Source organism: Roseburia sp. AM23-20 (genome assembly GCF_003470905.1).
In the GTDB taxonomy this organism is placed as follows: domain Bacteria; phylum Bacillota; class Clostridia; order Lachnospirales; family Lachnospiraceae; genus Roseburia; species Roseburia rectibacter.
This window is the reverse complement of the sequence record NZ_QRHS01000021.1, coordinates 1-57671: the sequence shown is the minus strand read 5'-3', so window position 1 is coordinate 57671 and position 57671 is coordinate 1. Positions and strand designations below refer to the sequence as shown.

The following is a 57671-nucleotide window of genomic DNA, read 5'->3' as shown; positions in this document are numbered from 1 at the left end:
TGCAGAAGATCAGAAATCAGGCATTGTGCCTTTCTTATCTTAAACTGGATGGCGTAGAAGAATTGATGAAGATGTGCAAAGAAGTCCAGTCTGGTGACAGAACACATGTGGAGGCGAAAGCAGCAGCTTTTTATTTTAAGTGTCTGTATGGTTTAGGGTTCTCCAGAGGAAATGATCATATTATCAATTCAGCGTTGAATTATGGCTATGCGATTGTAAGAGGAATCATTGCCCGTTCAATTGTCTGCTATGGATTAGAACCTTCGATTGGTGTATTTCATCACAGCGAATTGAATAATTTTAACTTAGCTGATGATATGATTGAGCCATTCAGACCATTGGTTGACCTATATGTGTCCCAGAATTATGATATAGCAGAAATTGACAGTAATCTTACACCAGAGCGAAAGAGAGGCATTTTTGGTATTTTAAATTATGACATGAATGTGAAAGGAGAAAAACGCATTATCAGTAATTGTATTGATATGCTGGTGGCAAGTTACAGCAGTGCTTTGCAGGAAAAAAGAACCGATTTGGAGTTGCCCGAATTGATGCAATTACAGGTACATAGTTATGAATAAATTTATGAGAATGTTAGTTTTTTTTGATCTCCCTGTAGTAACTGCAAAAGAGAAAAAAGATGCCGCAAAATTTCGTAAATTTTTATTGAAAGACGGCTATCATATGGTACAGTGGTCTGTATATTCGAGAATTTGCAATGGTATGGATGCAGTCGCAATGCATAAGCAACGTTTAAAATTGAATCTACCCATAAAAGGATCGGTGCGTGTATTGGTCTTAACAGAAAAACAGTATGAGTCTATGGAAATTATGCTGGGAACAAAGACATTCGATGATACCCCGGAATCGATAGAATTATTAGATGTTTTTTGAAAAAAGAAGATTTTTGATAGAATTCAACTCTGAAATTAAATATTTTTTTGAACTGAAATCCCCACGAATCCCTGTGTTTCGTGGGGATTTGTGTTCCCTAATTATATCATACCAAGTGATAACAGGGAATTACAACTACATCTTTGTTCTCAAATGGATAGTGATGATTATATCATACCAAGTGATAACAGGGAATTACAACAAATATGAGACACTTTTTGAAGTTAAGAATATTATATCATACCAAGTGATAACAGGGAATTACAACTTCAGCGAACTTCACAAATTCACTTTCCGATTATATCATACCAAGTGATAACAGGGAATTACAACATAGGGTCGGTGAAGCCGTTCTGCTTCATGATTATATCATACCAAGTGATAACAGGGAATTACAACAAAACCGGCATTTCTTCTGCCTGATCACTTATTATATCATACCAAGTGATAACAGGGAATTACAACTTCTGCAGTCTCCCAGGGATATCCTCATAAATTATATCATACCAAGTGATAACAGGGAATTACAACTCTGACGTTACGTTCACTGAACCATATACAATTATATCATACCAAGTGATAACAGGGAATTACAACCAATTCGGGACGAAAATAGAGTACCTAGGTATTATATCATACCAAGTGATAACAGGGAATTACAACGTTTAAGCGTAATTATATGATCGGATCGCAATTATATCATACCAAGTGATAACAGGGAATTACAACTCTCCCCGTAGCCGACAGGTCAGCATCTTTATTATATCATACCAAGTGATAACAGGGAATTACAACATACCCCGCGCCGTTTCATCATAACGCGCAATTATATCATACCAAGTGATAACAGGGAATTACAACATACCTCCTGTTACAGTTGCAGATACTGCAATTATATCATACCAAGTGATAACAGGGAATTACAACAACAACACGACCGTTTGCAAGCAAAAACGATTATATCATACCAAGTGATAACAGGGAATTACAACATGTACTACTTGAGTATATCTTATTCTTTAATTATATCATACCAAGTGATAACAGGGAATTACAACTAAAGACTGCGCCGGGGTTTTTTGCACTTTATTATATCATACCAAGTGATAACAGGGAATTACAACATATCGCCTATGCTGTCTCTGACACGCCTTATTATATCATACCAAGTGATAACAGGGAATTACAACACCATTGTGATTGCTGTAGGAGTCCCTATAATTATATCATACCAAGTGATAACAGGGAATTACAACATTCGGTCAAAGCATTACAGGGCAGATAAAATTATATCATACCAAGTGATAACAGGGAATTACAACACAAATGATTATATCAATAAAGGACTTGAAATTATATCATACCAAGTGATAACAGGGAATTACAACGATGTATCATCTTTTCTTAATAAATTAATAATTATATCATACCAAGTGATAACAGGGAATTACAACGGAGTCGAACCCAGAAACCACTCATTGAGATTATATCATACCAAGTGATAACAGGGAATTACAACGTGAGCGGTGTCGCTCCGGCAATCGAACGAATTATATCATACCAAGTGATAACAGGGAATTACAACTTCTTTCATGTTATCTTAAAAAAACACAACATTATATCATACCAAGTGATAACAGGGAATTACAACATAACACAGCACTTTCTTACAATTTAAAAAATTATATCATACCAAGTGATAACAGGGAATTACAACCATGTGACGTTCTAATGTTTCGTTTTTTGTATTATATCATACCAAGTGATAACAGGGAATTACAACCTCCCTGTGCGTAATCAATACTTTTTTCCAATTATATCATACCAAGTGATAACAGGGAATTACAACTTAACAAAGGAACTGCAATCGCCTTTACCAATTATATCATACCAAGTGATAACAGGGAATTACAACGTTGGTTTTGTTACACCTTTATCAAGCACTATTATATCATACCAAGTGATAACAGGGAATTACAACAATGGGAGCACATCTCTAGTAGACATTACCATTATATCATACCAAGTGATAACAGGGAATTACAACCCCAGTTACCAACGATTCCATAAACAGCAGATTATATCATACCAAGTGATAACAGGGAATTACAACCTCTTCCCCATTCCCCGTTTCAAACGTCCGATTATATCATACCAAGTGATAACAGGGAATTACAACGTGAGTCTGCCTGCATTACCGTCTGGTATAATTATATCATACCAAGTGATAACAGGGAATTACAACAAATAGTAGTTGTTTCAATATCAAAAGTCAATTATATCATACCAAGTGATAACAGGGAATTACAACCATTCCATCCTATTTCCGCATTTTGAAAATATTATATCATACCAAGTGATAACAGGGAATTACAACTTTGACGGCTTCCATGCTTTTCTATACATTATTATATCATACCAAGTGATAACAGGGAATTACAACAAATCAAATGCATTTGTTTTAAATTGCAATATTATATCATACCAAGTGATAACAGGGAATTACAACCAGGCCCTGCTGGTTCAGGTAAAAACTTCACATTATATCATACCAAGTGATAACAGGGAATTACAACTAACCGGTTTCTTTTAAAGTTTGTAGTACAATTATATCATACCAAGTGATAACAGGGAATTACAACTCTCATCGGTGCAGGTGGGGCAGTTCCTGCATTATATCATACCAAGTGATAACAGGGAATTACAACAAGTCTGACAATTTCTAAAGCGTTGTTAATATTATATCATACCAAGTGATAACAGGGAATTACAACCCGTTCTGTTCAATCACGATCAACTGCCATATTATATCATACCAAGTGATAACAGGGAATTACAACAGCCATTTAAGCCATCCTTTTTTATTCCAAATTATATCATACCAAGTGATAACAGGGAATTACAACTTCTGCAACTTTTTCAGATTCATTAAGTGCATTGTACCAAGTCGCTAGCGCGACGGCTAGCCCCAGTTACGTAAAAATTACCACTTTTATAAAAAAATAGCAGTTTTTGTATTTATGTTGTATTGTTAAGTTACCACACTCAAACAACCACATAACAACCAAAACTGCTATGCGTATTTTATCATGTTTTTTTAGACTTAACAATTACATATCTTATTTTTTATCCAGATCACCACATGTTTTTGTGATGTTACTTTATCTTTCACTTATTTCAGGAGGTTATTTCATGGATTATTTAAAACGCTACCAAAAAATGATTTCTCTTCGTGGTCTTACCGACCATACAATGAAATCTTACCAGACTTATATTTCTACTTATCTCGATCATATCGGGAATACCCTTCACAAAACGCCTTCACAGGTCTCTTACAAAGATCAGCGGCGGTTTCTTGAGATCCTTCAAAAGGAACGGAATCTTTCTGATCGTACGATCAATGTTGCCATTTCCCAACTGCGTTTTTTCACTTTTTACGTTCTTCATAAGCCCTGGGATGACACACAGCTTCCTATGCGGAAATTTGATACCTATCTGCCATTTGTCCCTACAAAAGAAGAGACCAAAATCTTTATCTCTACCATGACCGATCTCAAACCGAAAGCTATGGTTGCTCTCATGTATTCTTCCGGTCTTCGCATTGGTGAAGTCTGCAATCTCCGTTATGAAGACATTCAACGGAAAAATATGCGCATCCACATCACTCATGGTAAAAACCGCTCTGACCGTTATGCCATTCTTTCCAAACAGGCGCTTGACATTCTTACCGAGTACTGGTTTGCCTGTGGAAGACCTGCCGGCTACCTTTTTCCAAAACAGAGAGATTCTTCAAAACCCATTGACACCTTTTATCACTCCAGACATATCGCAAAACATGAGGCAGAACTCGGATGGTCAAAACGCCTTACCTGTCATTCTTTCCGACATGCTTTTGGAACACACCTCTATGAAAACGGTGCTGATCTTATGACCATAAAAACCCTGCTTGGTCATAAATCTCTGGAATCCACAACCATCTATGTCCATCTGGCTGTCAACGGCAAACATACCGCAACTGCCCGAACTGTCAGGCTGTCAAAAAAGAACTCTGGGTGGATAAACGCAGAGCCGAAGTCATTGACTCGCCGTATTTTCATGTGGTCTTTACACTTCCACACGAATTAAATCCGCTTCTCTATAACAATCAGAAGCTTTTATACGGTCTTCTTCACAGATGTTCCGCCGAGACACTTTTGGAATTGTCTGCCGACAAAAAGTATCTCGGTGCAACACCCGGGATTATTCAGGTTCTCCACACCTGGAACCAGACACTTGATTATCATGTACATATGCACTGCATCGTATCCGGCGGCGGCATTACACCGGATGGGAAGATCCGTAAATCAAAAGGAAAGTTTTTTATCCCCGTGTTTGTGTTACGGGATAAATTTAAGGGAAAATTCCTATACCATCTGAATGTCCTGTACCAGTCAGATGTTCTGAAAGTACCCGTTTCTTTCTACAGGCAGGAAACATCCTTTTGCTGGAATACCTTTAAAGACTCCCTCTATCAGAAAGACTGGTGCCCTTATATCAAAGAAATGATGTGGCAAACGCATATCAGACAAGTTTTTTAAAACCACTTGCGCTTGCGCGGACAGAAGCAGATAAGTTTGTGATGCTTGTTGACTGTAAGAATCTTAATCTGGATAAGTTACCACAGCTTTTACATAGAATTTATGATAAGCAGGATATAAGGATCGAGCTGTATGGCAGATGCGGGATTTATTATGTACCGGAAGATATTACATTGCAGGTGTCAGATATGTGTGACCGTGCCAAACTTGCAAAAACCTATATCCCGAATCAGTATGTGAAACCATATGCCATATTTAATGAGCAGATGAAAGAGGATTATGAGCAGAGAAGCAGGGCACTTCTTTGTCGTTCTATCCGAATATCTATAATTTACCCTGCTTTTTACTATACTTAGTCTGATTGTTTGTACGGCAGGAAAAGGTAAAATAGTCTTATCGAAAGGGAGGTAATTACAATATGAAAAGAAAAAAACTTGTAAGCATGTTATTGATCACAGCAATGACAGCAACACTTTTCGCCGGATGCGGTGGCAACAGCGGAAATAACGGAAAGACCTCAAATGCAGGATCTTCTGCTGCGGGAACAGAAAGTTCTGCAGATGCAGGAACAGAAAATGGTGATGTGAAAGAGTTTACAGCATTCTTTGCAGTACCGGGATCTGAGATCAATGATGACAATGAGATCCAGCAGATCATTGCAGAAAAAACAGGGGTGAAGGTAAAGGAGACATGGCTTACCGGACAGACAGCAGATGAGGCAGTCGGAACAATGATTGCCGGTGGCGAATATCCGGACTTTATTGAAGGTGGAAGCGGACAGATGCAGTTATATGAAGCAGATGCATTGATTCCACTGGATGATTACATTGAGCAGTATCCAAATATCAAAAATCTTTTCACAGATTTAGAGTGGGAAAAACTTCGTCAGGATGATGGACATATTTACTGGATTCCACAGTTTAGTTGCATTAAAAACGAAGAAAAAGTTTGTACACATAATGATGAGGCATTCTGGATTCAGGCAAGAGTTTTAGAGTGGGCAGGCTATCCGGAAATAAGAACCATGGATCAGTATTTTGATCTGATCGAAGCATATAATGATGCAAATCCTACCATGGAGGATGGAACAGCAAATATTCCTTATACTATTCTCTGCGATGACTGGAGATATTTCTGCTTAGAGAATGCACCACAGTTCCTTGATGGATATCCAAACGATGGAAGCTGTATGGTAGATCCGGATACACTTACAGTACTTGACTACAATACATCTGATACAGCAGTGAAATACTTTAAAAAATTAAATGAGGAGTACAAAAAAGGTATCGTAGACCCGGAATCTTTCACACAGACATATGATGAGTATATCGCAAAACTTTCTACCGGACGTGTTCTTGGTATGATCGATCAGTGGTGGGATTTCGCTTACACAGCAGGTGATGCATTAAAACAGGCAGGCTTAGATAAACAGGGCTGTGATTACATTCCACTTCCGGTCACAATTGATGAGAGTGTGAAAAACCAGTGGCATAACTCAGGCGGAGCTTTCAATGAAGCAACAGGTCTTGCTATCACAACAGGATGTGAAGATCCGGATGCAGCAGCTAAATTTGTCAGTGATCTTTTAGATCAGGATACACATAACCTTCGTTTCTGGGGTGTTGAAGGTGTTGATTATCAGGTAGATGAAAACGGCGAGTTTATCAGAAATGATGATCAGAGAATGCAGGCTTCTGATACAGCATACAAAGCATCACATTTATGCTCATACTCATACTTCCCACAGTACAGTGGAACAAGTGATGACGGAATCAATGCAAACAAACCGGAAGGACAGGCAAACGAATTCTTTGATGGTTTAAATGAAGATGTAAAAAAAGCATTTGAAGCATATGGCGTAGAAACTTATGTAGAGATGCTCGGAACAAATGAGGCTCCTGGTGACTGGTATCCGATGTGGTCTTTCTCAAATAACTTTACGACAAGTACACCGGGTGGTATGGCATGGACAAAGATTGGTGAAGTAAAACATGAACAGCTTCCACAGGTTGTCATGGCAGATGATTTTGACAGTGCATGGGCAGCTTACATGGATGCATATAATGCATGTCAGCCGGAAGATTTCCTTAGTGAATTACAGACAGAACTTGATACAAGAATGGAACAGGCTGCTCAGTTCAAATAAGAGAAGAAATATAATTTAAAAACGGGCAGATGGAAAACATCTGCCCATTTTTTTAAGGGGTGAAGTCATGTCGTTAGCGAGAACAAAATCAAAAGAAAAAATAAAAGAGAACCGGACTAAAATTACATGGAAAGAGATCAAGAGGCAGAAAGTTTTACTGTTCTGGGCTGCGATCCTTGTCATCTATGGAGTGATATTTTATTATCTGCCACTGGCAGGATGGGCAATGGCATTCCAGAATTACAAACCAAAGCTTGGTATCCTCCATTCACAATTTGTCGGATTAGACAAATTTAAAATGTTATTCTCGGATATGACTTTTATCCGGGTAATCAGAAATACACTTGCAATGGGTGTTATTAACCTTGTGGTAACATTTGTGACAGCGATCGCTTTTGCAATTTTATTAAATGAGATGGTCACAAAAGGCGGGAAAAAAGTGGTACAGACGATATCTTATCTGCCGCACTTTCTTTCCTGGATCATTGTAACAGGTATTTTACATGATATGCTTTCCGGAACCGGAATCATAAATGAAATGCTTGTAAATTTACATCTGATAGAACAGCCGATCAACTTTTTTGCACATCCGGGATATTTCTGGCCGATCGTTGCATTTGCAAATGTGTGGAAAGAAACAGGATGGAATGCAATTATTTATTTATCAGCGATCACAGCGATCGACCCGTCACTTTATGAAGCAGCAGCGATTGATGGTGCCGGAAGATGGGCGAAAATTAAATATGTTACTCTGCCGGGAATCAAACCAACTATTATTATTTTACTTTTAATGAATGTAGGAAATGTCTTAAATGCAGGATTTGAGATTCAGTATCTGTTAGGAAACGGACTTGTACAGAAAGTATCCCAGACCATTGACATTTATGTATTAAAATGGGGTATCAGTCAGGGAGATTATGCAATCGGTACTGCAGCAGGTATCTTCAAGAGTCTTGTAAGTATTATTCTGATCGTAATTGCAAACCAGATTGCAAAACGAAATGGAGAGGAACAGTTATTCTAGGAGGTTTTGGTCATGGCAAAGACACAAAAAAGAAAGAAAACAAAAAAGATACAGGTATTTCCGATCGTAAATGCGGTCATAATGATCCTGTTTGTGATCATTACCCTGTATCCGGTATTAAATACATTGGCAATTTCATTAAACGATGGAACAGATGCATTAAGAGGCGGGATTTATCTGTTACCGAGAAAGTTTACATGGAAAAACTATACGACTGTGCTTCAGAAAGATAATCTGATCACCGGAGCTTATATTACAGTCGCAAGAACGATCATCGGTACGGTTCTTGCACTGATCGCAAATGCGATTCTTGCATTTATCGTCAGCAGAAAAAGATTTTTATTCAAAAAAGAAGTATCTCTTTTCTGGGTTATCACCATGTATGTAAATGGTGGACTGATTCCGACCTTCCTTTTATACAAAGGACTTGGACTTACAAACAGTTTTTGGGTTTATGTAATTCCGGGCATGGTAAGTGCATTTAATATGCTTGTCATCCGTACATATATGAATGGTATACCTGACAGTTTAGAGGAATCTGCGCAGTTAGATGGTGCGGGATATACAACGATTTTCTTAAAAATTTATTCTCCGCTGTGTAAACCGGTATATGCGACAGTTGCATTATTTGTTGCAGTCGGGCAGTGGAACTCATGGTTTGATGCAATGTTATATAACCGTATGAGTGATAACTTAACAACGCTTCAGTATGAGTTAATGAAATTATTATCATCCGTAACAAACCAGGGAACCAACGCAGAGGCTATGAAAAATGCAGTAGGAACCGTTACACCAACTTCTGTTCGTGCTGCAGCAACCATTATCACCATGCTTCCTATCATCTGTATTTATCCGTTTTTACAGAAATACTTTGTGACAGGACTTACCCTTGGCGGTGTCAAAGAGTAAAGGATAGAAGATCAGGCTGTGCAGAATTTGTGCCGGAGCACAAACTAAAAATGCCCTGGAAAGCGGCAGGAATGGAGATTAAAATGGCAGGAGCAGTTTTGACAGGAAAATACCGCAATGTTTTTAAAGAGTGCGGATATTCTGAGGATGAGATAACAAAAAGAGTAGAGCAGACATTTGAAACCATTTTTTATGGAAAAGAGGAGGAAAGGTTTTACCATGAAGTGGGAGATGACATGGCTTATATGGAGGATACCGGAAACCATGATGTCCGTACCGAAGGCATGTCCTATGGGATGATGGTCTGCGTACAGATGAATAAAAAGGAAGAATTTGATCGTCTCTGGAAGTGGGTACGCACTTATATGTATATTGAAAACGGACCAAATAAAAATTATTTTGTCTGGTCCTGCGGGTTAGATGGAAGTAAGAATGCAGACGGTCCTGCTCCGGATGGAGAAGAATATTTTGCAATGGCACTGTTTTTTGCGTCTGCACGCTGGGGAGACGGAGAAGGAATTTTTAATTACGGCGCAGAGGCAAAAGCGATATTAAGAGAATGTGTCCACAAAGGGGAAGCATCACATCCGGGAGAGCCAATGTGGGAGCCATCAAACAAACTGATCAAATTTGTGCCGGGATTTGATTTTTCTGATCCATCCTATCATCTGCCGCATTTTTATGAGTTATTTGCAAAAAATGCAGATCCCTGTGACCGGACATTCTGGGAACAGGCAGCGGAGGCAAGCAGAGGTTATCTGCATTTGGCATGCCATCCGAAGACCGGATTGTCTGCCGAGTATGCGGATTATGATGGAAAGCCTCATATTGGGCATCAGGAAATTTTCGGACGTCATGACTGGTATTACAGTGATGCTTACCGTACCATTGCAAATATCGGCATGGATCATCTCTGGTTTGAAAAAGATCCCTGGCAGGTCGAAATCGCAAACAGATTACAGCACTTTTACTGTGCCGAGCAGAAGGAACACTGGGACGGAGTATTTCTGACCGATGGAACAAGATTAGAGGAGAAGGCACTTCATCCGGTTGCCATTGTTGCAGTAAATGCACAGGCATCTTTAGCGGCAGACGGGCCATATGTGAAAGAATGTGTGGATCGTCTGTGGGATACGCCGCTTCGTACCGGAGACAGAAGATATTATGATAATTTCCTTTATATGTTTGCAATGCTCGCACTTTCCGGAAATTACCGGATCTATCAGAAGTGATGTTTTATACAGGAATGGGGATGGAAATGAAAAAACAGGTATATAATCCATATCTGCCATCGTGGGAATATATCCCGGATGGTGAACCATATGTTTTCGGGGACAGAGTTTATGTCTTTGGATCACATGACAGATACAATGGGCATGTGTTCTGCCTGAATGATTATGTGTGCTGGTCTGCGCCGTTAGACAGTCTGGGGGAATGGCACTGTAGTGGAACCATTTACCGGAAAACAGAAGATCCTTTGAACAAAGACGGGAAAATGTGTCTGTATGCACCGGATGTGACAAGAGGGGCAGATGGAAGATATTATTTATATTATGTTCTGGATAAGGTATCTGTTGTATCTGTGGCAGTAGCAGAAAAACCGGATGGTCCGTATAAGTTTTATGGATATGTGCATGATAAAAACGGAAACCGGATCGGGGAGCGCAGTCAGGATGAACCGCAGTTTGATCCGGCTGTACTGACAGAGGGCGATAAAACGTATCTCTATACAGGATTTTGTGCGGCGAATGATGCGTCAAGGCACGGTGCTATGGGAATGGCACTTGGTAAGGATATGCTGACAGTCATAGAAGAACCCCGGATCGTTCTGCCAAATCATGTTTACGGAAAAGGAACCGGATTTGAAGAACATGAATTTTTTGAGGCACCGTCAATCCGGAAAAAGGGAGATTATTACTATCTGATATATTCTTCTGTTGTGATGCATGAACTTTGTTATGCAGTCAGTAAAAATCCTCTGGAAGGTTTTACTTATGGAGGCGTGATCGTCAGCAACTGTGACGTTGGCATTACAAATGGAAAACCGGCGGAAAAACCTGTGGCATATGGTGCAAATAATCATGGAAGCATCATAGATATCATGGATCAGTGGTATATTTTTTATCACAGGCATACAAATCATTCCTGGTATTGCAGGCAGGGATGCGCAGAACCGATCGTATTTCAGGGAGAACGTATCTGTCAGGCAGAGATGACATCCTGTGGACTAAACGGAAGTCCCTTAAGAGGAGAAGGAACATATCCGTCTTATATCGCATGCAACCTTTTTACGGACAAAGAAGAAATGTATGTCGGTGGGGAAAAACAGCCGTATATTATGCAGGACGGGTGTGATGGTGATTATGTCCCTGCCTATATTACAAATATGACAGATCATGCAACAGCAGGATTTAAGTATTTTTCCTGTAAAGGAATCAAAAAATTAGGAATCTGTGTCAGAGGATATGCAAGAGGAGAATTTGAGGTCCGGACTGTATGGGATGGTCCTGTCTGTGGAAAGATTCCTGTTGAGTTTACAAATGTGTGGGAAAACTATGAGGCACCTGTGAAAATAGAGGATGGAGTACAGGCACTTTATCTGACATTTCGCGGAGAAGGTACTGCAGATTTAAAATCTTTTACGTTTGACGACAATACATAAGTTATCCTTTACTTTAATATGTAAATTTCCTATAATAAACATTTATAAAAACGAAAAAGGAATTTATATGTTATGAAAAAAAGAGTGATAGCAGCACTTTGTGTAGTTGCATGTATGGCAGGTCTGGTACATGTTTCAAAAGGGAGCAGTGTACCGGATAAAAATATAAAACATTTTACCGCTTTTTTTTCGGTAGAAGGAGATACGTTAGAACCAGATAACGAAATCCGGCAGAAGATCGCACAGCTGACGGGTGCAGATTGTGAGGAAATATGGCTTGTCGGGCAGACAAAGGAAAATGCATTGAATGCTTATATAGTGAATGGGGAATATCCGGATTTTATATCAGGAGAGGTCAGTTTATATGAAGCAAATGCATTGATACCATTAGATGAATATTGGGATAAATATCCGAATATCAAAGGATACCTGACTAAGGAACAGTGGGACAGATTCCGGCAGGCAGACGGTCATATTTACTGGATTCCGCAATTTGGAGTATCCCATGGGGAAGATGTGGAGGTAACACATACCGGAGAGGCATTCTGGATACAGACAAGAGTATTGAAATGGGCAGGATATCCGAAGATTCATACCGTAGATGAATATTTTGATCTGATCGAACGCTATGTTGCAGCAAATCCTGCGATGGAGGATGGAACGAAAAATATTCCGTTTACGGTGCTGTGTGATGGATGGAGATATTTCTGTCTGGAAAATGTGCCGCAGTTTCTGGATGGTTATCCGAATGATGGAAGCTGTATTGTTGATCCTGATACGCTGCAGGTAGTGGATTATAATACGACAGATACGGCACAGTGGTACTTTAAAAAGCTGAACGAAGAATTTCATAAAGGGATTCTGGATGCAGAATCTTTTACTGCAACTTATGATGATTATCTGAAAAAGCTGTCTACGGGTGCTGTGTGTGGCATGCCGGATCAGTGGTGGCAGTTTTATTATGCAATCGTGGGTATCTATGACCAGAACGGATTGCGGGATTTAGGGTGTGATTATGTCCCTCTGCCAATTACACGTGAGGAAGGAATCAAAAATAAATGGCATGTGACACGTTCCGCAGAACTTGACAGTTCGACGGGATTATCCATTACAGTATCCTGTCAGGATATTGATGGAGCCATGCAGTTTATCAGTGATCTGATGGAACCGGAGATTGTTAAGTTACGTTTCTGGGGAGAAGAGGGAATTGATTATTCTGTTGATGAGAATGGCATGTTTTATATGAATGAAGAACAGGGAGCGAGACGGAGCGATCAGGAGACTGCAGAAAATCATTTCTGTTCTTATTCTTATTTTCCAAAAGTAGAAGGGCTTCTGCCGGATGGGAAAAATGCATTTTCCATGGAATATCAGTCAGCGGAGTTTTTGAAAAATCAGCCACAGGATGTGAGAGAATGTTTTGAGGCTTATGGGGTTACAAATTATGTTGAGATGCTTGGAACAAATGAAGCGCCTGGCGCCTGGTATCCGATGTATTCTTACACAACAGCACTGTCAGTTAATTCACAGGCAGGGCAGATCAGGGAACAGTTAGATGAGGTAAAACATAAATGGCTTCCGCAGGTTATCATGGCAGATGATTTCGATACTGCATGGGAAAATTATATGCAGGAGTATAACGCATGTGATCCGGCTGCATATCTTGAAGATCTGCAGTCAGAGGTAAATAAAAGAGTGGAACAGGATATCTCTGATTAGGAAGCAGAAATGAGGGGTTATGGTAAAAAACGGGGGATTAGAACAGTATCCGGTAGGAAAGGATATGGCGGGGAAAAGAAGACCAGTAACCGTACATGAAGATGGTACGGTTACTTTTTACATGTATGCACCGAATGCAAAAGAGGTACAGGTTGCAGGTGCAGGCGGTTATTTTTCAAATGAGAAAATTACACTGGAGTCAGATGGAAGGGGAGGATTTTGTAGAACAGTACCTAAGATGCACTGGGCAATGCATTACTATTTCTGGTTTGTGGATGGCGAGCGTGTCTGTAACCCGGATGCAGGAATATCCTATGGCTGTTTTACACCGGTTAACACGTTTGAGATACCGGAAGACGGTGTAGATTTTTATTATGCGAAGGAAGTTCCACATGGTACAGTGCATATCTGTAAATATGTATCAGAGGTAAGCAGACATCTGAAGGAATGTTATGTTTATACGCCGTATGGTTATGAACAGGATCTGGATGAAACCTATCCGGTTTTATATCTGCAGCATGGGGTTGGGGAGAATGAGACCGGATGGATCTGGCAGGGAAAAATGAATTATATTATGGATAATCTGATCGCAGAGAAAAAATGCGCACGGATGATTGTTGTTGCAGGCTGTGGTTATGCATTTTATAAAGATGAAAAACCGGTATTTTATCCTGGGGATTTTGACCGGGAACTGATATATAATATAATTCCTTATATAGAAAAACATTTCCGGACGAAAAAAGGCAGAAATAACAGGGCGCTGGCAGGATTGTCATTAGGTTCTGCGCAGGCGACTGACAGCGTGGCGAAACATATGGAGCTGTTTTCGGCATTAGGAGTTTTTTCCGGTGTTGCGCTTCATGAGATTGAGCGGATCTGTCAGAATGAGCATCAGCTGGAAGAAGTATTTTTATCCTGCGGCAGTGAAGAAAAAGAAATCAGACACGGTATGGATGAGATGCAAAAAAAGTTGATCCAGGCAGGAAAACCTTGCAAAACTTTTGTTTATGAGGGTTATCATGAATGGCATGTCTGGAGAAAAAGTCTATATGATTTTGTGCAGCTGCTTTTCCGGTGGGATTCCTCTGAGATGGCAGATATTGCATGTATGGAAGATGTAAAAGTGGAAGATACACAGTTGAAGATCCAGACGAAAGAAGAACAGATGCTTTTCTTTGATCCGGTGTATCGTCAGATTCAGTTTGAAACAGATAAAGATGGAAAACCGGCAGGAGTATACCCGGATGTTTTGCACGGTGTCGTTGTTTTAGAACCGGGGATGGCAGAATTTAATTTTTATGCACCGGAGGCGTCAAAGGTGACCGTAAAGGTAGATGGCTGCGAGGAGCAGGCATTAGAGCGGTCGCAAAAGAAAGAAGGATATTGGACAAAAGTAGTGAAAAATATCACAGGTGGATATCACAGAGTATGGTTTTCTGTAAATGGAACAGCAGTTCTGAATCCGGATGCACCGGTGGGGTATGAGGATGGAACAGCGGTAAATTATCTGGAAATGGAAGAGACGGATTTTTCACTGGCAGAACTGGCAGATGTGCCGCATGGGCAGATACACATCCACTATTTTTATCATAAGGAAGCAGACAGAGTTGATATGATCTATACTTACACATCTGCAGGGGATTCTAAAACAGTGCAGAACCGGGAAAATGTCATCCTGTTAAAGGCACTTATGGATGAGACGGCATCCTGTTTTCTGCATCAGGGAAAGGTAGCCAATATAGCTGACCGCATCAGCACAGAAAAAGACGGAGTAAAGCAGCTATTAATTATGGTGAATGAAGATGCATCAAAGGAGCAGATAAATGAAGTCTTACATAAGTATGGTGTCTGCGAAGAAATGAAAGTAATAGAGCGGATGAAAGGGGAAAACTGGACTGCTTTCAGACACCGGCTGGCAGTGTTTATGGAGAGATAAAATGAGACTGATCGTAGAACAGAGTGCTTATTCAGGTGTCATTAAGATCGCAGAAAAAGTAGCGAAGGATGCAGAACTTGTGACTGGAAGAAAAACGGAATATCTGGCAGCAGAAAATATCACAGAAGATATGTTACGGGTGCCGGATGAATTAACAGTTGTGGCAGCAACGATAGGCAAAAGCGCAGTTCTGGAAAAAGAAGAGATAAGACGAAGGATTCCACTTGATCAAATAGAAGGGAAAAGAGAATGTTACTGTTTTGCGTTTCCAGAGAAAAAAGACAGTGAAAATCCACATCTTTTAGTGATCGCAGGCAGTGACAAGCGGGGAACGATATATGGTTTGTTTCACCTTTCCGAGCAGATGGGAGTTTCTCCATTTGTTGACTGGTGTGGGATAAAACCCTGCCATAGAGACAAAATTATTCTTGCGTGGGATATGAAGTGTGTTTCAAAAGAACCGTCAGTAGAATACCGGGGATTTTTTATCAATGATGAGTGGCCTGCGTTCGGAAACTGGTGTATGCATCATTTTGGCGGTTTTGGTACAGATATGTATGAGCATATTTTTGAGCTGCTTCTTCGTCTGAAAGGCAATTATCTGTGGCCGGCGATGTGGAGTGCAAGATTTGAGGATGACGGACCTGGCCTTAAGAATGCCATTTTAGCAGATGAATATGGCGTTATTATGGGAATGTCACACCATGAGCCCTGTTTAAGACAGGGAGAAGAGTATAAATATCTCCGCGGGAAAGGTTCTGTTTATGGTGATGCATGGAATTTTCGGACAAACAGGGATGGAATTATACGGTTCTGGGAGGACGGATTAAAACGGAGCGGACAGTTTGAAAATGTCATAACTGTGGGAATGCGTGGAGAGGCTGACACGGCAATCCTTGGAGAGAATGCTGCGGTTGCGGATAATATTGCGCTGTTACGGGAGGTTCTTAGGGTACAGAATCAACTGATCCGGGAAAATGTAAATAAGGATTTAGAAAAAGTACCGCGGATGCTTGCACTTTATAAAGAGGTGGAGGAGTTCTTTTACGGAACAGAAGATACGGCGGGACTTTTAAAGGAACCGGAACTGGAAGATATTATTTTGATGCTCTGTGACGATAATTATGGAAATTTAAGAACACTTCCAACAGAAGAGATGAGGAAACATAAGGGCGGATATGGGATGTATTATCATCTGGATTATCATGGATGGCCGGTTTCCTATGAATGGATCAACAGTTCCTATCTTCCTAAAATATGGGAACAGATGAGTATGGCGTATGATTTTGGTGTCAGGAGATTATGGATGGTCAATGTCGGTGATATTGCAACGCAGGAACTCCCATTGTCTTTTCTTATGGATATGGCTTATGATTTTGAGCGCTTTGGAAGCAGGGCGGTAAATTGTGTGCAGGAGTATGTCAGGCAGTGGGTTAGAAGATCTTTTGGCAGTTTTTCAGAAGAAATCAGACAGAAAATTGCAGAGATATTAAACGGATATACCAAAGTGATTCACAGGCGCAGACCAGAAGCATTGGGAGCGGATACCTATCATCCGGTCAATGAGGAGGAGAGTGAACGGATTCTGTCAGAGGCAGATGATATCATAAAAAAAGCAGAAGGAGTCCGTACAAAATTAAAGTGTGAGTCTGCAGATAATCAGGCAGCGTTTGCAGCACTTATTTATTATCCCGCTGTTGCGACAATGAATCTGGTGAAGATGCAGGTCTTTACCGGGTTAAATCATTATTATGCCGGAATCGGGGCGGCAATTGCAAATGATTATGGGAAAGAGGCAGCAGCGTGTTTTTCCTGTGACAGGAAACTTACCGAATGGTATCACCAGTTAGACGGGCAGAGATGGTATGGTATGGGAGCCTCACAGCATATCGGGTTTACGCACTGGAATGAGGATGAATGTCAGAATCCGGTTATCATGCAGGTCTTATTACTGGATAAACCATCGGTGATAGTAGCAGTGAATGGTACAAGCCAGCATGCCGAAGGAAGCATATGGTTAGATAACAGAATGATACTGGAGAATTTCCGGAATCCGGAATGTATGGAGGCATATGTTACCGTTTATGGCAGGAGTAAGACAGAGAGCCATTTTTCTGTTAAGGAAAAAACGGACTGGATCAAAACAGATGTCACAGAAGGCAGTGTGGATGGGATTTTACACAAAAAACAGACAATTAAAATAACGATTGACGAGGGCAGTTTCCTTCAGGACAAAGAAAATGTAAGTGGAACATTTGTGATAGAAACTCCGGCGGGGCAGTGTGAAATAGAAATTCCGGTAAACAGAAAAAAATATTTGTCTGCAAAAAATGTTTTTGAAGATACGGCGGGATATATTTCTATTGAGGCAGAACATTTTTATGATGCAAAACCTGGTGCATGGATCAAAAATCCGGATGGAGAGAGTGGATTTGGCATTTTGCAGGGATATGGAAAAACATTGTCAGCCGTTAAATATTTTCCTTCGACGGCATATTTTTCATTGGATGAAAACGCACCTTATCTGGAGTATCGTTTTATGTTAAGAGAGGGCGGTACATATGAGATAGAATTTTATCTGCAGCCGTCAAATCCGGTGACAAGGGATAATGAGATCCTCTATGGTGTGCAGATGAATGAAGCAGAAACTGTGATTTATAATGAAGTAGACAGGGACTACCGTATCGGGGACAGGGAGGAAGCCTGGTCAAAGGGAGTATTAGAACAGATCCGGAAGCAATGTGCAGAGGTTGTCTGCCAGAAAGGGGAAAATGCTTTGCGTATTTATCCACTGACACCCGGATTTGTATTGGAAAAGTTTGTGATTTATCCGAAGGGATACAGGATCAGAGAAAGTTACTTAGGACCGGCGGAAACATTTCATACGTGAACATGTTTAATTGTAAAATGTGAAATAAATGCGGTGCTTTTATATACTTTATCGGGTAGAAAAAGGAGCAGGGACTGCTACAATAAAAGAAAACGATAAAGATAAAGATAAAGAGAGGGTATTGATATGAGAGGACCGGCAGCACCGAAAGATCCGGAAAAGGCAAGACCATATTTTTATATTATAAAAGAAAAAGATATTTTTGGATCAAGACAGGAAGACGGAACAGGGATACAGTTTATTTATGAGAATGATGGACGTCTGATCAACAGTGCGCAGATTGTTGGAAATATCACAGATGAAAAAATATTAAAACTGCTGGGGACAGTGGACGGGTTTGCAGAGCTTGTTCACAGTATCGGGATATCCGTGGAAACGGATGATCCAAATGACTCCGTCAATTTTATTTTCCAGATGTATGGAAAAAAAGATTTATATGGCGGCGGAACAAATCTTAAGGCAGAAGTAACCTGTGACGGAATGGAACATAAGATCTATCTGGCAGATGAAAAGTGGACAAAAGATGATGATGTTCCGGGACAGATCAAAGTAGTGTTTCAGACACCGGAGCAGATGGGAAAGCTCAGTGTCCGTTTTTATTTAAATGATGGATATGATGCACCGCCTGAGATCAAAGATGAGGCGGTGGATGCCGGTTCGGAAGCGTATTGTGAGATGATCAGTCATTCTTTAATGAATCTTGGAAATACATACCGTATCCGGAAGGCGATTGAAAAATCCAGGGCAGGAAAAGAGGTAACACTTGCTTATATCGGAGGATCTATTACACAGGGGGCAGGTGCAACGCCGATCAATACAGAATGTTATGCATATAAATCTTATCAGTTATTTCAAAAACGTTTTGCTGTATTGGATAATGTAAAATTTATCAAAGCAGGTGTGGGAGGAACACCATCCGAGCTTGGAATGATACGGTTTGACCGGGATGTATTGAGAAATGGAGAAAAACCGGATATTGTAGTCATCGAGTTTGCAGTCAATGATGAGGGGGATGAAACGAAAGGAAACTGTTATGAAAGTCTTGTTCGGAAGGTATTAAATCTTCCGTGGAAACCGGCAGTCGTGCTTTTATTCTCTGTATTTGCAAATGACTGGAATCTTCAGGAGAGGCTGCGGCCGGTAGGAGAACGCTATGATCTGCCGATGGTAAGTATCATGGATGCAGTAACGCCACAGTTTACAAAGAAGAAGGAAGAGGGAAAAGTACTTTCGAAAAATCAGTTTTTTTATGATATGTTTCACCCGGATAATATTGGACATACCATTATGGCAGATTGTCTGCAGTATCTGTTTGAACGCTGTGAAGCGGCAGAACATGCGCGTCTGGATACATTTACCAAGGGGATGACGGAGGAAGAAATTTTAGAGCAGCAGCTTTTCGAAGGTACTGCGATCGGTGCAGATTTTGAACAGGTAAAACTGCTCGATAAGAGGGATATATATGCCCATGCCAACATTGTGGAAGGTGGTTTTGTCTGGACAGATACCAAGCTTCAGAGTGTGGAAATGGATACCGATCTTACATTAACGCCGGAATTTCCATATAACTGGATGTACGACGGAACAAAAAGCAAAGAAAACTGGTTTGAAATGACGATCCGGTGCCGGTCGCTCCTTCTGGTATTTAAGGATTCCGGAGAAGTCAATGTCGGAAAGGCAAAAGTATATGTAGATGGTGATTACTGTCTTACCGCAGATCCCCATATCAATAACTGGCAGCATTGTAATGCGGTGATACTTTTTGTGGAGAAGGAAAGAAAAGAACACAAAATCCGGATTGAGATCGCAGAGGAAAATCTGGAAAAACAGTTTACGATACTGGGATTTGGATTTGTGGAATAAGCACGGACAAAAGGTGCGCAAAAGACAGCGCAGGAATGGAGAATGACATGGTAACAGTAAAAAACCCGATTTTATGTGGATTTTATCCGGATCCTTCTATATGCAGGGCGGGGGAGGATTATTATATTGTAAATTCAAGTTTTGTTTATGGACCGGGAGTTCCGGTTTTTCATAGCAGGGATCTTGCACACTGGGAACAGATCGGTAATATTTTAGACAGAAAAGAGCAGCTTCCAGTAAAAGGAAGTGAAATTTCAGAAGGAATTTATGCACCAACGATAAGGTATCATAATGGAACATTTTATATGATAACAACGAATGTCAGCTATGGGGGCAATTTTATTGTGACTGCCAAAAACCCGGCAGGCCCGTGGTCAGATCCATATTATCTTGGAGAGGAAGCACCGGGTATCGATCCGAGCCTGTTCTTTGATGATGATGGAAAATGTTATTATTGCGGAACAAGACCGAACCCGGAAGGTGTCCGGTATAATGGGGACTGGGAAATCTGGGTGCAGGAGCTTGATCTTAACACCATGAAACTTGTAGGCGAAAGCATGGCGATCTGGAAAGGTGCGGTAAAGGATGTGATCTGGCCGGAGGGACCACACCTTTATAAAATAGACGGATATTATTATCTGATGCATGCAGAAGGAGGGACAGGTCCGGAACACAGTATCAGTATTGCAAGAAGTAAGAAGCTGTTCCAATGGTTTGAGGGATGTCCGAGAAACCCGATTTTTACACACCGTAATCTTGGAATGGATTATCCGGTTGTTTATGCAGGTCATGGCGATCTGGTGGATGATGGTCATGGAAACTGGTATGTTGTCATGCTTGCATCAAGGCCATGTGAAAGACACAGCAGCATGGGAAGAGAGACATTCTTTGCAAAAGTGACATGGGAAAACGGATGGCCGGTCATTGCAGAGGGAGTCGGACATCTTGAGGAAGAACTTGAAATCCCAATGGAAGAATGCAGGCTGACAGAGGAGGTTGGTGCTTCTGATTATATCCAGTTCTGGGATGCAAAGTTAGACAAGCGGCTGGTAAGTATTGAGAGTTTAAATGGGGAGACTTATTCCCTGACAGAGCGTGCTGGCATGTTGAGACTCTATAACAGAAAGGAACGTATTGCAGATAAGAACAATTGTGCTTATTTTGGAATACGGCAGAAAAGTTATCAGTTCTATGCCGAGACCGGGGTAGAGTTTGAGCCGGTGCAGGAGAAAGAAACTGCAGGTATGGTATTGTATCAGAATCATGCAAACCATCTTCGTATGGAGATCATGAGGAGAGATGGAAGAAAATGTTTTGCAGTGACATCCTGTATACAGGGAGAGGAAAAGATCATTTCTGTGACACCGATGGATGGTAATGAAAAGATAACCAGAATCCGTATTTTGTGTGACAGGCAGAAAGCATGTGTATGGATTCAGACAGGAGAAGAATGGATTTTGTGTGCGAAAGATATCAGCCTTCTTCCGTATACAACCGAGGAAGCCGGAGGGTTTGTAGGCTGTACGATCGGTATGTATGCATCTGCAAACGGAGTGGAAAGTCAGAATCATGCAGATTTTGGCTGGTTTCTTCAGAAAGCACTATAAAATGTCATTGCAGGGAATAAAAATATTGCGTATAATAGATATATACGTTGAGAGCAGGCAAAAAAGTGTCTGCTCTCTTTCGGTTATGTGAAAGACAGCGCAGGAATGGGTATTTTTATGGAAAAATTATTGAATCGGATAGATCATTATATGAATAATCTTACGATCAAAAAGAAATTTTATATATTTTATATTTTATGTGTTCTGATTCCATTGATCATTACGGATAGTGTAGTCATTTTTATGGTCGGTAAATTTGACAGGGAACGCAAAGTGCATGAGATGGCAAATATCGCAAATGCGGTAGAATACAGTATCAGCAGTATGGCTGGAAATGTACGGGAGATCGCAAACAGTATCTATACAAATAAGGACTTTAATAATTTTCTGTCGAAAAAATATTCGGATTCTGCGGAATATGTTTCGGCTTATCAGCAGTTTTTTGGTAATACATTGTTAGAAAATGCATTAGGAATGAACAATATGGTTTTTACATTGTATACGGACAATGATACCATTGTAAATGGCGGACGTGTAAACAGCCTGAAAAAAATAAAAGGGACACAGGGGTACCAGCTCTTAAAGGATAGTGGAAAAAGCAAGGGAATCTTTTTTGTCTATGATGACAGCAGCTCGAAGATGACAAAAGAAAGAAGGATCATCTATCTGCAGAAGATGGATTTTTATGATGCTGGTACGGAAAAATATCTGAAAATTGAATTTGATTATAATAGTATGATACGAATACTCAGAAACATGAATTATGATAATGAGGTTTTGGTATGTGAGGGTGACCGGATTGTTCTTTCTAATGGCAATTATGGAAGTTATGGAAATGAATTTCAGAGTATAGAGGGAAATACGAAAGATGCATATAAACATTCATTCAATTTTTATGGGACAGAGTTGCAGATTTATGTAAAAAAAGCAGAGAATGGATTTTGGAACGGCATTAAAAATGAAATGCCAATATTGCTGCTTCTTGTTATGATAAATGCTCTTTTTCCATTTTGTTTTGTACAGATTTTTAACCGGTCATTTACGAAGAGGATCACAGAACTCAGCAGGGTATTTAAGTCCGTGGACAGTGATCATTTGATCCCGATGTATTATGAGGGTGGAAAAGATGAGATCAGCAGCATGATACGGAATTATAACCGCATGGTAGACAGGACGAATGAACTGATCCAGACAGTATATAAAAATAAGATCCGGGAACAGGAAATGTTAGTAGGACAGAAAAATGCAGAGCTTTTAGCCCTGCACAGCCAGATCAATCCACATTTTCTGTTTAATGTTCTTGAGAGTATCCGAATGCACAGTATTCTGAAAAATGAAAATGAGACAGCAGATATGGTGGCAAAACTTGCCATCATGCAGAGACAGTATGTGGAATGGGGAAATGATTCCGTAAGCATTACAGATGAAATCGAATTTGTAAAAGCATATCTGGCTCTTCAGAAATACCGGTTTGGGGACAGATTAAATTACAGCATTGATGTGGAGGAAGGGTGTGATACATACAGGATTCCTAAATTAACGATTGTAACATTTGTTGAAAATGCCTGTGTACATGGGATTGAGGGTAAAGCATCGCCGGGATGGATATTTGTGAGAATAAACAGACAGGATGAAAAACTTTACATTGAAATTGAGGATACGGGAACCGGAATGGAAGAGGAGAAAATTTTAGTACTGGAGAAGAAAATGAATAGTGCCAATATTGAAATGTTAAAGAGCAATGGAAGAGTTGGAATCTTAAATGCCTGTGTCCGTCTTAAACTGGTTACAGAAAATCAGGTAGAGTTTCAATTAGACGGAGAAGAAGGTGTGGGAACTACGGTTCTGATACAGATACCATTGCAGTATGTATAGGGGGATTAGGGAAATGTTAAAGGTTTTACTGGTTGATGATGAGCCCTTCATTTTAGAGGGACTGAAGCATCTGATTGATTGGGAACAGGAAGGATTTGAGATTGCAGGGACGGCTGCAAATGGACTTGAGGCATTGGAGTTTTTACAGAAGAAAAAAGCAGATCTGATCATTGCAGATATCAAGATGCCGCAGATGACGGGATTAGAGCTTTTAGAGAAAATCCGTAAAGAATCAATTTCTGATGCATGTTTTGTGGTTTTAAGTGGATATGCGGAATTTGGATTTGCACAGCAGGCAATGCAGCATGGGTGCACAGATTATATTTTAAAACCGGTAGACAGAGAGATCCTGTTAAAGATGTTAAACAAGGTGATGGCTTTAAGCAGTCAGGAGAAGTCGGACATTGAAAAGAATAAAAAAATGAAACAGGCATATCTGGCAAGACATATTATTTCACTTGTCCAGGGAAAATTTGACCAGCTTAATCTTGAATATGTCCGTGAGCATATGGAATGTACGAAAGGCGTACGTTATGTGGAAATCCAGATGGAAGAGATTTTTGATGAAGAAAAAACGTCCGATCAGGAAATGAGGGTAGCACAGAGAAAACTTTACCATCTGTGTATGGAATATTTAAAGGAAGATGCCGATTTATGCGTGTTTGATGTATCGGTAAATGAAAAAATCTATGATGTTTGTTTTTTATATTTTGACCGTGTTGCAAAGAAAGCAGGGATGTCAGAACAGGATTATTTAGAACATTTCCGTGAGTATCTGGAAAATAATATGAATCAGCCGGTCATTATGTTAGTCGGGAAAAAAGTACAGGACATCAGTAATATAGCAAGGTCATATGGCAATACCTGTATGCTTCGTTCTTTTCAGGGATTCCGGAGTAAAAAACAGATTTACTATTATGAAGAGGAAGTTCAGGTATCGCCGGATGGTATTGTTTTATGTAAGGAAAGTTTAGATGGGCTGTTAAAAATGATTGAGCAGAACAATCATGTCGGAATCCGCAGTGCGGTGGAATATTTCTATGAAGAAATGGGAAAAAGGGGAATCTGCGGTGAGACAATGACGTTGAATATCAATTATCTTCTGTTCCAGCTGATCCATCTTGCCTGTGAGCAGGATGATGATGTGAATCAGGAAAAAATCTTAAGGCTGATCAGTGAAAGCAGCTTTGAGACCGGGGTAAAGAGAGGAAGTAAGGCACACCTGACACGTTTTGCCTGTGAATATGCAGACTATCTTTCACAGCTTCGGAAAAATGTTTCCAGAGGTGTCTTAAGTATGGTAGAAAAAGAAGTGAAAGAAAATTTTGCATCAAATATCACGTTAAAAAGTCTGAGTGAAAAATATTATGTCAACAGTGCATATTTAGGACAGCTGTTTCGAAAAAAATACGGACAGTCATTCAAAGACTACCTAAATAATTACCGAATGGAACAGGCAGCAGACTATTTGCTTCATACAGATAAGAAGATCGCACAGATCGCAGAAGATGTGGGTTATCGTGACCTGGATTATTTTGTAAACCGTTTTATACAGGTAAAAGGCTGTACACCGGCAAAATTCCGGAAGAACATGTTACAAAATTAAAATAGCAGAAGTACAAAAAAGGCACTGGAAGCATCTAAGCTCCAATGCCTTTTTATATTTTAGAAAAATCCTAGAAATCTGTTAAATCAGCGGCTCTTCTCTCTAAGAAAGCAGTCATACCTTCTTTTTTGTCGTGGGTAGAGCAGGTTACGCCGAATAAGTTTGCTTCCATCTCAACAGCGTTCTTGATGTCCATATCATAACCGTTGTTGATAGCTGCTTTTGCAACGGAAACAGCATAGCTTCCTTTGGAGATGATTTTCTTTGCCATAGCTTTTGCTGTGTTCATTAACTCTTCCGGAGCAACTACTTTGTTTACAAGACCGATGCGGTAAGCTTCTGCTGCATCAACGGAATCACAGGTAAAGATCATCTCTTTTGCGCGTCCCATGCCTACTAAACGGGCAAGTCTCTGTGTACCGCCGAATCCAGGAATGATTCCAAGACCTGTTTCTGGCTGTGCGAAAGTAGCGTTGTCAGATGCGATACGGATATCACATGCCATGGAGATCTCACATCCACCGCCAAGTGCAAAACCATTTACAGCTGCGATCGTTACCTGACGCATGTTCATTAATTTGAAGAATGGTACGGAAGCTCTCATACCGAAAGCTCTTGCCTCTGCTGCTGTAAAGTTTACCATCTCAGAAATATCAGCGCCTGCTACGAAAGATTTGAATTCGTTGCCTTTCTTGTCAGGACCACCTGTTAAGATTACAACTTTGATGTCGTCTCTTGCCTCGATCTCAGTTAAGGCTGTGTTTAACTCGTCTAAAGTCTCGCTGTTTAATGCGTTTAATGCTGCTGGTCTTGAAATTGTAAGAACTGCAATCTCCTCAGCAACTTCCAGTTTTAAATTGTTAAAATCGCTCATCGTTTGGAACCCTCCTGAATAGTTTGATAAAAAATTAACAATATACGTTATTAATAGCGTACAGCTTTTCCTAGAATTTGTCAATAGATTATGGGAAAAATTCACTATAAATTCGGTAGAAAAAGTGCTATGATAGGTGGTATGATATTTTGACAAAGATACAGAAAAGAGGAAAAACCATGGGCACAAGCAAATCATACTTATCTAAGGTAGTAAAGGAGATGCCGGATTCAGGGATCAAGGACTTTTTTGATATTGCGAATACGATGGAGGGAGCATTGTCACTTGGTGTCGGCGAGCCGGATTTTCCGACACCGGAACATGTCAGGAAGGCAGCGATCGCTTCTATAAAAAGTGGAGAGACAAAATATACGGACAACCGTGGCACCGTAGAGCTTCGTGCGGCAGCTGCAGAATATCTGGAAAAGTTCGGACTTCATTATGACAGGGAAGATGAGATATTGATCACAATGGGGGCAAGCGAAGGAATAGACCTGGCACTTCGTGCACTGGTAGATCCGGGGGATGAAGTACTGGTTGTGGAGCCTTGTTATGTTTCCTACATTCCGTGTGTGGAATTATGTGGAGGTGTTCCGGTTTCAATTCCATTAAAAGCAGAAAATAAATTCCGTCTGACAAAAGAAGAACTGGAAGAAAAGATCACGGATAAAACAAAGGTTCTGCTGATCTCATTTCCGAACAATCCTACCGGAGCGATCATGGAAAAAGAAGATTTAGAGGCAATCCGTGAGGTTGTGATCGCACATGATATTTTTGTGATCACTGACGAAATTTATGCAGAGCTGACTTACGGCAAAAAGCATGCGTCGATTGCAGCACTGCCGGATATGTATGAACGCTGTGTGGTATTAAATGGTTTTTCAAAGGCATTTGCAATGACAGGATGGCGCATGGGTATCGCAGCAGGCCCGGCGGAAGTCATTTTCCATATGAATAAGATCCATCAGTTTACAACCATGTCTGCAGGAACGACTTCACAGGTGGCAGCCCTTGAAGCACTGACAAGTCCGGTTCGTGACGAAGAGATCGAAGTCATGCGGAAGGAATATGATGAGAGACGAAAGATCATGGTGGACGGATTTCAGAACATGGGACTTGATGTGACAGAGCCGGAAGGTGCATTTTATGTATTTCCATCGGTGAAAAAGACAGGACTTACCAGTATGGAATTTTGTAACCGTCTGTTACAGGAGCAGAAAGTAGCAGTCATTCCGGGGGATGCATTTGGAAATTGTGCAAAGGGTTATATCCGCTGTTCTTATGCTTATTCCAAAGACATTATCCGGCAGTGTTTGGATAAGATCGCAGTATTTGTCAGCCGGTTTGACTTAAAGTAAAGTGCTGAACTGTGTAAAAATGAGCACAGAAATGAAGAATATTATAAAAGAAAGTTTGAGAGATACATGTTAAAAGATTACGACTTAAAGCAACTGGTATCCCCATTATTAAAGTGGTTTTTAAGCCATGCCCGCATACTGCCGTGGCGTGAAAAACCGACACCATACAGGGTGTGGGTTTCAGAGATCATGCTCCAGCAGACAAGAGTGGAGGCAGTAAAATCATATTTTGAACGTTTTACGAAGGCATTGCCGGATGCAGGTGCACTTTCTGTATGCCCGGAGGATGAACTTTTAAAACTCTGGGAGGGATTAGGGTATTATAACCGTGTCCGGAATATGCAGAAAGCTGCTGTGGAAGTCGTGGAAAATTATGGTGGACAACTTCCGGCAGATTATGAAAAACTGTTGAAACTGAAAGGAATCGGTCATTATACAGCAGGTGCGGTTGCGTCTATTGCATATGGAATCCCGGTTCCGGCAGTCGATGGGAATGTGCTTCGTGTTTTAACACGCGTTTCGGCAGATGATACGGATATTATGAAACAGTCTTTCCGGAGTGAGATGGAAGCATTGCTGGAAGAACTGATGCATGGGACTGGTGACAGAAATGAGAAAAATGTATTCCCATGGATGGAGGATGCAGAGAATCTGAAGGCACAGGTATATCACGGAAACCTTGCCGGTGCGTTTAATCAGGCACTTATGGAACTTGGAGCAACTGTCTGCGTGCCAAACGGTGCACCATTATGTGAAGAATGTCCGTGGGAAAACCTGTGTGAGGCAAAAAAACAGGGACTGATAGAGCAGATACCGGTTAAAAGCAAGGCGAAACCGCGTAAGATCGAGAAAAAAACGGTTCTGATCTTAAGGGATGATCAAAAGGTTGCAATCAGGAAAAGACCTGGAAAGGGACTTTTGGCAGGACTGTATGAACTTCCAAATGTTGAGGGAAATCTGGGGCAGGAGGAAGTACTTTCTCTGGTAAAAGAGATGGGATATGCACCGATCCGTATTCAGCCGTTGGGGGATGCAAAACATATTTTTTCCCATATAGAATGGCATATGACAGGATATGCGGTCCGTGTGGAGGAACCGGAAATGCAGCCACAGGTGCAGAGCAAAAAAATTGGTACAGACGGATTATTATTTGTGGATGCAGAAGATGCGAAAGAAAAATACGCCATACCATCTGCATTTGCTGCTTATGCAAAGTATATGAATATTTTGCTTGGAAATGAAAAGAACAGATAAAAAAGAGGGAGCCGGTGCAACAGCACCGGCTATTCATTATGAAAAAGAGTGTGTATGGAAAGTGAAGTGATTCACTATTTGCTGGGAGGAACCTTGCTTATCTGATAAGCAAGGCTGCCTGACTTACATCAGGTATGAAAAAAAGTTCTATGAAAAATTTTAACTTGTTGCCTTAACTTTGAGTTTAGTATACCGGGGAATTGTGACCGTCGTATGCCTTGTTTGTGAGAAATATGTAAATAAAATATGAACAACTACGGAATATGGTAAGAATTAAGAATATCTAAAGAAAAAATTGATTGGTTTGCAGTGGGAAAATGTGTATAATAAAGTGGCTATGATGTTATGAAAATCGGAAAACAAGGAGGATTTTATGTACGATTGTATCGTGATCGGCGCAGGAATTGCAGGTGCTGTCAGTGCGAGAAAACTTGCGGAAGAAGCCGGAAAGAAAGTGCTGGTTTTGGAGAGACGCAGTCATATCGGAGGCAACTGTTATGATGAGCCGGATGCACATGGAATATTAATACATAATTACGGACCACATATTTTTCATACAGGAATTGAGGAAGTGTATCAGTATCTGTCAAGATTTACGGACTGGTATGCATTTGGGCATGAGGTGGTAGCAAAGGTTGGAGATCGTCTGATCCCGGTTCCATTTAATTTAAATACACTTCATATGGTATATGATAAGGAAAAAGCGGATGCCTTAGAGCAGAAACTGATCGCTGCATACGGTGAGGGAAGCCGTGTACCGATCATGAAATTACGTGAAAATGATGATCCTGATATTCGTGAGATCGCACAGTTTGTATATGAAAATGTATTTTTAAAATATACAATGAAGCAGTGGGGACAAAAACCGGAGGATATCAGTCCGGAAGTAACAGGACGAGTTCCGGTGCTGGTTTCCTATGATAACCGTTATTTCCAGGATAAATATCAGGGAGTACCCAAAGAAGGATTTACACCGATGTTTGAGCGTATGTTAGATCATGAGAATATCACGGTTGAGACAGGTGTTGACTGCAAAGAACGGCTACGTTTTGAGGAAGATCAGATTTATTTTGATGGAAGACCGTTTGATGGGGATGTTATTTATACAGGTGCACTGGATGAATTGTTTGACTGTCAGTTTGGAAGACTTCCGTACCGTTCCTTAAGATTCGATTTTGAACATTATAATGAAGAATCTTATCAGGGACACAGTGTGGTCAACTATACGGTCAGCGAAGATTTTACGAGAATTACAGAGTTTAAATATCTGACCGGACAAAAAGACACGGATGGAACCACGATCGTGAAGGAGTATCCGTTTGCTTATACAGGAGCGGAAGGAGAAATTCCTTACTATGCGATCTTAGAACCGAAAAACCAGGAACTGTATGAAAAATATCATGCACTTGCAGGCAGACTGCCACATTTTTATCTGCTTGGACGACTGGCAGAATACAAATATTATAATATCGATGCGATGACGAAAAAAGCGATGGAACTTGCCGATGCGATCATGGCAGAAAATACAAAAAACTGATCGGAGGATTTATATATGAAATTACTGACATTTGCGATTCCATGTTATAACTCACAGGATTATATGGAAAACTGTATCAAATCACTGCTTCCGGGAGGTGATGATGTTGAGATACTGATCATTGATGATGGATCAAAAGACAGTACCGGAGACATTGCAGACGCTTATGAGAAAAAATATCCGGGGATCATCCGGGCGATTCATCAGGTAAACGGAGGACATGGGGAAGCAGTTAATGCAGGCATCCGCAATGCGACAGGACTTTATTTTAAAGTGGTAGACAGCGATGACTGGGTAGATGGGGAGGCTTATAAGAAGATTTTAGATAAACTTCGTGAGCTGACCGGCGGCAATCAGACGCTTGATATGTTTATTGCCAATTATGTCTATGAAAAAGAAGGTGTACGCCATAAAAAGGTAATGCATTACACAAACCTGCCGAAAGACCAGATTTTTACATGGAATGATGTGTCACGCTTCCGAAAAGGCCAGTATATCCTGATGCATTCTGTGATTTACCGTACAAAACTGTTGCGGGAATGTGGATTGGAACTGCCGAAACATACTTTTTATGTGGATAATATTTATGTGTACAAACCATTGCCGAGCGTAAAGACGCTGTATTATATGGATGTCGATTTTTACCGTTACTTTATCGGAAGGGAAGATCAGTCAGTCAATGAGAAGGTGATGATCAGCCGTATCGATCAGCAGATCAAGGTAAATAAGATCATGGTGGATGAGTTTGATCTCTGGAAGATTCCAAACCGCAAACTGCGCCATTATATGTTTAATTATTTAGAGATTATTACAGTTATTTCTACGATCATGCTGATCCGCTCCGGCACCGAGGAAAATCTCCTGAAAAAACGTGAACTCTGGAAGTACATCAAAGACCACGATATCCGTTTATTCCATCATTTACGTGCAGGAATCATGGGGAATGCAATGAATCTGCCGGGCAAGGGAGGCAGAAAGATCTCGGTTGCTGCATATCGTTTGTCGCAGAAAGTAGTTGGATTTAATTAAGAGGTAATGGGAATATGAGTGAAGAAAATAACTGGGATTATGGAACAAATGAGCAGAATATAAATCAGGGGAATCCTGTCAGCCTGGAGAAAAATATGACTGATGATGCGCAAAGGGTAAATTTAGAGAAGAATACAGCAGACAATCCGTATTATACAAATATTTCATATGGAAACGGTGGTACAAATTATAATTACGGACAGGCAAATGACAGTGCAGGTTATAACTATGGACAGCCGAATGGAAGCGCGGAATATAATTACGGACAGTCAAACGGAAGTGCAGAATATAATTACGGACAACCGGCTGGCAGGTATGGAAGTAATAAGTCAGAAAGTGAAAGCTTTGGTATTGCGTCGTTAGTACTTGGAATCATTACGGCTTTGCTGTTCTGTACCTGTATCAGCTGGATCACCGGTATTCTTGCGATTATTTTTGGTATCATACAGCTTGTAAAAGGAAATAAAAAAGGAATGGCGATCGTTGGTCTGATCACAGGCGGAATCGGATTTATCGCATCGGTCATTCTGTATATTCTGATCTTCTTTACCGGTCTTGGATCGTATAGTAATTATGATGATATTTACAATCATATTTACGATGATATTTATGATGATATCGAAAATAGCATGGATGATGGAACAATCTGAAAAATTTTTGCTGGAACAGCATAGATGATGACAGAATGATTCATTTGTTTTTATGGAGAGGGTTATGGAAGAATTATTGAAAGTCAGTGGATTGTCTAAGACATTTCATCTGTCGAAGAAACAACAAAAACTGGAAAAGACCGCAGCCAAAGTTAAGGTTGCGGTGGATGATCTTTCCTTTTGTACTTACAGGGGGGAAGTTTTTGGATTATTAGGGCCAAATGGAGCGGGAAAGACAACAACGCTTCGCATGTTAGCAACGCTGATCAAACCGGATAAAGGTGATGCTCTGATTGACGGAAGCAGTATTGTGACAGATCCGAACGGTGTTCGGAAAAAGATCGGATTTCTGACGAGTGAATTAAAACTGGAAGAATTTTTTACTCCGAACTATCTGTTTGATTTTTTCTCCGAATTATACGGTATTGATCCGGCAGAGCGGGATGAGAGAAAACGGCTTCTGTTTCAGAAGTTTGGTGTGGATGAGTTTGCAGAGGTAAAAGTTTCTAATCTTTCAACCGGTATGAAGCAGAAGGTTTCATTGATCATTTCACTGGTACATGATCCGCAGATCATTATTTTTGATGAGCCGACGAACGGACTTGATGTTATCACGGCAAAGGTGGTGACTGATTTTCTGCAGGAGCTGAAAGTTGAAGGAAAAACGATCATTGTTTCAACGCATATTTTTTCGCTGATTGAAAAAATATGTGACCGTGTTGGAATTATTATCGATGGGAAAATGGTTTTGTGTGATACGCTCTCTCACGTGACTGCGGAAATGACGCTTGAGGATAAGTTTTTTGAAATCTATCGGGAAACGGCAGGTGAAATAGCATGAGTAAAAAAATGATCGCAATCATGAAAAAAGAGTTTGCCCGCTTTTTCGGAGATAAGAGACTGGTGTTTACCACAATTTTAATGCCGGGGCTTATGATCTATATTTTGTATACGCTTCTGGGGCAGGGAATTATGAAGCAGTTTGCCGCTTCGAAGGATTATGTATATCAGATCTATACGGTGGATCTGCCGGAGGCGTTTTCTTATTTAAAGACAGAGTCTGATCTGGAAGTGACGGAAATTACAGTAGAAAAAGAGTCTGATGTCTTAGAAAAGATCGAGGCGGAGGAAGCAGATCTTTTGATGGTGTTCCAGTCGGATTTTGATGCGGCTGTCGCTGCATATGATCCGTTAGATACCACGCAGGCAGCACCGGATATCAACATGTACTATAATTCAGTTTCGACGGAATCGTCGACGATCTACAATCAGATGTATCAGGTTTTTGATGATTATGAATCTTCTCTGGCAAATAAGTTTGATATCAATGCCGAAGAAGGTGTGAAATATGATGTTGCAACGGAAAAAGATACTTCCGCGCAGCTTTTTTCCATGCTTTTACCGATGCTTTTGATGTCATTTTTATTCAGTGGCTGTATGGCGGTTGCCCCGGAATCCATCGTCGGGGAAAAGGAGCGCGGAACGATCGCAACGCTGCTTGTCACACCGATGAAACGCAGCGAGCTTGCCGTCGGAAAAGTCTTAAGTCTGAGTGTCATCGGACTTTTGGGCGGAGTTTCCAGCTTTATCGGCACGATGCTGGCACTTCCGAATCTGATGGGCGGTGCGGCGCTTGAGGATGACAGTATGACGGGTGCGATGAGCGCTGCAGTTTACAGTGGAACGGATTATGTACTGTTGCTATTTGTCATTTTAAGTACGGTTCTGGTAATTATCGGTGCAATCTCCCTGATGTCCGGCCTGGCAAAGAGCGTCAAAGAGGCAGGAACGATGGTTTCGCCTCTGATGATCGTCGTCATGCTGATCGGTGTGTCGACGATGTTCGGGGATGGTGCGCCGAAGGAGGTTTACTGGTATCTGATCCCGTTTTATAACAGTGTACAGTGCATGAATGGAATTTTTTCCTTTGATCTTGTGCCTGTTAATTTTGTGGTAACAATCGTGGCAAACCTTTTGTATGCACTGGTTATGACGGCCGGGTTAGCAAAGATTTTTGACAGCGAGAAGATTATGTATAGTTGAGAGGCAGCAGGTTATAAATAAAAGTATAAAATCCGCAATATCAGTCATATATTACAGATAAGAGAAAATATAAAGTTATACAAATATGGGAGATTGCGCGGGTGCTTTTATCTGTAAAAAATATTTTTCATAAACAAAGAGTTCATTATCCGAAAGATGTTCTGATCGCTGCAGTTATTTTTGCAGCAGCAGTCTGTCAGTGGGGCGGCAATCATGAAAATGCCAGAGAGACATTGTCTTTTGCGGCACAGGAAGATACCGCAGAAAAAAAGGTGGCGATTACTTTTGATGATGACGTTATAATAGGACTAAGTCAAGAGATTAGCTATAAAGAAGCGGTTTCTATGATTTAGTCCTATTTTCGCTATTCTAAGGAGAGTAGATAGGGCAGCGCTGTTATATTAAAATCTTATAGTGAATAGCCGGGATCTGTCAATATTAGGGATATTGGCTGATGTCGTTATGACCAAAGCAGGGCTAAATCTAAATTCCATGAAAATGGGATACTTGATTTAGCTCTGCTTTAATTTTTATCGGGAGGAGGCAAGTGCTTAACCCTATTTTTATCCAAGTGCATATAAAAAATGTGATGATATGCTGTGACAGTCTGATTATTCCGGTACAGTCGGAAACACTGGCGGTAGAGGGAATGGCAGAGTTTCTAAGGGCTTTCCACAGAATCAAGAGCCACGCAAATGCAGAGACGCAGCAGGAGAAAACTAAGCAATGTCAAAGGAAACAGACTGAAAAAAAGTATTTAGGATAAAATAGAAATATAGTCTGGTTACACATTGGTAATAAACGTAAAATGACGTATATGTTAAGCTTAAAATGATAATTTTGCAAATAAAATAAAAAATTTCTTGTAGATTATTAAACCATAGCAAAATAAATTAGTATACAGAGCATTCTTAAATAGTCAAAGAAAAGATATGATAAAGGAAAATGAGTTTCGGAGATAGAAATGAAATTAGACTATTGCGCAATAGGTATGAGAATAAAAGAGCGTCGGATGAAGAAAGAATGGTCGTAGGAGATGCTGGCATCTACTGTTGGAATTTCTAATCCACATATGAGTAATATAGAGCGGGGAAAGACAAAAGTAAGCTTGGCAACTTTGATAGATATTGCAAACGCTCTGGATACGACATTTGACGCATTGATTTGTGATAATCTGGTGAAAGGGAAAGTTGTTTTTGATGAAGAAATTTCACAGGAATTGGAAGAATGCAGTGAAGAAGACATCAGAATTGTTTATGATATGGTAAAAGCGTTGGTTAAGAGTCTGGCAAAACGGAAACATTAGTTGTTACAGTGGGGGCAAAGATATATGATAAGGATCGGGATTTGTGATGATTTAGTAGAACAACTTCAGATACAGGAAGAGATGGTTAGGAATATCGTTTGCCGTTTGGGGCTGAATACAGAAATAAAATGTTTTCAAAGCGGAGAAGATTTGCTATGGGAAATGGAACAAAAAGGCAATATGGATATCATTCTTTTGGATATTGAAATGGGCGGGATAAACGGAGTTGAAACGGCAAGACGGATTCGGGAAAAGGATAACAGGGCAATTTTGTTCTTCATTTCCTACTATGAACAGTATTGTAAGGAAATCATTAATGTACAGCCATTTCGGTTTATAGACAAGCCTGTTTCGGAGGAGGAACTGGATCGTGGGTTTAGAGAAGCGTTTAAGGCGATGAGTCAAAAAGAAGAAATTTTTGAGTATACATATAAAAAAGTTCCATATAAGATTTTGGTAAATAAAATTCGTTATTTTGAGAGTGATAAGCGACAGGTGAATCTTTACAGTACAGACGGTGTTTCTTCCTTTTATAAAAAACTGGATGAAGTAGAAGCACAGTTAGAACAGATGAATATCAAGTTTTTAAGGATTAGTAAATCTTATCTGGTCAATGTGAACTATGTAAAGGAATTTCGGTATGAAAAAGTAGTGATGGATGACGGCAAAGAATTTAAAATAGGTCCCAGATATAAGGATAAAATAAGAAAAAGTTATATTGAATTGATGAGGATAAGCTAAATGATGAAAGTAATGCTGGCAGCCATTGAAATTTTTTCTTTAGTGTATCAGAGAATTTTTGCACAAAAAGTCCTGACACAAAGAAAGTATGGAAGAGTGTGGGAGTGTTTTGTATGGGGAATGTATTTTGTTATTTCTAATTTTTTTACTTACAGTTTTGCAAAAAGTGCGTGGGACAATACAGGAATATTTGTTGTCTCATTTTTTTTTGCTTTACGTATTTTATATATAGATTCTGCATGGGTTTTATCGGCAGTTACTGCTTTTATGGCAATTAGCGGAGCATTATCAGAAGTATTGACTTATTATGGATGGCAGATATTTGTTCAGAAAAGTGGAGTCAAAGTAGATACGGCAAATGAGGATTACTTACTATTGCTGGTTTCCAAGCTAGTTATGTTTTTCTTTATAAAAATATTGCTGGCGCTTATCAAGCGGCATAAAAATATCAGGTTGAATACACAGGAATGGGTTGAAATTTTTATGATTCCCGGAGGAAGCATTGTCATTTTAGCTGAAATGATCTGTCAAAAGGAAAGCATGAGCGAGACATTGGATTTTGTGGCAGCGCTTATGGTAATGCTGATAAATATTTTTACATATTATTTGTATGATAAAATTGGAGAAACAGCAGAAAAAAGAGTACGGGAAGAGGTTTTACAGGAGCAAAGTGAATATTATCTCAGACAGTACAATGAAAACATGAATCTGTGGGTAGAAATGAGTGAGTTCCGCCATAATATGACGGAACGGTATCTGATGGAGAAAATGTATCTGGAGAAAGGAGACTATGAGGCACTCAAAAAATATTGCGATAATTCTTTAGAAAAGTTACATAAGCAGAGAAAAGTATCTAATACAGGGTGTTTCTATTTTGACAGTATTATTAACTATAAAGCGGCGGTTGCTGAGACATTTGATATTAAATTTGAAACAAAGCTGATGATACCGAGAGATTTAAAAGTGGAAACAGAAGATATCTGTATCTGTCTTGGAAATTTGTTGGATAATGCGATAGAGGCATCCAAAAAAGTGAAAGCAGAAGAACGTAGTGTTTGCGTAGAAATACGAGTGGATAGAAGAAACCTTATGATGATGGTTTCTAACCATTACGAAGAAGAACGGAAAAAGAGCGGAAATCATTATATGACAACAAAAAAAGAAAAACACAGGCATGGATTTGGACTGAATATAATAAGGAAGATAGCCAGACGGTATGATGGGGAGGTTATCATTGATGATGGGAATCATCAATTTGTGGTGACAGTATTATTGTATGAGATTTTTTCTATGTAAAGAAATGTAAAGGGAAATAAGAGATGCGTGAGTGAGAGACAGGCGTCTCTTTTTTTTGCATAAAAATAAAAAAGTTACAGATAACCATACGATTCTTGACGTTTTGAAGATTCTGTGTCGAAAAATGGTATTATTAGGAAAAAAGAGAGGGGGAATCAAGATGAGAAATCTGTTAAACCGCTATTTGAGCAATTTAATGACATTTGGTCTGGAGAAAGTAGCAACAGGCGCTGCAACAAAATGCTGCTATTTTATTCTGCATCAGCCCAAGGTGCCGGAAAATCTCAAAAAGTTTTCTGAGAGTAAGAAATGAGAAAACTTTTTGAAAGAATCGTAGACTTCATGGAAGAAAATGGAAGCATTCAATCGGAGTACAGGGATATATATCTATTCGCGTTGCAGACCGTTGCCGTATATGCTTTCAATATTGGAACGGGTGTTGTCATTGGCGCGGCCTTTGGGGAATTGTTATATTGCATGATATTTCTGATTGCATTTATGCTGTTGCGGCAGGAAGCAGGAGGATATCACGCACCGGGATGGATGAGCTGCTATTTTCTTTCATGTGGGATTCTGGTTTTAACCTTGTTATGGATAAAAGCAGAATTTGCTTATCAGACCTGTCTTACAATCGCTGCGGCGTTGGCAGCGGGGATGGGGATATTTCTATTTGCTCCCCTGGAGGATAAAAATAAGCCTCTGGAGGAAGCAGAAAAGAAAGTAATCGGAAAAAAGGCGCGAATCATAGTTGTAACAGAGCTGATACTCGGAATGGTATTCTTAGCGGTAAATCAGAGAGCTGCATATGCGGTTTTGGGCGCAGTTATCTGGTGTGGAGTGAGTTATCTGGCATGGTCAGTAAAAAGATATACGGAGAAAAATGGGAAAAGTAGAGAAGATAACAATTAAATTGGCAATGCTGTTCATAGGGCTTTCTTTGCTGTTTCCGGCAAGGGTTTTGGCAGCGGAGAAGAATGAAATCAATGAAATCACCGAAAAAAAGCAGATTATATTTTTGCTGGATGCAAGCAAATCAATGCAGGGAGACGGACAGTGGATTGAGGCAGCGGACAGCGCATGCATGATAGCGTCGGCGTTGCCGAAAGAATACGAAGTGGCATTGCTGGTATATAACACGGAAATTGTTTATGAGGAAGATTTCGGAAACATTAATCAGAAAACCAGACATGCACTCGAGACGGTAGAACTGCAGGGCTACACCACCCCAGCGGTGGCGTTGGAAACGGCGGCTGATATGTTTGACAGTGCGGCGGCAGATAAAAGAGTGGTATTTATTTCCGACGGGGAAATTTCTCTGCGGGATCAAAGCGAAACAGAAATTGCAATCAGGCAGTTTGAAAATATGGTGGATCAGATTGCAGAACAGGGAATAAAAATTGACATGTTTGCAATCCCCAATGATAAGACGGAGAATGAGGTTTCGTATGGAACGAAAGTGACGTCAGGAGAGCAGTATACAGTAGGCGAAAACCAGACGATTGAAGAAATCACTGCAAAATATCTGTTCCAGACGTTACAGATAGAAAAAATAGAACTTGGCGAGGCGGTTTCCGGAGAAGGAAATATGACAGTGGATCTGCAGGATACTTATATGCAGAATGCAAAGATACTTCTCGTGTCAGGGGAAAACATCGAGGATTTTCATGTTGCAGGACAGTGTGAGAGCCTGAATATGCTTCAGGGAAACAAGTTTGCGGTTGCTGAATTGGAAAATCCATTGGAACGGCAGATTACAATGGACTATTCTCTGGAAAACAGAGGAAATGTCCATACTTATCTGATAAAAGAATATTTTTTAAAAGCTGATATGGAGAAATCCTATACATCAGAGGAAGGGACATTTACCCTGAAGGTAAATGTTGTAAACCATCAGGAGAAGCCGGTTTTGGATTCGGAAACTTTAAAAGACAGTATTTCTGTTTTGATTAATGGCAAGGAAGCGTCTTACCGTGTGGAAAATGGCACGGCGATGGTTCCGTATCAGACAGACGAGACGGCAAAAGTGAATGTGGAAATTGCAATTCAGCCGTCGGGAAATGTGGTTCATTACATAAAAACGGCAGATACGGTGGAATTGACAGTTCCGGTTGTAGAGGAGGAACCTGATTATACGGTTCTTTGGATTGTAATTATATCTTTATGTGCAGTGGTACTTTTGCTCTCTGTTTTATATGAAAGGAAAAAGCAAAAAAAAAACGATGGTGAGACGGGTTCCATTATCATAGAGAAGTCGGAACCTCCTGTGCTGCCGAAATATGATTTCTCAGGACAGTTGGCGGTATATTTGTTAAAGGGGGAGCAGGAAGACGACATTCCGCCCTGCAGTATTAAGTTATTCGGAAAATTACGAAAAAGTATATCCTTTGACTGGATCAAAGACCGCTGCGGGATTGACTATAAATTATCGGATGCAGATAAAATCAGGTTTACTGGCGGAAAAGACCATGCGCTGTGTTTCAAAAACAGTGGTTATGCAACAATCGTAAAAGAAAACCAGATTTTGAAACGGGAGAGAAAGTATTCTTTATACTATGGAGAAAAAATATTGCTGATTTTTAATAATGGAGGAACAGAAATTGAACTTCATTATAAAAATATGAAACCAAGCGAAAGGTAAGGAGGAACAAAGTGAATACAATAACACAGACAAACAGGACGATTCTCTTTGAGGAAATCAATCCGGAAAAGCTGAATCTTCTGACACTTGTTGGAGACGTCAGGGGGGTAAACAGCGTAAGTGACGACAAAATCAAAGAAATAAACGATGCCTTGCTGGTGAGAAGTTTTGATGAATTTTTGGAGAAATTTGAGCCGGTGGTGTATTCGTATTTTGACGCAAACAATCAGAAAGTAATCTATACGCTGAAAAAACCTGAAACGATTGAAGATGAGTTACTGAGTGAAATTCATCTGAACCGCCAGAATGATTATCTGAAAATGCTGATGACGCTTGTTGAAGCAAAGCGGGCGGAGGGAAGCATCAACGTAGATTTTAAATTTGAGAAACTGACGGATATGATTTCACCCAAAAAGGTCATGGACGATATCCGACAGAACCGAAAAGAACTTCAGTATACCTACAGCGAATATGCGAAACTTGAGGACGGCGATCCGAAGAAGTTAGATACGGCAGATAAGCTGAATCTGATGTTTGAAGAAGCAAGTGTCAATTACAACAATGTAATGGCAATGCTGCCGCTTGCGATAGAGGATATCAAGACAAGGCTGTTGTTGGGCGATGGACAGAAGAAAAAAGACGAAGCGCCGTTAAGCATTGGCGTGCTCAGTATGGATGAACACGGAGAACTTAAGATTTTAGAGGCGCCGAAGGAAAACAAAAAAGAGCTGATGGTATTAGACGACAATGCCAACGCCGGACTGATTCAGGCAATCGAGAAAGACTATATGGATTTGAACGAGGACGGAAATGAGTATGTTATGTCGTTGGTTGCAAGAACTTTCTGTCCGCTGGCATCTACGATGGAGAGTGTGGTAGATATTGAGAAAGAAGTAGCGAACTACAATTCTTACCTTGAGTTCTACAAGCGGAGCAAGGATGATTTTATCAAGACAGTAAAACCGTTGGTGGAAAAAATCATGGGGGTATGGGCTTTCTTCGAGCAGTATCCGAGAAACTGCAAGGGAATGAAACCTTCTCTGGTGGTATCGAATGTGAGCAACGATATGCTGGCAAAGAGCAGCAACATTCCGCGACTTTTAGCATATCTCAATACGGTAAACGCAAAAAATGATTTTGAGAATACCATCTGGTATGCCATTGTTCCGTCGGTTTCCTTAAACAGCAGTTCTAAGCTGAAGGCGGTAAAGGAGCGTTTTAAAGGAAATGAGAACGTAGAGAAAGAGGATGTGAACAGCATGGAATCGCTGGTTCGGATTCTGGATGCGCTGAAAGATTATGAAGTGCAGTGTTTCTTCAGCTATGAGACGGGGGACAAGACCACCTTTAATGTTATGGCGACAGAGGGAATTGAAAAATATGAAACAAAATGCACGCAGTTGATTGGCAAGCCTTTTAGTGAATATGCAATTCCCTGTATCCCGAATTTTACCGTAATACCAAAAGACAAGTCCGGCGTCATTCTGGATAACAAAATGTACATTACAGAGCAGAATACGGCAGCGCTGTCTAAAGAAAAAGAAGATGTTATGAAAATCTGGATTGATGGTGTCTACATAGGAGCTGCTTATGTGGCAGCCGGTTTGGTGGCAGCTTACCAGAGTCCGGACTACTTAAAAGAAGTGTTTAAGAAAAACGTGGACGATGAGCTTCCGGGTGTCCGGTTTGACATTGAGTCAGGAGATCACGCACTGCAGGTTCGGACTACCATGGCAAAAGAGATTACAGGATACACCAACGATATCAAGAGCGATATCAACCGGAAGAATTTCGGATTTGTATTTTCTTCCGAAAATGCAGTGCTTAAGGATATGAATATCCAGAACATTATGGTCTACAAGGCACGTAACCTGCTGACAGACGGAAAGAGTTATGAGCCAATCTATAAGACACAGGTGACTACTTACATTCAGAGAGTGATGCGTTTAGCGACAGGCGATTTTAAGCAGGAAAATATTGTGGAGTTTTTCTCCAGCAAGCCTACCAGCCAGAGAAGCAGATGGATGGAGAAGAAGGATTGCATCAATGCGATTATCGGAAACGGAGACGATATCCGGTATTCCATCGACGAGGCAGCGGGATACTGCACGCTTGATATCGCATTTAACGGTAACGTGAAGAATCTCGAAATCGAGATTAACCGGGTCAACAGCGAGGACAGAACATTTTAAATAAAGTCTAAAAGAAAAGAAGGAGGAAACGAACATGGGTTTTAGATTAGCAGTGAGTGGAGGCGCAGAGAACATCAATCTGGACGAGAAAACTATCCAGAAAGTTACGTTCAGTTCCGATTCCGCAACAGATTCCAACGCAAGGGCTACAGATTTTGGCATTGCAGTAAAGATTACCGGAAAAATGTTGTATAAGGTGGGAGCAGACGGAGAAGACGGAACACTTGGATTATCCAAATGGTCTCAGGTTCCGTCCGAGCAGGCAGACTGCTACAGAAATGCACAGATCGATGTTGTATCAGCAGGACAGGTGGTAAGAAAGTACACAATCCCCAATGCGTTTGTCATGGAATATGAGGAGCATATGGATGATGAAACCGGTGTGGGTACATTTTACCTCCACATCAAGCAGAAAAAGGACGAGAATGATGCGGTGAAGATCGAAGGCGGCTACGGTGAATAAAGAAAGGAGAGGAAATTATGTCATTTTTAGTAAAAGTCGAAGGAAGCGAGAGCTTTGAAGTGGAGAAGGAATGTGTCAGAAGCGTAAAGGTTACTACTGATATTCCGCTGGATTCTAATGCGAGAACGAAGGATGTCGGCGCAACTATGGTAATTACCGGAAAGATTTTAGCGGCTTTGGACGGGGATATTACTGACAGTACCAGGAAGCTGGCATTATGGTCCGTTGTTCCGGCGGAGAAAGCGGATTGTTATCGGAAGGTGACAGTAGAGCATGTGGCAGGCGGCGTAATGGAGAGAAAATATTGTTTCCCAAACGCATTTGTGCTTGACTACAAAGAAGAGTTTGGCGATGTAGAGGGAACCGGAACCTTCACATTAGTACTCAGACAGAAGAAAGACAAAATCGCTTCTGTAGCGGTAGAAGGAAATTATTCAGCATAACAGCAGGGCGCAGATTGTCAGCAAATAGGACAGCCTGCGCCTTAAATCGGCAATAGAAAGCGCATTTTACGGGCTTTCTATTGCCATGAATGAAAGGTTGGAACAAATATGAATCCATATCATGTATTAGGGGTTTCGCAAACGGCTGATGAGGACACCATAAAAAAGGCATATAGAAAAGCGGCAAAAGAATGCCACCCCGATACACATCCGGGAGATAAGCGGGCAGAGGAACGGTTTAAGGAAATCGGAGAGGCATACCGGATTCTGAGCGATAAACAAAAAAGAAAAGAGTATGATGCCGGGGCAGCGCAGAAAGAACAGAAAAGTGCGGCAGGAAGGAACAGCGCTGGGACAGGAAGGAACGGTGCTGGGACGGGCAGAAAGAATACCGGAGGAGGAACGATTGATCCGGGAGATATTGAAAAGGAATTTGAACGATTTTTTTCCATGGGAAAGCAGAGTGAGAAAAAGGAGAATCGCACGCAACAAAAGATTAATCCCATGGATGTGACAGATTTATTTGAACGTTATATGGGATTGAAACGTTGAGAAAGACGATTTGATTTTTCAGACGCAGATTTGCGGTGATATTGAGGTGAAAATGAATAAGAAAAATTTCATGGACATGATGATATGCAGTCTTTCCGCTGCAATTATAATTCTATGTTTTACATATATGGAGCAGAGCAGGGGGCGGGATACGCTTATGGCTGTCTGCGGGATTGTATTTCTGGCATTTTTGCTGCTGGCAGTGACGGATTCTCTGTCCGGCAGACAGAAAAAAAGAGGAAATGGGCGGGGAATACAGGAACTGTTGCTGTTAGATGAAGAGGGAAACGAAATATCAGCCTGGCATATTGGCGGAAAGACGTCCCTTTTAATCGGACGGGACGAGCATAAGGAAAACGTGGACATTAATCTTCAGAATACAGAGTATGGCGGAATGGCAGACCGTCAGCACGCCGTGTTAAATTATGCGGCGGGGCAGTGGTATATTGAAGATTTAGGAAGCAGAAACGGCGTAAGAATCCAGGATGCGAAGGATGGCAAAGTGTATCAGGTGTCAAGGGAGCATCCCTGCCGGATTAACGCAGGCGATATTATTTTTATCGGGAATACCAGATTAGGGGCAAAATAGCGTGTACATATGGAGGAAAAAACATGAGTGGAAATTTAATTCGCTGTCAGAACGGACATCTTTTTTCAAGCAGGAGATATGGAACAGTGTGTCCGTACTGCAATATTGAGACAGCCACGAAAGAAAAAAAGTCAGTGGAAAAATCGCAGGAAGAAATTGAGGACATTCTTTTTCTGGAGGAGGAGAATCCGGTCTGCGGCTGGATTGTATGCGTAAAAGGTCCGAGAAGAGGCAAAGATTACCGGGTCATGGACGGAAAGAATTTTGTGGGACGGGCAGATGATATGGACATTCAGATTCTGGGGGATAACAAAATCGCACGGAGAAATCATGCGGTGATTGTATTTGATGCGAAGAAACGGGAGAACATGATTTTGCCGGGAGACAGCAACGGTCTGGTCTATCTGAACGGTGAAGCGGTCTATCTGCCGCAGCCGTTAAGTGCATATGACGTGATTGAGATGGGGGAGAGCACATTCCTTTTTGTCCCTTTCTGCGGGGAGCATTATATGTGGGAGGACGATAAATGAGTGTCCCGTACCTGACAGTCTGTATCTTATGCGTTTTCTTAGGAATTGCATTTTTGTACCGTTTTTGTCTGGTATTCCGGAGCAGCAGAGAGGGATATGAGACGGGAGCCTGCAAGACCATCGGCAGCCGTGAAATACAGATGGATTACTTTACAATAGAAGAAAATGAGAATGGTTTACTGGCGGTTTTAGCAGACGGAATGGGAAAAGAAGCGGGCGGCAGAATTGCTGCTAAGACAGTCATTCGGGTTTTTAAAGAAATTTTTGAAACGTACAACATGGCAGACCACCCGTCCTATTTTTTTAAGAAAGCGTTTCAGACGGCAAACCGGGAAATTTTAAAACAGATGGATGAGGGAAGAGGAATGGCGGCAGTCAGCGCCGTTATGATACAGGGAAGATTTCTGTTTTACGGGATTGTCGGGAATGTAAAGATTGCAGTATTCCGAAATGAGGAATTGATTCCCCTTGGAACGGGACACACCGTAGATGTGCTGGCACAGGATAAGTATGTGGAAGGCGTTCTGACAAGAGAAGATGCCCTGTCTATGCTGCAGGAAAAAAGAATTTACAATTACCTGGGAAGAGACGGTTTTAAGGAAATACAGTTCTACGACAAGCCGGTTCGCTTACAGGAAGGGGATGTGGTGGCAGTTTTCAGTAATGGAATGCAGGAGAGCGTGACATGGAAAGAGATGGAAGACTGCTTAGCCCGGAAGAAAAGCTGTAAGAGAATGGCATTTGATTTGGTGGAACTGGTAAATCAGAAAAAAGGCGATAAGGATAATGCCAGCGTAATTCTGATAAGAGTTGGAGAAATGACATGAGAAAACAGAACAGTGATTTTGAGGCACGGTTTATTTCCGAAGAGGGAAGCAGGTTAAAAAACAGAGATTATTTTGGGTATGTGGAATTAGATGAGTTCGCCTGCTATGTCATCGCAGACGGAATTACGGAGGTCACGGATGTAGAAAGCGCAAGGCTTGCCATTGAGACAGTCATTCTTAGTTTTCAGGAAAATCCATCTCTGTCAAAGCGGGCTGTAAAGAGATTGTTAAAGCGGGCAAACCGGGCATTGTTAGGAAAAGAAAGTGACAGACGGTTAAAGGCATCTATTACAGTGGTTGTAACGGATTACCAGAAGATGAGATATGGATATGTGGGGAACACAAGGCTCCGCATGTACCGGGGAGGGGCGGTTTACCGTCAGACGAGGGATATGTCTCTTGCCCAGGAGATGGTGGAGCAGGAGAAAATTGCCAAAGATGAGTTGATGCAGCATGAAGAGAGGAATAATCTTTATGCCTATCTGGGACAGAAAAATTTTAAACCCGTGGTTTCAAAGAAGATAAAGCTGGCGGAAACCGACATGATTGCTCTGTATACAAGGGGAATCTGGGAGAATGTGGACGAGGCGGAACTGGATGATGTCTTTGCAGAAGCTGACAACGAAGTGCAGACAACGGTGGATAATATCGAGGACTTATTGCTTTCAAGACAGCCGGAGAATCTGGACAACTATACGCTGGCAGTTATTTTTGTAAATAAAGTATACCAAAATCCAGAGAAGCGGAAACGGATAAAAAAAATAGTGATGATTACGGTTATTGTTGTCATAGCGGCAATCGTTATCGGTGTGGTGCTGTGGTTTCTGCGTGATAGAAAAGTGCAGCGTACTGAGGATATGAATTATCATTTTACCAATACGGTGGAATATATCAATACCGGAAATTATGTCAGGGCAAAGGAGGAATGCGAGCAGGCGCAGAAACTGGCAGAAAAGCTGAAAGACAGCAGTATGAGAAACCGTCTGCAGGAATATTCCTTTGTTATAGAGACTGTGATACTGGCAGATGAAAGCTACAGCAGCGCAGATTATGAAGCGGCCGAAGAATACTATCTTTCTGCATTGGATCGCACCAGATATGCGGACAATGTAGGGACGGATTACATAGAAAATAAGCTGGAGAATATCAGCGTATTCCTGTCGGTGGAGGATTATATAAACCTTGGAGATTCCCTGTTAGAGCAGGGCGATTATGATGGGGCGGAAGAGAAGTATCTGCTGGCAAAAAAAGCTGCATTGTCCGTACATGATACGGAGGGCAAACAGACCGCTATGGATTCTCTGGAAAAGCTTTATGAGGAAAAGGCAGATGCCGAGAGCGCGGCACAGGAAGAAGCAGACAGTCAGGCACAGCAGACAGTTGCCGCAGCGGAGATGGTGGCAGCAGGAGATAAGGCATGTCTGGAAAAAGATTATGTTGGGGCGAAAGTTTATTATACGATGGCAGTTACCAAATATGGTGAAGTAGCGGATACGGCGGGACAGGAAGATGCACAGAAAAAATTGGATGCCGTAGAAGAAAAGTTAAGTGAACAGGAGGAACAGAAAAATACGGCGGCTGCCTATGAAAGCCAGGGAGAAGCCTGCCGGCAGTCCGGGGATTTGTGGGGAGCAAAATCACAGTATCTGTCTGCAAAATCGGTTTATCAGGAACTTGGGAGTGATGAAGATGTGCAGAGGATAGAGGGAATTTTGAGCGATATTGATATGCAGATCACAGAGGGGTAAATATTGTGGAAAGTATTACAGATTTACAGCAGCACATACGAAAAAGGCTGACAGAAATAGAGGATCTGGATGAGCGGAAGGACGCAAGGGAGATATTGTTAGAAGGTCTTGTGCCGATTTTTGAACGGATGGAGAAACGGTATCTGGATTTGGAAAATCAAATCAAACGGGAAATAGAGATTCCAAATGAGAAATATGCAGTCTCTATGACGGTTATCACCCAGAAAGATTATGACCCTATCAACGGAACACTGTACCCGGTTGTTCCGGCATTACTGCAGGAGGATAAGGAGCAGGAGAAGCAGGAAGCAATGCCCTGCATTATCTATTTTGCGGGCAGTTATCAAAAGAAAGCAGAATTTGAAAAAGCAGCAGATTTTCAAGGGGTCGATGACAGCGGCAAATCCTATACCGTCCGGGTGCACAAAGCAAAATGTTATCAGCAGGCGTTGTCGGAGCTGTATCAGGTATTCGTCTATAACAAGATATGCTGGACAACAGTCAATACGGGATATCTGGATAGATTTTATGAAATAGATACGGACGGGGAAACGGATGGAAACGGTTTGAAAATAGATTTTGGCAGCTATGAGGAAGATATTAAAAATGACATGCTGCTGTTATGGAATATAGAAAAGTTCACATTTCAGTGCCGTAAATTTATGGTTCCGTGCATTGATGAGAAATATTATGAACATGAACTGGATTTAAAAAACTATGATTTGGACAGCGGATATATGCTTGGGATCAATGAAGATGTCCTTAAAGTCAGGCATGAAAAAGATAAAATTATTATGACGTCGCTGAAAGAATCTTTTCGGGATTGGGAAGCATATCGTTTCATTGAAAAGACAGATACAAGTTCCCATGGGTATACCTGCGAAATGTTAAGCAACAGCAGAAAAAGCAGTTTTTTTCAAAATTACAGAGAACGGCAGGAAAGTTCCCTTGGCAGCCGGACAGAGTTGTTTTGGATGGTACAGAGCTTTGAACATAATGTTTATGTAGAGTTAGAAAAGTGTGAGGTGCTTGAAACACCACCGGAGTCCTGTCTGGAAGGGGATATGAATCCATTTTTGGGAAATACCATTTTCCCGATGGAGACAAGAAAAATTCTGGCATTGTATTTTAGACGAAAGGGACAGAAAAACAATTTTTGCGAAGATATGGTACGTTTTTTTGTGTCACAGATACAGTTATCGGTCTGTGAATATAAGTGTGTCGGTATTTTGCAGGACAAAGGAGTTTAAATTTTATGCAGTATATCTGGGAGGTTGTGCTGGCAGCAGAAAAAAATGGAATCAGGGAAGCCGATTTGCGGTATGAGGTGGCAGAGGTGCGAAGCCCATATCTGGAGGTTTCTTTTAGTGACTTAAATACGCAGACCGTAGAGCAGACTGTTGTAGAGGTAAATCCATTTTACCGCTTTTTTGATATTTTCAGTGAGATATTGGATATTAACCAAAAGGAATATGAAAAGACAAGGGAAATCTTTGTGGATACAGTCTTTCATTATCTGGCATTGACGGACTTGAGGATGGGCATGAGCAAAAAAGATTACTATCTTAAGTTCTTAGCAGAGGAATTGGAAAGCGGACAGTTTGGAAGTAAGGCAAAGGCGGCAATGCGGTTATTTTCACGGTATGAAAAAAGATATCTTGTACTGGCTCTCATGGATGTGGTGGCTTCCCGCAATTATCTTGAAATTTTCAAATGGTTGTTTCAGGAGATATATATAAATTCCATGATATACGTCAGCATGGATTGTGCCAATGAGCTTTATATTTACGTTGGAAGTGCAGAGACACAGGAAGAAAGAGAGCGGGTTCAGTTTTTATTAGACACCTTTTTGCCAATAGGTATGAGGACAGAAGTCTTTTATCTGGAACATTTTGGAATCCTGGATATGGAAGAAACCATGGTGATAGATAAGGTACTTTTAATATAAATGCGGAGGTGATAGGTATGGAGGCAACCGGAACGGATACAAGGAAAAACGAAATGAAATATGAAAAATCAGAACTGGAGTTGATGACCACCTATCAGCTAAGAGAAATCTGCCGTCGTGAAAAAATCATGAACGGTGTCATACACCCTCTCGATAAAGAAGAACTGATCCAGACCATTATGCGTTATATGGGAAAAAGACAGGACTTCTTTATCTGTGACAGGAAAAAAGGGGGAGAAGAGCGGGTAGAAGAATTTTTAAAAAAGACCAGAATTGTGATAAAGCCTTGCAAAGAATTATACTGCCAGTCCCAGATTTTAGCTTACGAGGGACTTTCCATCGAGTATTATGACGGCTATACCATTCCTTATAAGAAAGAACTGTCAGGAACAAATGCCTTTTTAATGGGAAGCGATATGACACTCTGTGCAATTTTAAATCTCAAAGAGCACGGAGGGAGACAGGAAAAATTGTATCTGACCAAGGCTGCGGAGTTAGAGACACGGGAGACACAGAGAAAAGATTACAGAATTTTCTGTATGGGACGTCAGACATCGGAGAGCTTGTATCATTTGTATTATGGTGAGCACACAATATTGCCGGAGCATATCGAGGTTTACAGTATACCGTTGATTGATTTTGTGGTGAGAAAACCGGTAACGCTGATGCTGCCTATGGCGATTGATTTTGGTTCTGTAAATACCACTGCCGGAGTGTATCTGGATTCTGCTTATTTCGAGCATGTGGGACAGCAGGCAGCAATAAAAAATTGCAGGGAAAATGAAATCAATTATACGGTTTTTGAGGACGGCGCAGGGGAAAGTATGCTATTGCCCAGCGTGATAGGAGTATTGGCAGTGGAAGAAGAGGATTACAAGCTGCTGTTCGGTTATGATGCGATAAGGCTGGCAAATGCAAGTTATGTGGATGAGGGTTTTTGTGTCTTTTATGATGTGAAACGCTGGATTGGGGAATATGACAAAGAGGAAGAAATTGTTGACAGACAGGGACGGCGGAGGTTGGTAAAGAGGGCAGAGATTTTGCGCCGCTTCTTTCTATATATCATAAGAAAAACGGAGAACCGTTTTAAATGCCGCATTTCGCAGGTACATATCTCAAGTCCGGTGAAGCAGAAGCATTATTTCCGCAGAATGTTCCGGGAGATACTGCCGGAATATATGGCGGGTCAGGAAACGATGCTCGATGAGGGAATGGCTGTATTATATAACACCATTTCCAATATGTTAGAGCAGGAGACTCTGGAAGAAAATGAAGAATATGAAGCGCTTATCATAGATTGTGGAGGAGGGACAACAGATTTATGCTCTTATCGTTTTCGCATTCAGGATCGCAGAGCTGCTTACAAAATCTATATGGAAACTACATACGAAAACGGCGATACGGACTTTGGCGGAAATAACCTGACATACCGCATTATGCAGATATTGAAAATCGCACTGGTGCGTGCCAAAGGAAATCAGAATGTAAGCAGTGTGAAAGAAATCTTAGAATATATGGATACGGATATTTACCGTTTTATTGATTCTCATGGAGTAAAGGCGTTTTATCAGTATTTAGAGCAGGAATATCAGAAAGCGGAAGAGACACTTCCCACGCGTTTTGCCGATTTTGAAAGATATAACCGCAGCGAGTATTACAAGGTGAAAAATAATTTTTATACCTTATTTAATACAGCGGAACAGATAAAAAAAATATTTTATGGGAAAGTCGGAGCGTTGGAGGTCACGGTAACTTCGGAACAAAAAGGACAGCGGGAAAATACTGTTTTATTGGATAAGTGGAAGCTGTCTTTCTGGAAAGGGAACAGCCTTACAGTGGAAAAGATGATACCGGAAGTGATGATGAACTATTTTGAGATAGAGCTGCTGTTATCCGGCGAGATATACGGCATTGTACAGAAATTTATGGAGGAATTATACCACAGCGGAAGAATACAGGATTTTTCCTTTATTAAGCTGACGGGGCAGTCCTGCAAGATTGATTTGTTCAAGGATGCGTTAAAAGAGTTCGTTCCGGGGAGAATGATACAGTTTCGGAAAAGGGCGAATATTGATGCGGCAGATTTTGAATTAAAGATGACCTGTGTGGACGGGGCGCTGAAATATCTGCGTGACCGGAAATATGGGCTGGCAGATATTCACCTGAACAATGGAAAAGCTGTGCTCCCCTATCGGATTACCGCTTATACCCATAATGGAAAAGAAGTGGTACTGGTGGATGGTTTTAAAGACTGGGATACGGCGGGAACTATTTCGAGGAATATGGAGGATTTGATTCTTCCGCTGTATTTGAAAAATAAGGACGGGGAGGAACATTGCCGTTTTCAGTATGTATGCAGGCAAGAAGATTTTTCACAGAAAAGCTATGAGGAGATTGAGGCGGTTTATGGTTCCCATATTCTACAGAAAGAGACGGACAGTATTGAGAATGGAGATGTGAAGTTCTTCGTATGGGCAGAACAGGAGGAATGGGGATTTCAGATTGTTCCGGTTTACTGTGAAATGGATGAGCTTTATCTGGGAAAAGCAGAATTTTTCAGTTTCGAGAGTGATAACTGGGTGAACAGTTTTTTTGACGGGAAGAAATAGGAGTGTGAAGTTTCATGGAAATCAGGGTTCCGGTGTTTGCGGGCAGGCGTATTTTGAAAAAAGAAAGTTTGTGGGATATCAGGGATTACACCTATGCAGGATGGCAGTTGTATTATGCGGATCATACGGATGGCTTGTTAAAGGGCTGTGAGATACATACAGAAGATGGTCGGCTTGTCATCGGGAAAGGGATGTTGAAATTTCACGATTTTATCTATTTGCTGATGGAAGAGGAAGAGGTAGCTTATCAGCCCAAGAACAGGTGGCAGGTTTTGAAAGCCGAATTTTTGGAGGATGATACAAATTTAGACTACAAGGCTTACCGTGTCAGATTTTTTCTGGATGAGGAGCTGGAGCTGGGCGAGAACCAGATGGAAATGTGCCGCTTCTATCTGCGGGAAGGTTCGACACTGCGTGACAGTTATAAGAATTTTGCGGATATGTCAACCGAGTACGATACGGTAAATCTGATCTGTGCTACGGTGGCAGGGGTTGGGGAAAAAACGCTGCACCCGGTGGTGGTTAAGCAGTTTGGAGAAGAAATTTGGAATGCGAAAGAGAAGGAGACTTCTGATTTTGCTTTTTCTTATATGATTGCAAGTAGCAAGGGAAAGATAGAGCGTCAGTCTATTATAAGGTATTTGCAGGATAAAGGCAGGAAGGAAAGCGAAAAAATTTTATCTGAATGGGATAACAATATGATTTATGCAGAGATGGAACGAATATTAAGGCACAGAGGTACTGGACATGGAAAGGGCTATGATAGAAAGATGATTTATGTAGAGTGAGGTGGAGACGATGGAAATGGTATATGAGAAGATAAAACTGTTTAGAAAACAGATGGAAATTTTAATTCCGGAAGGATTTAAGGATATGCCGGATTATGTTGCCAAAAAGAAATATCCATCAAAGCACAGACCACCGGTCATATTGATGGATAAGAATAATATGGTTAATTTTACATTTCATCTCATGGATATGGCGCTTGCAGAGGGACAGTTAAAAAAGGCGGCAGAGGGATTTGTGAAAAGTATGAAGCAGGTGTATGTAAATGCAAAATTTCAGGAATTACAATATGGTGAACGGAATGATGGCGGTAAAATAGCATGGCTTGCATATGAAACAATGGCGATTGATGCAGATATTTTTAATATCATGTTTATTACTCCATTAGAAGGAAAACTGCTGTATGGTTCATTTAACTGCATTTTGGGAATGCAGGATGAGTGGGAAGAAATCGCAATGTACTGTATCAGGACGATTACGAAGGTAGAGGAGGAGCAGCAATGAGAGCAGTTCGTATTGAGACATCTCCGTTTCAGATTCTATCATTGGTGGAATTTGAAAGCATATTAAAAAAGAATCAGCATGGCTGCGCTAAGATATCCGGTTATATATCTGCGGAAGAAAAAAATCGGATAATGGCTATGATATCGGAAGAAACATGGGCGCATATCTGGTTTTATGATGAAACCGAAGGGAAAAATATTTTATTTTGCGGCTATATCGAGGATTTGAGAATCCATGCGGAGGCGGACACATTTTTGTTGACGGCACTTTTAAAAACGGGGACAGGTAAGATGGATATGGGAGAGCGTATTGGAGTGTATCAAAATGCATCCACCTCCTACCAGAAAATACTTGAAACCATAGTACAGGGATACACAGATGGAAAGCTCCTTATGGGAACGGAAGCAGGAAACATAGGAAAGATGGTTGTCCAGTATAAGGAGACAGACTGGGAATTTGCAAAGCGTCTGGCAGCTCAAAAAAATACTGTATTAATGGCAAATGAGAAGAGCGCCGGTGTGAAATATACTTTTGGAATTATAGAAGAAGCGGGGCGTGAATTGTTATCCTATGAATCGTATTCCATCGTAAATCTGATTGGGGAATATCAGATAAAGAAGAATTGCGGCATGACGGAAAGTGATGCTGTGGCGTATAAAGTAAAGACTCGGGAAATATTTTATCTGGGAGATGCCGTATGCTTCCTTGGAAAAAATTATGTTGTTGGAGAAGTGGAGCGGAAATGGGAAGGAAACGAAATATATAACTACTATCTGCTGGAAACCAAGGGAGAATTACGGCAGATGCCGTATGGCAACAAGAAGATTATTGGTGCATCCTTGAAGGGAAACGTGACATCTGTAAAGAAGGATACAGTAAAAGTTGTATTGATGGAGGATGAAACAGGAGGATGGGCAGGGCAGAAGTGGTTTGCTTATTCTACAATTTATTCTTCACCGGATGGCACCGGCTGGTATTGTATGCCGGAAAAAGGGGATAGTGTCCGTTTATATTTTCCGAATGAGAATGAAGCAGAGGCATATGTGAATAGTTCTGTGAATGAACAGTCATCAAACAGTTCGGCGCGCAGCAATCCGGATGAGAAGTCCATAAAAAATAAGCAGGGAAAAGAAGTTTTGTTTCAGCCGGACCGGCTGATTCTCACAAATAACAATGGGATGTCGGTCAAGATCATAGACGATGAAGGAATCATAATAGAAAGTGATAAGAGTATCACAATCAGGGCAAAAGAAAATATAGGAATTATCAGCATGGAGCAGGGAGTGGAGATGTCTGCGCCGGAAAAGATTGCATTTCAGCAGGGCAACACCATGTTAGAGCTTGCGGATGATATCAATGTGCAGGGTGGACGTGTAAATATGCAGTAATACAGAGGAACGATAATGGAAAAATTTCTTGATGAACTGATATTAAGTGAGCGTAAAAAGAGGAAAGAGAAAGTTCTTGATGAGCAGATTGATTTGGAAAGAGATTTGCCGGAGCAATATCTTCAAACGGTAGTAATGTCAGATAAAGCGACCAGTATAAAGATTCCTGCTTTTATGAATGATTTACCGGAGAAATTGGCGGAACAAAAATATGAGTTTGAGCCAAAGCCACAAATTATTAAAAGTACACAAAATGGAAATGTTAATTTTACGTTTTCACTGCTTGATGTATCAGTGGAACCGGGACAGCTTGGAGAAATTTGTCAGGGCTGCAAGCGGGCATGGAGAAGAATTTTACCGGAAATGATTTTTTATGAGGAAGGGGAGGAGGATATTAACGGTATCAGAGTTCATTGGATGGAATATTCTAATAATGCAGCAGGCGGAAAACTATATAATTTCTTATTTTATGCAGCAACAGAGCAGACACTTGTGGGGAGTATGAATTGTCCTTATAACAAGCACGAGGTTTGGGTAAAAATAGCAAAACTTTGTATGAGAACATTAAAAGGAAGAGGATATGACGGAAAGACAGCAGCAGATCATGGAAATAGGGAAAGGGATGATGGAACCCAGATTTATGGGGCAACTTCCCGAATTGATGAAAAACTATAAGGCTGAGGAAACAGAAATAATAGCAGGACTGCAAGAAAAACTACAGGAAGTATTTCAAAAAGCACAGCAGATGCAGAAAGTGGATAGAAAAGGGAAGATTTGCACAATGGGTGTCAGCTATCTGCAAAGTAGTGTATTGACAGGAAGTTATGATCTGAGAATTGATTTATACGATAAAGAGTTTTATTTAGATAGTGCAGAATGCTGTACATACTGGAAACCAGCGTTTATTACAGAATACATACAAAAGGATATAAAATATTTTAAATATAACATACATGGCAAAGTGCCGCAGATAAGGACATATGAGATACAGGAATTTATGGATGGCTATATCATCAACTACTTGTATTTACTGGCACAGTTTCTGGAGCAGATCATGCCGCAAATCCTCTGTAAAGTCAGACCTGCCTTCCGGGAGGTCATGGATGACGGTATGCATGTGATTTTTGGAGAATACATGGGAAAAGGAATGATCATAGTGGGGGAGACAGAGGAATGAAGTATTATCTGTTAAACTGGGAGGAAAAGGGAAATCCGGTGCCGAGGATCCGAAACTGGATGGAGAGACTGGATTATCAGGCAGTTCAAAAAAGAGAATTGGCGAAGTTACCGGAGCGAACCATTCTTTTTTTGGAAGAAAATCAGGATACACTATTTTCTGATGTGATAGAAAAACCGTTTTTTCTGGTGTCAAAAATGTTTTGGGATGTGTCAAAAATGTATGAAGTGCCGGTCAGAGGAAAAGAAATGGTTTTGCTTGATGGCGTGAACGGTTTTGCAGAAATTTATTATATGCCGGTGTATCCACGATATCGTTGTCTTTCAGAAGAAACCGTTTTTAATAATGATTATTCTGTGATTCAAAAATTGATATTGGATAAAGAGAAGATAAAATATGTACCTCCGGTTTTTGAAGTGGCAGAAGTAGAAAAAGACTATCTCATCTGTCGGTTGGATTTTATAGAAAGTATTGTGCGAAGAGGTGCAAAAGGAATCAAACTAGCAGAGCTTAAGGTGGAATAGGAGGAGCTGAATGTCAAAAGGAGATAATTTTGCGAATGGCGCATTGGTGACACGGGCAGGAAATGCGAAAAAATCGTCAGAAGAGTTAAATGGTATATCAGAAAGTGCACAGGAACAGCATGAGATGGAGCTGCAGGCATTATTTGACCAATTAGAATTGGAGGAGGGCGAAGAGGTGCAGTTCCCGTATCTGGTTCGGGGAGCGGAGCTTTACTGTAATTGCGGGACGCATAAAAGGAGATTAAATTTGCCAATATGCCATGGGGTGTATACAAACGGGCAGCCTATGATGCACGAAGAAGATTGTGAGGTTGGGGATGACAAAAATATTCCATCTTTTGGAATTTGCCAAAGCGAAGAGAATCCGGTAAACAAATCATGGCTTGCTAAGACTGCAGAAAAAATAAAAAATTTTTTCGCAGGAGAGGAGGAAGATGAGGACGCGGATAAAATTATTCTGCAGACAGAAGATGGGCAGAATGTAAAAGGATATCCGTGTACACCCTGTATTGTTGGAACATGGAAAGACGTATATGATTCAGAAAAAATTCTTAGAAATAATGCAGACGGAACAAGTGAGGGAGATAAATTGTCTGCATTGACACAGAGGGCATTTCTTGTCTGCGCCTATGGCGGGTTGATAGAACCTATTTCGTCAGGTCAGGAAGAAGAATAGGAGAGGCTTATGGCAGAAGGATTACAAAGGAGAATTGAATATTCCGATTTAAAATTTATCAGTTCCTTTGCCATGGAAAAGATCCTTGATTTTCAGACATGGGAGGTGCCAGGGGAACATGCCAGAGGAAACTTTCGACTTCTGTTGTCAGAAAATGAGACAGGCATAAACGGCATGAATGCACCCATACAGCTTTTGGGGCAGGGGAATACTGCGGGAGCTTTGTTCAGCGGATATCCGGAAAAGGTGGAAATCAAAGAAGAAAGAGGATACAGGATTGC

The 57671-nt window shown here is 40.9% G+C and carries 50 protein-coding genes, 2 pseudogenes and 1 CRISPR repeat array (1 of these 53 running past the window's edge); of the genes and pseudogenes, 51 read left to right on the top strand and 1 reads right to left on the bottom strand.

The window, feature by feature from the left end; translation table 11 throughout:
* The 17 genes and pseudogenes from cas1 to DW650_RS14710 form a co-directional block, all read left to right on the top strand.
* Positions 1-581: the 3' portion of a type II CRISPR-associated endonuclease Cas1 gene (cas1, locus tag DW650_RS14790; protein WP_118210358.1), read on the top strand. The gene continues 325 nt to the left of window position 1, outside the view; the window shows 581 of its 906 coding nt (coding positions 326-906); its start codon lies off the left edge, out of view; it ends in the stop codon at positions 579-581.
* Positions 574-894: a CRISPR-associated endonuclease Cas2 gene (gene cas2, locus DW650_RS14785; protein WP_186899580.1), complete on the top strand. Its 321-nt coding sequence runs from the start codon at positions 574-576 to the stop codon at positions 892-894. The genes cas1 and cas2 overlap by 8 nt, the downstream gene beginning before the upstream one ends.
* 100 nt (positions 895-994) lie before the next feature.
* Positions 995-3800: a CRISPR direct-repeat array (repeat unit 36 nt; unit sequence ATTATATCATACCAAGTGATAACAGGGAATTACAAC).
* Positions 3801-4086: 286 nt separating this feature from the next.
* Positions 4087-5019, top strand: coding sequence for a tyrosine-type recombinase/integrase (locus tag DW650_RS14780; RefSeq protein ID WP_118210357.1), 933 nt, complete (start codon positions 4087-4089; stop codon positions 5017-5019).
* A pseudogene (locus tag DW650_RS14775) lies at positions 4905-5435 on the top strand (IS91 family transposase); the annotation flags it as partial. The gene DW650_RS14780 and the pseudogene DW650_RS14775, both read left to right, overlap by 115 nt.
* 5 nt (positions 5436-5440) lie before the next feature.
* Positions 5441-5827: a hypothetical protein gene (locus DW650_RS14770; protein WP_118210356.1), complete on the top strand. Its 387-nt coding sequence runs from the start codon at positions 5441-5443 to the stop codon at positions 5825-5827.
* Positions 5828-5889: 62 nt separating this feature from the next.
* The gene (locus DW650_RS14765; protein ID WP_118210355.1) at positions 5890-7617 is read left to right on the top strand and encodes an extracellular solute-binding protein; all 1728 of its coding nucleotides are present in this window, start codon (positions 5890-5892) and stop codon (positions 7615-7617) included.
* A 67-nt stretch (positions 7618-7684) separates the two neighbouring features.
* A complete protein-coding gene (locus tag DW650_RS14760; protein ID WP_117921925.1) occupies positions 7685-8641 on the top strand; it encodes an ABC transporter permease in 957 nt (318 codons plus the stop codon).
* 12 nt (positions 8642-8653) lie between these two features.
* A complete protein-coding gene (locus tag DW650_RS14755) occupies positions 8654-9550 on the top strand; it encodes a carbohydrate ABC transporter permease (RefSeq protein WP_117921926.1) in 897 nt (298 codons plus the stop codon).
* Between the two features lie 83 nt (positions 9551-9633).
* On the top strand, positions 9634-10782 hold the full coding sequence (locus tag DW650_RS14750) for a glycosyl hydrolase family 8 (RefSeq protein WP_118210370.1): 1149 nt from the start codon (positions 9634-9636) through the stop codon (positions 10780-10782).
* 26 nt (positions 10783-10808) lie between these two features.
* Complete coding sequence (locus DW650_RS14745) at positions 10809-12212, top strand: family 43 glycosylhydrolase (protein WP_118210369.1); 1404 nt, start codon at positions 10809-10811, stop codon at positions 12210-12212.
* A 72-nt stretch (positions 12213-12284) separates the two neighbouring features.
* Entirely contained in the window at positions 12285-13931 is a 1647-nt protein-coding gene (locus DW650_RS14740; RefSeq protein ID WP_118210354.1) for a sugar ABC transporter substrate-binding protein, read from the top strand.
* A gap of 19 nt (positions 13932-13950) precedes the next feature.
* Positions 13951-15867 carry an alpha/beta hydrolase-fold protein gene (locus tag DW650_RS14735; RefSeq protein ID WP_118210353.1) on the top strand — a complete coding sequence of 639 codons (1917 nt, stop codon included), beginning with the start codon at positions 13951-13953 and terminating at the stop codon, positions 15865-15867.
* 1 nt (position 15868) lies between these two features.
* On the top strand, positions 15869-18757 hold the full coding sequence (locus DW650_RS14730; protein ID WP_118210352.1) for a glycosyl hydrolase 115 family protein: 2889 nt from the start codon (positions 15869-15871) through the stop codon (positions 18755-18757).
* 126 nt (positions 18758-18883) lie between these two features.
* Positions 18884-20620 carry an SGNH/GDSL hydrolase family protein gene (locus DW650_RS14725; protein ID WP_118210351.1) on the top strand — a complete coding sequence of 579 codons (1737 nt, stop codon included), beginning with the start codon at positions 18884-18886 and terminating at the stop codon, positions 20618-20620.
* 47 nt (positions 20621-20667) lie between these two features.
* Positions 20668-22227, top strand: a complete 1560-nt coding sequence (locus DW650_RS14720) for a glycoside hydrolase family 43 protein (RefSeq protein WP_118210350.1) — start codon at positions 20668-20670, stop codon at positions 22225-22227.
* 117 nt (positions 22228-22344) lie between these two features.
* On the top strand, positions 22345-24102 hold the full coding sequence (locus tag DW650_RS14715; RefSeq protein WP_118210368.1) for a sensor histidine kinase: 1758 nt from the start codon (positions 22345-22347) through the stop codon (positions 24100-24102).
* 13 nt (positions 24103-24115) lie between these two features.
* Positions 24116-25708: a response regulator transcription factor gene (locus DW650_RS14710; RefSeq protein ID WP_117921933.1), complete on the top strand. Its 1593-nt coding sequence runs from the start codon at positions 24116-24118 to the stop codon at positions 25706-25708.
* A gap of 70 nt (positions 25709-25778) precedes the next feature.
* On the opposite strand, the gene DW650_RS14705 is transcribed toward DW650_RS14710, so the two are convergent.
* The gene (locus tag DW650_RS14705) at positions 25779-26582 is read right to left on the bottom strand and encodes an enoyl-CoA hydratase-related protein (RefSeq protein ID WP_117921934.1); all 804 of its coding nucleotides are present in this window, start codon (positions 26580-26582) and stop codon (positions 25779-25781) included.
* A gap of 179 nt (positions 26583-26761) precedes the next feature.
* Here DW650_RS14705 and DW650_RS14700 point away from each other — a divergent pair, with 179 nt between their 5' ends.
* The 34 genes and pseudogenes from DW650_RS14700 to DW650_RS14535 form a co-directional block, all read left to right on the top strand.
* Positions 26762-27940 carry a pyridoxal phosphate-dependent aminotransferase gene (locus DW650_RS14700; RefSeq protein WP_118210349.1) on the top strand — a complete coding sequence of 393 codons (1179 nt, stop codon included), beginning with the start codon at positions 26762-26764 and terminating at the stop codon, positions 27938-27940.
* 66 nt (positions 27941-28006) lie between these two features.
* A complete protein-coding gene (locus DW650_RS14695) occupies positions 28007-29194 on the top strand; it encodes an A/G-specific adenine glycosylase (RefSeq protein ID WP_199654289.1) in 1188 nt (395 codons plus the stop codon).
* Between the two features lie 373 nt (positions 29195-29567).
* A complete protein-coding gene (gene glf, locus DW650_RS14690; protein ID WP_118210348.1) occupies positions 29568-30731 on the top strand; it encodes a UDP-galactopyranose mutase in 1164 nt (387 codons plus the stop codon).
* A 15-nt stretch (positions 30732-30746) separates the two neighbouring features.
* A complete protein-coding gene (locus DW650_RS14685) occupies positions 30747-31760 on the top strand; it encodes a glycosyltransferase family 2 protein (RefSeq protein ID WP_117921937.1) in 1014 nt (337 codons plus the stop codon).
* Positions 31761-31774: 14 nt separating this feature from the next.
* Positions 31775-32410 (top strand): DUF4190 domain-containing protein, encoded by a 636-nt coding sequence (locus DW650_RS14680; RefSeq protein ID WP_118210347.1) that lies wholly within the window; start codon positions 31775-31777, stop codon positions 32408-32410.
* A 64-nt stretch (positions 32411-32474) separates the two neighbouring features.
* A complete protein-coding gene (locus tag DW650_RS14675) occupies positions 32475-33251 on the top strand; it encodes an ABC transporter ATP-binding protein (protein WP_330414660.1) in 777 nt (258 codons plus the stop codon).
* Positions 33248-34453 carry an ABC transporter permease gene (locus DW650_RS14670; protein ID WP_055194037.1) on the top strand — a complete coding sequence of 402 codons (1206 nt, stop codon included), beginning with the start codon at positions 33248-33250 and terminating at the stop codon, positions 34451-34453. Before DW650_RS14675 ends, DW650_RS14670 begins: the two co-directional genes overlap by 4 nt.
* A 101-nt stretch (positions 34454-34554) precedes the next feature.
* A complete protein-coding gene (locus DW650_RS14665; protein ID WP_243006892.1) occupies positions 34555-34806 on the top strand; it encodes a hypothetical protein in 252 nt (83 codons plus the stop codon).
* Between the two features lie 194 nt (positions 34807-35000).
* Entirely contained in the window at positions 35001-35219 is a 219-nt protein-coding gene (locus DW650_RS14660) for an AAA family ATPase (protein WP_243102979.1), read from the top strand.
* Positions 35220-35489: 270 nt separating this feature from the next.
* Positions 35490-35759, top strand: a complete 270-nt coding sequence (locus DW650_RS14655) for a helix-turn-helix domain-containing protein (protein ID WP_015560316.1) — start codon at positions 35490-35492, stop codon at positions 35757-35759.
* A gap of 24 nt (positions 35760-35783) precedes the next feature.
* Positions 35784-36500: a LytR/AlgR family response regulator transcription factor gene (locus DW650_RS14650; RefSeq protein WP_006858389.1), complete on the top strand. Its 717-nt coding sequence runs from the start codon at positions 35784-35786 to the stop codon at positions 36498-36500.
* A complete protein-coding gene (locus DW650_RS14645) occupies positions 36501-37796 on the top strand; it encodes a sensor histidine kinase (RefSeq protein WP_118210345.1) in 1296 nt (431 codons plus the stop codon).
* A gap of 160 nt (positions 37797-37956) precedes the next feature.
* Positions 37957-38109: a cyclic lactone autoinducer peptide gene (locus DW650_RS14640; RefSeq protein ID WP_241070752.1), complete on the top strand. Its 153-nt coding sequence runs from the start codon at positions 37957-37959 to the stop codon at positions 38107-38109.
* Positions 38106-38705, top strand: coding sequence for an accessory gene regulator B family protein (locus tag DW650_RS14635; RefSeq protein ID WP_006858386.1), 600 nt, complete (start codon positions 38106-38108; stop codon positions 38703-38705). The genes DW650_RS14640 and DW650_RS14635 overlap by 4 nt, the downstream gene beginning before the upstream one ends.
* Positions 38677-40434: a vWA domain-containing protein gene (locus DW650_RS14630; RefSeq protein WP_118210344.1), complete on the top strand. Its 1758-nt coding sequence runs from the start codon at positions 38677-38679 to the stop codon at positions 40432-40434. Before DW650_RS14635 ends, DW650_RS14630 begins: the two co-directional genes overlap by 29 nt.
* A gap of 11 nt (positions 40435-40445) precedes the next feature.
* Entirely contained in the window at positions 40446-42626 is a 2181-nt protein-coding gene (locus tag DW650_RS14625; protein ID WP_006858384.1) for a hypothetical protein, read from the top strand.
* A gap of 34 nt (positions 42627-42660) precedes the next feature.
* Positions 42661-43089, top strand: coding sequence for a hypothetical protein (locus DW650_RS14620; RefSeq protein ID WP_006858383.1), 429 nt, complete (start codon positions 42661-42663; stop codon positions 43087-43089).
* Between the two features lie 17 nt (positions 43090-43106).
* Positions 43107-43532 carry a membrane-associated protease 1 gene (locus DW650_RS14615; protein WP_117921944.1) on the top strand — a complete coding sequence of 142 codons (426 nt, stop codon included), beginning with the start codon at positions 43107-43109 and terminating at the stop codon, positions 43530-43532.
* A 108-nt stretch (positions 43533-43640) separates the two neighbouring features.
* Positions 43641-44084 carry a J domain-containing protein gene (locus tag DW650_RS20335; RefSeq protein ID WP_118210343.1) on the top strand — a complete coding sequence of 148 codons (444 nt, stop codon included), beginning with the start codon at positions 43641-43643 and terminating at the stop codon, positions 44082-44084.
* A gap of 52 nt (positions 44085-44136) precedes the next feature.
* A complete protein-coding gene (locus DW650_RS14605) occupies positions 44137-44673 on the top strand; it encodes an FHA domain-containing protein (protein WP_055193079.1) in 537 nt (178 codons plus the stop codon).
* A 23-nt stretch (positions 44674-44696) separates the two neighbouring features.
* Complete coding sequence (locus DW650_RS14600) at positions 44697-45203, top strand: FHA domain-containing protein (protein ID WP_006858377.1); 507 nt, start codon at positions 44697-44699, stop codon at positions 45201-45203.
* Positions 45200-46030: a PP2C family protein-serine/threonine phosphatase gene (locus tag DW650_RS14595; RefSeq protein ID WP_118210342.1), complete on the top strand. Its 831-nt coding sequence runs from the start codon at positions 45200-45202 to the stop codon at positions 46028-46030. Before DW650_RS14600 ends, DW650_RS14595 begins: the two co-directional genes overlap by 4 nt.
* Positions 46027-47778 carry a hypothetical protein gene (locus DW650_RS14590; protein WP_118210341.1) on the top strand — a complete coding sequence of 584 codons (1752 nt, stop codon included), beginning with the start codon at positions 46027-46029 and terminating at the stop codon, positions 47776-47778. The genes DW650_RS14595 and DW650_RS14590 overlap by 4 nt, the downstream gene beginning before the upstream one ends.
* A 5-nt stretch (positions 47779-47783) precedes the next feature.
* Positions 47784-49028, top strand: coding sequence for a hypothetical protein (locus DW650_RS14585; protein ID WP_118210340.1), 1245 nt, complete (start codon positions 47784-47786; stop codon positions 49026-49028).
* Positions 49029-49033: 5 nt separating this feature from the next.
* Positions 49034-49726, top strand: a complete 693-nt coding sequence (locus DW650_RS14580) for a hypothetical protein (RefSeq protein ID WP_118210339.1) — start codon at positions 49034-49036, stop codon at positions 49724-49726.
* 17 nt (positions 49727-49743) lie between these two features.
* Entirely contained in the window at positions 49744-52335 is a 2592-nt protein-coding gene (locus DW650_RS14575) for a molecular chaperone (protein WP_118210338.1), read from the top strand.
* Between the two features lie 14 nt (positions 52336-52349).
* Positions 52350-53123, top strand: coding sequence for a hypothetical protein (locus DW650_RS14570; protein ID WP_118210337.1), 774 nt, complete (start codon positions 52350-52352; stop codon positions 53121-53123).
* Between the two features lie 10 nt (positions 53124-53133).
* A complete protein-coding gene (locus DW650_RS14565; protein ID WP_118210336.1) occupies positions 53134-53625 on the top strand; it encodes a hypothetical protein in 492 nt (163 codons plus the stop codon).
* Positions 53622-55013 carry a hypothetical protein gene (locus DW650_RS14560; RefSeq protein ID WP_118210335.1) on the top strand — a complete coding sequence of 464 codons (1392 nt, stop codon included), beginning with the start codon at positions 53622-53624 and terminating at the stop codon, positions 55011-55013. Before DW650_RS14565 ends, DW650_RS14560 begins: the two co-directional genes overlap by 4 nt.
* A 15-nt stretch (positions 55014-55028) precedes the next feature.
* Positions 55029-55688 carry a hypothetical protein gene (locus DW650_RS14555; RefSeq protein ID WP_118210334.1) on the top strand — a complete coding sequence of 220 codons (660 nt, stop codon included), beginning with the start codon at positions 55029-55031 and terminating at the stop codon, positions 55686-55688.
* Positions 55675-56190: a hypothetical protein gene (locus DW650_RS14550; protein ID WP_118210333.1), complete on the top strand. Its 516-nt coding sequence runs from the start codon at positions 55675-55677 to the stop codon at positions 56188-56190. The genes DW650_RS14555 and DW650_RS14550 overlap by 14 nt, the downstream gene beginning before the upstream one ends.
* Positions 56187-56714, top strand: a complete 528-nt coding sequence (locus DW650_RS14545; RefSeq protein WP_118210332.1) for a hypothetical protein — start codon at positions 56187-56189, stop codon at positions 56712-56714. The genes DW650_RS14550 and DW650_RS14545 overlap by 4 nt, the downstream gene beginning before the upstream one ends.
* A gap of 10 nt (positions 56715-56724) precedes the next feature.
* Complete coding sequence (locus DW650_RS14540) at positions 56725-57390, top strand: DUF4280 domain-containing protein (RefSeq protein WP_118210331.1); 666 nt, start codon at positions 56725-56727, stop codon at positions 57388-57390.
* 9 nt (positions 57391-57399) lie between these two features.
* Positions 57400-57671 (top strand): annotated as a pseudogene (locus DW650_RS14535) (hypothetical protein); the annotation flags it as partial.

What these genes read in the sequence shown, in the direction of transcription:
- cas2 (WP_186899580.1), top strand. Translation starts at nt 574, where the DNA reads ATGAATAAATTTATGAGAATGTTAGTTTTTTTTGATCTCCCTGTAGTA.
- DW650_RS14780 (WP_118210357.1), top strand. Translation starts at nt 4,087, where the DNA reads ATGGATTATTTAAAACGCTACCAAAAAATGATTTCTCTTCGTGGTCTT.
- DW650_RS14765 (WP_118210355.1), top strand. Translation starts at nt 5,890, where the DNA reads ATGAAAAGAAAAAAACTTGTAAGCATGTTATTGATCACAGCAATGACA.
- DW650_RS14760 (WP_117921925.1), top strand. Translation starts at nt 7,685, where the DNA reads ATGTCGTTAGCGAGAACAAAATCAAAAGAAAAAATAAAAGAGAACCGG.
- DW650_RS14755 (WP_117921926.1), top strand. Translation starts at nt 8,654, where the DNA reads ATGGCAAAGACACAAAAAAGAAAGAAAACAAAAAAGATACAGGTATTT.
- DW650_RS14750 (WP_118210370.1), top strand. Translation starts at nt 9,634, where the DNA reads ATGGCAGGAGCAGTTTTGACAGGAAAATACCGCAATGTTTTTAAAGAG.
- DW650_RS14745 (WP_118210369.1), top strand. Translation starts at nt 10,809, where the DNA reads ATGAAAAAACAGGTATATAATCCATATCTGCCATCGTGGGAATATATC.
- DW650_RS14740 (WP_118210354.1), top strand. Translation starts at nt 12,285, where the DNA reads ATGAAAAAAAGAGTGATAGCAGCACTTTGTGTAGTTGCATGTATGGCA.
- DW650_RS14735 (WP_118210353.1), top strand. Translation starts at nt 13,951, where the DNA reads ATGGTAAAAAACGGGGGATTAGAACAGTATCCGGTAGGAAAGGATATG.
- DW650_RS14730 (WP_118210352.1), top strand. Translation starts at nt 15,869, where the DNA reads ATGAGACTGATCGTAGAACAGAGTGCTTATTCAGGTGTCATTAAGATC.
- DW650_RS14725 (WP_118210351.1), top strand. Translation starts at nt 18,884, where the DNA reads ATGAGAGGACCGGCAGCACCGAAAGATCCGGAAAAGGCAAGACCATAT.
- DW650_RS14720 (WP_118210350.1), top strand. Translation starts at nt 20,668, where the DNA reads ATGGTAACAGTAAAAAACCCGATTTTATGTGGATTTTATCCGGATCCT.
- DW650_RS14715 (WP_118210368.1), top strand. Translation starts at nt 22,345, where the DNA reads ATGGAAAAATTATTGAATCGGATAGATCATTATATGAATAATCTTACG.
- DW650_RS14710 (WP_117921933.1), top strand. Translation starts at nt 24,116, where the DNA reads ATGTTAAAGGTTTTACTGGTTGATGATGAGCCCTTCATTTTAGAGGGA.
- DW650_RS14705 (WP_117921934.1), bottom strand. Translation starts at nt 26,582, where the DNA reads ATGAGCGATTTTAACAATTTAAAACTGGAAGTTGCTGAGGAGATTGCA.
- DW650_RS14700 (WP_118210349.1), top strand. Translation starts at nt 26,762, where the DNA reads ATGGGCACAAGCAAATCATACTTATCTAAGGTAGTAAAGGAGATGCCG.
- DW650_RS14695 (WP_199654289.1), top strand. Translation starts at nt 28,007, where the DNA reads ATGTTAAAAGATTACGACTTAAAGCAACTGGTATCCCCATTATTAAAG.
- glf (WP_118210348.1), top strand. Translation starts at nt 29,568, where the DNA reads ATGTACGATTGTATCGTGATCGGCGCAGGAATTGCAGGTGCTGTCAGT.
- DW650_RS14685 (WP_117921937.1), top strand. Translation starts at nt 30,747, where the DNA reads ATGAAATTACTGACATTTGCGATTCCATGTTATAACTCACAGGATTAT.
- DW650_RS14680 (WP_118210347.1), top strand. Translation starts at nt 31,775, where the DNA reads ATGAGTGAAGAAAATAACTGGGATTATGGAACAAATGAGCAGAATATA.
- DW650_RS14675 (WP_330414660.1), top strand. Translation starts at nt 32,475, where the DNA reads ATGGAAGAATTATTGAAAGTCAGTGGATTGTCTAAGACATTTCATCTG.
- DW650_RS14670 (WP_055194037.1), top strand. Translation starts at nt 33,248, where the DNA reads ATGAGTAAAAAAATGATCGCAATCATGAAAAAAGAGTTTGCCCGCTTT.
- DW650_RS14655 (WP_015560316.1), top strand. Translation starts at nt 35,490, where the DNA reads ATGCTGGCATCTACTGTTGGAATTTCTAATCCACATATGAGTAATATA.
- DW650_RS14650 (WP_006858389.1), top strand. Translation starts at nt 35,784, where the DNA reads ATGATAAGGATCGGGATTTGTGATGATTTAGTAGAACAACTTCAGATA.
- DW650_RS14645 (WP_118210345.1), top strand. Translation starts at nt 36,501, where the DNA reads ATGATGAAAGTAATGCTGGCAGCCATTGAAATTTTTTCTTTAGTGTAT.
- DW650_RS14640 (WP_241070752.1), top strand. Translation starts at nt 37,957, where the DNA reads ATGAGAAATCTGTTAAACCGCTATTTGAGCAATTTAATGACATTTGGT.
- DW650_RS14635 (WP_006858386.1), top strand. Translation starts at nt 38,106, where the DNA reads ATGAGAAAACTTTTTGAAAGAATCGTAGACTTCATGGAAGAAAATGGA.
- DW650_RS14630 (WP_118210344.1), top strand. Translation starts at nt 38,677, where the DNA reads ATGGGAAAAGTAGAGAAGATAACAATTAAATTGGCAATGCTGTTCATA.
- DW650_RS14620 (WP_006858383.1), top strand. Translation starts at nt 42,661, where the DNA reads ATGGGTTTTAGATTAGCAGTGAGTGGAGGCGCAGAGAACATCAATCTG.
- DW650_RS14615 (WP_117921944.1), top strand. Translation starts at nt 43,107, where the DNA reads ATGTCATTTTTAGTAAAAGTCGAAGGAAGCGAGAGCTTTGAAGTGGAG.
- DW650_RS20335 (WP_118210343.1), top strand. Translation starts at nt 43,641, where the DNA reads ATGAATCCATATCATGTATTAGGGGTTTCGCAAACGGCTGATGAGGAC.
- DW650_RS14605 (WP_055193079.1), top strand. Translation starts at nt 44,137, where the DNA reads ATGAATAAGAAAAATTTCATGGACATGATGATATGCAGTCTTTCCGCT.
- DW650_RS14600 (WP_006858377.1), top strand. Translation starts at nt 44,697, where the DNA reads ATGAGTGGAAATTTAATTCGCTGTCAGAACGGACATCTTTTTTCAAGC.
- DW650_RS14595 (WP_118210342.1), top strand. Translation starts at nt 45,200, where the DNA reads ATGAGTGTCCCGTACCTGACAGTCTGTATCTTATGCGTTTTCTTAGGA.
- DW650_RS14590 (WP_118210341.1), top strand. Translation starts at nt 46,027, where the DNA reads ATGAGAAAACAGAACAGTGATTTTGAGGCACGGTTTATTTCCGAAGAG.
- DW650_RS14580 (WP_118210339.1), top strand. Translation starts at nt 49,034, where the DNA reads ATGCAGTATATCTGGGAGGTTGTGCTGGCAGCAGAAAAAAATGGAATC.
- DW650_RS14575 (WP_118210338.1), top strand. Translation starts at nt 49,744, where the DNA reads ATGGAGGCAACCGGAACGGATACAAGGAAAAACGAAATGAAATATGAA.
- DW650_RS14570 (WP_118210337.1), top strand. Translation starts at nt 52,350, where the DNA reads ATGGAAATCAGGGTTCCGGTGTTTGCGGGCAGGCGTATTTTGAAAAAA.
- DW650_RS14565 (WP_118210336.1), top strand. Translation starts at nt 53,134, where the DNA reads ATGGAAATGGTATATGAGAAGATAAAACTGTTTAGAAAACAGATGGAA.
- DW650_RS14560 (WP_118210335.1), top strand. Translation starts at nt 53,622, where the DNA reads ATGAGAGCAGTTCGTATTGAGACATCTCCGTTTCAGATTCTATCATTG.
- DW650_RS14555 (WP_118210334.1), top strand. Translation starts at nt 55,029, where the DNA reads ATGGAAAAATTTCTTGATGAACTGATATTAAGTGAGCGTAAAAAGAGG.
- DW650_RS14550 (WP_118210333.1), top strand. Translation starts at nt 55,675, where the DNA reads ATGAAAAACTATAAGGCTGAGGAAACAGAAATAATAGCAGGACTGCAA.
- DW650_RS14545 (WP_118210332.1), top strand. Translation starts at nt 56,187, where the DNA reads ATGAAGTATTATCTGTTAAACTGGGAGGAAAAGGGAAATCCGGTGCCG.
- DW650_RS14540 (WP_118210331.1), top strand. Translation starts at nt 56,725, where the DNA reads ATGTCAAAAGGAGATAATTTTGCGAATGGCGCATTGGTGACACGGGCA.